This window comes from Glutamicibacter endophyticus (genome assembly GCF_048457885.1).
Classification (GTDB): domain Bacteria; phylum Actinomycetota; class Actinomycetes; order Actinomycetales; family Micrococcaceae; genus Glutamicibacter; species Glutamicibacter endophyticus.
Map to the genome: position 1 here is coordinate 2,404,729 of NZ_CP174200.1, position 57,671 is coordinate 2,462,399.

At 60.5% G+C, this 57,671-nt stretch carries 55 protein-coding genes and 2 pseudogenes (2 of these 57 only partly in view); 10 read left to right on the top strand and 47 right to left on the bottom strand.

The features are described from left to right. The 11 genes from ACJD00_RS11175 to ACJD00_RS11225 form a co-directional block, all read right to left on the bottom strand. Nucleotides 1-262, bottom strand: the 5' portion of a protein-coding gene (locus ACJD00_RS11175) for a DUF3817 domain-containing protein (protein WP_418907064.1). Its footprint begins 200 nt before the window's first position; the window shows 262 of its 462 coding nt (coding positions 1-262); its start codon is at nucleotides 260-262; its stop codon lies off the left edge, out of view. Then, the gene (locus tag ACJD00_RS11180) at nucleotides 255-1,082 is read right to left on the bottom strand and encodes an SURF1 family protein (protein ID WP_418907065.1); all 828 of its coding nucleotides are present in this window, start codon (nucleotides 1,080-1,082) and stop codon (nucleotides 255-257) included. Before ACJD00_RS11180 ends, ACJD00_RS11175 begins: the two co-directional genes overlap by 8 nt. A 192-nt stretch (nucleotides 1,083-1,274) precedes the next feature. Further along, a complete protein-coding gene (locus ACJD00_RS11185; protein ID WP_418907066.1) occupies nucleotides 1,275-1,817 on the bottom strand; it encodes an AAA family ATPase in 543 nt (180 codons plus the stop codon). A gap of 182 nt (nucleotides 1,818-1,999) precedes the next feature. Further along, nucleotides 2,000-3,151 (bottom strand): GuaB3 family IMP dehydrogenase-related protein, encoded by a 1,152-nt coding sequence (locus ACJD00_RS11190; RefSeq protein ID WP_309406304.1) that lies wholly within the window; start codon nucleotides 3,149-3,151, stop codon nucleotides 2,000-2,002. Nucleotides 3,152-3,155: 4 nt separating this feature from the next. Then, nucleotides 3,156-4,478, bottom strand: a complete 1,323-nt coding sequence (locus ACJD00_RS11195) for a DUF4872 domain-containing protein (RefSeq protein WP_418907067.1) — start codon at nucleotides 4,476-4,478, stop codon at nucleotides 3,156-3,158. Between the two features lie 137 nt (nucleotides 4,479-4,615). Then, nucleotides 4,616-6,301 carry a DUF222 domain-containing protein gene (locus tag ACJD00_RS11200; protein ID WP_418907068.1) on the bottom strand — a complete coding sequence of 562 codons (1,686 nt, stop codon included), beginning with the start codon at nucleotides 6,299-6,301 and terminating at the stop codon, nucleotides 4,616-4,618. A 187-nt stretch (nucleotides 6,302-6,488) separates the two neighbouring features. Continuing rightward, a complete protein-coding gene (gene guaB, locus ACJD00_RS11205; RefSeq protein ID WP_418907069.1) occupies nucleotides 6,489-7,991 on the bottom strand; it encodes an IMP dehydrogenase in 1,503 nt (500 codons plus the stop codon). A gap of 96 nt (nucleotides 7,992-8,087) precedes the next feature. Beyond that, on the bottom strand, nucleotides 8,088-10,190 hold the full coding sequence (locus ACJD00_RS11210; RefSeq protein ID WP_418907070.1) for an acyltransferase family protein: 2,103 nt from the start codon (nucleotides 10,188-10,190) through the stop codon (nucleotides 8,088-8,090). Nucleotides 10,191-10,368: 178 nt separating this feature from the next. Further along, the gene (gene groL / locus ACJD00_RS11215; RefSeq protein ID WP_418907071.1) at nucleotides 10,369-11,979 is read right to left on the bottom strand and encodes a chaperonin GroEL; all 1,611 of its coding nucleotides are present in this window, start codon (nucleotides 11,977-11,979) and stop codon (nucleotides 10,369-10,371) included. A gap of 102 nt (nucleotides 11,980-12,081) precedes the next feature. Then, complete coding sequence (gene groES / locus ACJD00_RS11220; RefSeq protein ID WP_418907072.1) at nucleotides 12,082-12,378, bottom strand: co-chaperone GroES; 297 nt, start codon at nucleotides 12,376-12,378, stop codon at nucleotides 12,082-12,084. 244 nt (nucleotides 12,379-12,622) lie between these two features. Further along, nucleotides 12,623-14,176, bottom strand: coding sequence for an amino acid permease (locus ACJD00_RS11225; RefSeq protein ID WP_418907073.1), 1,554 nt, complete (start codon nucleotides 14,174-14,176; stop codon nucleotides 12,623-12,625). Between the two features lie 389 nt (nucleotides 14,177-14,565). Between ACJD00_RS11225 and ACJD00_RS11230 the strand changes: the two genes are divergently transcribed. Together ACJD00_RS11230 and ACJD00_RS11235 are read left to right on the top strand one after the other, a co-directional pair. Continuing rightward, nucleotides 14,566-15,807, top strand: coding sequence for a THUMP-like domain-containing protein (locus ACJD00_RS11230; RefSeq protein ID WP_418907074.1), 1,242 nt, complete (start codon nucleotides 14,566-14,568; stop codon nucleotides 15,805-15,807). Nucleotides 15,808-15,933: 126 nt separating this feature from the next. Further along, nucleotides 15,934-17,076: a glutamate--cysteine ligase gene (locus ACJD00_RS11235; protein ID WP_418907075.1), complete on the top strand. Its 1,143-nt coding sequence runs from the start codon at nucleotides 15,934-15,936 to the stop codon at nucleotides 17,074-17,076. 344 nt (nucleotides 17,077-17,420) lie between these two features. On the opposite strand, the gene ACJD00_RS11240 is transcribed toward ACJD00_RS11235, so the two are convergent. From ACJD00_RS11240 to ACJD00_RS11250, 3 genes are all read right to left on the bottom strand, one after another. Beyond that, nucleotides 17,421-18,335, bottom strand: coding sequence for a hypothetical protein (locus ACJD00_RS11240; RefSeq protein WP_418907076.1), 915 nt, complete (start codon nucleotides 18,333-18,335; stop codon nucleotides 17,421-17,423). 87 nt (nucleotides 18,336-18,422) lie between these two features. Continuing rightward, on the bottom strand, nucleotides 18,423-19,253 hold the full coding sequence (locus tag ACJD00_RS11245; protein WP_418907077.1) for a DUF262 domain-containing protein: 831 nt from the start codon (nucleotides 19,251-19,253) through the stop codon (nucleotides 18,423-18,425). A 689-nt stretch (nucleotides 19,254-19,942) separates the two neighbouring features. Next, entirely contained in the window at nucleotides 19,943-23,635 is a 3,693-nt protein-coding gene (locus ACJD00_RS11250; RefSeq protein ID WP_418907078.1) for a hypothetical protein, read from the bottom strand. Between the two features lie 329 nt (nucleotides 23,636-23,964). Here ACJD00_RS11250 and ACJD00_RS11255 point away from each other — a divergent pair. Continuing rightward, nucleotides 23,965-25,199 (top strand): annotated as a pseudogene (locus ACJD00_RS11255) (IS3 family transposase). A gap of 347 nt (nucleotides 25,200-25,546) precedes the next feature. Here ACJD00_RS11255 and tsaD read toward each other — a convergent pair. From tsaD to coaA, 7 genes are all read right to left on the bottom strand, one after another. Then, nucleotides 25,547-26,620, bottom strand: coding sequence for a tRNA (adenosine(37)-N6)-threonylcarbamoyltransferase complex transferase subunit TsaD (gene tsaD / locus ACJD00_RS11260; RefSeq protein ID WP_418907079.1), 1,074 nt, complete (start codon nucleotides 26,618-26,620; stop codon nucleotides 25,547-25,549). A gap of 6 nt (nucleotides 26,621-26,626) precedes the next feature. After that, nucleotides 26,627-27,112: a ribosomal protein S18-alanine N-acetyltransferase gene (rimI, locus tag ACJD00_RS11265; protein ID WP_418907080.1), complete on the bottom strand. Its 486-nt coding sequence runs from the start codon at nucleotides 27,110-27,112 to the stop codon at nucleotides 26,627-26,629. Further along, entirely contained in the window at nucleotides 27,109-27,792 is a 684-nt protein-coding gene (tsaB, locus tag ACJD00_RS11270) for a tRNA (adenosine(37)-N6)-threonylcarbamoyltransferase complex dimerization subunit type 1 TsaB (protein WP_418907081.1), read from the bottom strand. Before tsaB ends, rimI begins: the two co-directional genes overlap by 4 nt. After that, nucleotides 27,789-28,352, bottom strand: a complete 564-nt coding sequence (tsaE, locus tag ACJD00_RS11275; RefSeq protein ID WP_418907082.1) for a tRNA (adenosine(37)-N6)-threonylcarbamoyltransferase complex ATPase subunit type 1 TsaE — start codon at nucleotides 28,350-28,352, stop codon at nucleotides 27,789-27,791. The genes tsaB and tsaE overlap by 4 nt, the downstream gene beginning before the upstream one ends. After that, nucleotides 28,342-29,544, bottom strand: a complete 1,203-nt coding sequence (gene alr / locus ACJD00_RS11280) for an alanine racemase (protein WP_418907083.1) — start codon at nucleotides 29,542-29,544, stop codon at nucleotides 28,342-28,344. The genes tsaE and alr overlap by 11 nt, the downstream gene beginning before the upstream one ends. A 132-nt stretch (nucleotides 29,545-29,676) precedes the next feature. Next, nucleotides 29,677-30,075, bottom strand: a complete 399-nt coding sequence (gene mscL / locus ACJD00_RS11285; protein ID WP_418907084.1) for a large conductance mechanosensitive channel protein MscL — start codon at nucleotides 30,073-30,075, stop codon at nucleotides 29,677-29,679. Nucleotides 30,076-30,170: 95 nt separating this feature from the next. Beyond that, a complete protein-coding gene (gene coaA / locus ACJD00_RS11290) occupies nucleotides 30,171-31,088 on the bottom strand; it encodes a type I pantothenate kinase (protein ID WP_418909331.1) in 918 nt (305 codons plus the stop codon). A 211-nt stretch (nucleotides 31,089-31,299) separates the two neighbouring features. On the opposite strand from coaA, the gene glmS reads away from it, so the two are divergent. The 5 genes from glmS to ACJD00_RS11315 all read left to right on the top strand — a co-directional run bounded on the left by glmS (nucleotide 31,300) and on the right by ACJD00_RS11315 (nucleotide 36,543). Next, on the top strand, nucleotides 31,300-33,171 hold the full coding sequence (glmS, locus tag ACJD00_RS11295; RefSeq protein ID WP_418907085.1) for a glutamine--fructose-6-phosphate transaminase (isomerizing): 1,872 nt from the start codon (nucleotides 31,300-31,302) through the stop codon (nucleotides 33,169-33,171). A 302-nt stretch (nucleotides 33,172-33,473) separates the two neighbouring features. Continuing rightward, the gene (locus ACJD00_RS11300) at nucleotides 33,474-33,908 is read left to right on the top strand and encodes a helix-turn-helix domain-containing protein (protein ID WP_418907086.1); all 435 of its coding nucleotides are present in this window, start codon (nucleotides 33,474-33,476) and stop codon (nucleotides 33,906-33,908) included. Nucleotides 33,909-33,951: 43 nt separating this feature from the next. Then, nucleotides 33,952-34,530, top strand: a complete 579-nt coding sequence (locus tag ACJD00_RS11305) for a PIN domain-containing protein (RefSeq protein WP_418907087.1) — start codon at nucleotides 33,952-33,954, stop codon at nucleotides 34,528-34,530. 78 nt (nucleotides 34,531-34,608) lie between these two features. Then, nucleotides 34,609-34,959, top strand: coding sequence for a holo-ACP synthase (locus ACJD00_RS11310; protein WP_418907088.1), 351 nt, complete (start codon nucleotides 34,609-34,611; stop codon nucleotides 34,957-34,959). Nucleotides 34,960-35,013: 54 nt separating this feature from the next. Further along, on the top strand, nucleotides 35,014-36,543 hold the full coding sequence (locus tag ACJD00_RS11315) for an NAD(P)H-hydrate dehydratase (RefSeq protein WP_418907089.1): 1,530 nt from the start codon (nucleotides 35,014-35,016) through the stop codon (nucleotides 36,541-36,543). A gap of 1,020 nt (nucleotides 36,544-37,563) precedes the next feature. On the opposite strand, the gene ACJD00_RS11320 is transcribed toward ACJD00_RS11315, so the two are convergent. Then, nucleotides 37,564-37,929 (bottom strand): VOC family protein, encoded by a 366-nt coding sequence (locus ACJD00_RS11320; RefSeq protein WP_418907090.1) that lies wholly within the window; start codon nucleotides 37,927-37,929, stop codon nucleotides 37,564-37,566. A 97-nt stretch (nucleotides 37,930-38,026) separates the two neighbouring features. On the opposite strand from ACJD00_RS11320, the gene ACJD00_RS11325 reads away from it, so the two are divergent. Then, nucleotides 38,027-38,992, top strand: coding sequence for a helix-turn-helix transcriptional regulator (locus tag ACJD00_RS11325; RefSeq protein ID WP_418907091.1), 966 nt, complete (start codon nucleotides 38,027-38,029; stop codon nucleotides 38,990-38,992). A 245-nt stretch (nucleotides 38,993-39,237) separates the two neighbouring features. Here the strand turns inward: ACJD00_RS11325 and ACJD00_RS11330 are convergent, their stop codons facing one another. From ACJD00_RS11330 to truA, 6 genes are all read right to left on the bottom strand, one after another. Continuing rightward, nucleotides 39,238-39,432 carry a hypothetical protein gene (locus tag ACJD00_RS11330; protein WP_418907092.1) on the bottom strand — a complete coding sequence of 65 codons (195 nt, stop codon included), beginning with the start codon at nucleotides 39,430-39,432 and terminating at the stop codon, nucleotides 39,238-39,240. Between the two features lie 406 nt (nucleotides 39,433-39,838). Then, nucleotides 39,839-41,176, bottom strand: a complete 1,338-nt coding sequence (locus ACJD00_RS11335) for a UDP-glucose dehydrogenase family protein (RefSeq protein ID WP_418907093.1) — start codon at nucleotides 41,174-41,176, stop codon at nucleotides 39,839-39,841. A gap of 120 nt (nucleotides 41,177-41,296) precedes the next feature. After that, on the bottom strand, nucleotides 41,297-42,646 hold the full coding sequence (glmM, locus tag ACJD00_RS11340) for a phosphoglucosamine mutase (RefSeq protein WP_418907094.1): 1,350 nt from the start codon (nucleotides 42,644-42,646) through the stop codon (nucleotides 41,297-41,299). Nucleotides 42,647-42,777: 131 nt separating this feature from the next. Further along, nucleotides 42,778-43,278, bottom strand: coding sequence for a 30S ribosomal protein S9 (gene rpsI / locus ACJD00_RS11345; RefSeq protein ID WP_309406263.1), 501 nt, complete (start codon nucleotides 43,276-43,278; stop codon nucleotides 42,778-42,780). A gap of 38 nt (nucleotides 43,279-43,316) precedes the next feature. Beyond that, nucleotides 43,317-43,760: a 50S ribosomal protein L13 gene (gene rplM, locus ACJD00_RS11350; RefSeq protein ID WP_309406261.1), complete on the bottom strand. Its 444-nt coding sequence runs from the start codon at nucleotides 43,758-43,760 to the stop codon at nucleotides 43,317-43,319. 301 nt (nucleotides 43,761-44,061) lie between these two features. Continuing rightward, on the bottom strand, nucleotides 44,062-44,961 hold the full coding sequence (truA, locus tag ACJD00_RS11355; protein WP_418909332.1) for a tRNA pseudouridine(38-40) synthase TruA: 900 nt from the start codon (nucleotides 44,959-44,961) through the stop codon (nucleotides 44,062-44,064). A 158-nt stretch (nucleotides 44,962-45,119) separates the two neighbouring features. Between truA and ACJD00_RS11360 the strand changes: the two genes are divergently transcribed. Further along, nucleotides 45,120-45,530 carry a hypothetical protein gene (locus ACJD00_RS11360; protein WP_418907095.1) on the top strand — a complete coding sequence of 137 codons (411 nt, stop codon included), beginning with the start codon at nucleotides 45,120-45,122 and terminating at the stop codon, nucleotides 45,528-45,530. A gap of 100 nt (nucleotides 45,531-45,630) precedes the next feature. Here ACJD00_RS11360 and rplQ read toward each other — a convergent pair. From rplQ to ACJD00_RS11455, 19 genes and pseudogenes are all read right to left on the bottom strand, one after another. Next, nucleotides 45,631-46,077, bottom strand: a pseudogene (gene rplQ / locus ACJD00_RS11365) (50S ribosomal protein L17); the annotation flags it as partial. Nucleotides 46,078-46,156: 79 nt separating this feature from the next. After that, a complete protein-coding gene (locus ACJD00_RS11370; RefSeq protein ID WP_309406257.1) occupies nucleotides 46,157-47,158 on the bottom strand; it encodes a DNA-directed RNA polymerase subunit alpha in 1,002 nt (333 codons plus the stop codon). A gap of 161 nt (nucleotides 47,159-47,319) precedes the next feature. Then, entirely contained in the window at nucleotides 47,320-47,721 is a 402-nt protein-coding gene (gene rpsK / locus ACJD00_RS11375; protein ID WP_309406255.1) for a 30S ribosomal protein S11, read from the bottom strand. A gap of 43 nt (nucleotides 47,722-47,764) precedes the next feature. Beyond that, complete coding sequence (rpsM, locus tag ACJD00_RS11380; RefSeq protein WP_309406253.1) at nucleotides 47,765-48,139, bottom strand: 30S ribosomal protein S13; 375 nt, start codon at nucleotides 48,137-48,139, stop codon at nucleotides 47,765-47,767. A 147-nt stretch (nucleotides 48,140-48,286) separates the two neighbouring features. Further along, entirely contained in the window at nucleotides 48,287-48,400 is a 114-nt protein-coding gene (gene rpmJ, locus ACJD00_RS11385; protein ID WP_071894985.1) for a 50S ribosomal protein L36, read from the bottom strand. 117 nt (nucleotides 48,401-48,517) lie between these two features. Continuing rightward, nucleotides 48,518-48,739: a translation initiation factor IF-1 gene (infA, locus tag ACJD00_RS11390; RefSeq protein WP_309410423.1), complete on the bottom strand. Its 222-nt coding sequence runs from the start codon at nucleotides 48,737-48,739 to the stop codon at nucleotides 48,518-48,520. A gap of 209 nt (nucleotides 48,740-48,948) precedes the next feature. Further along, nucleotides 48,949-49,779 (bottom strand): type I methionyl aminopeptidase, encoded by an 831-nt coding sequence (map, locus tag ACJD00_RS11395; protein WP_418907096.1) that lies wholly within the window; start codon nucleotides 49,777-49,779, stop codon nucleotides 48,949-48,951. 125 nt (nucleotides 49,780-49,904) lie between these two features. Then, nucleotides 49,905-50,477, bottom strand: coding sequence for an adenylate kinase (locus tag ACJD00_RS11400; protein ID WP_309406244.1), 573 nt, complete (start codon nucleotides 50,475-50,477; stop codon nucleotides 49,905-49,907). Continuing rightward, complete coding sequence (gene secY, locus ACJD00_RS11405) at nucleotides 50,474-51,778, bottom strand: preprotein translocase subunit SecY (protein ID WP_418907097.1); 1,305 nt, start codon at nucleotides 51,776-51,778, stop codon at nucleotides 50,474-50,476. Before secY ends, ACJD00_RS11400 begins: the two co-directional genes overlap by 4 nt. Nucleotides 51,779-52,033: 255 nt before the next feature. Then, nucleotides 52,034-52,486 carry a 50S ribosomal protein L15 gene (gene rplO, locus ACJD00_RS11410; protein ID WP_309406240.1) on the bottom strand — a complete coding sequence of 151 codons (453 nt, stop codon included), beginning with the start codon at nucleotides 52,484-52,486 and terminating at the stop codon, nucleotides 52,034-52,036. A 1-nt stretch (nucleotide 52,487) separates the two neighbouring features. Beyond that, nucleotides 52,488-52,694 carry a 50S ribosomal protein L30 gene (gene rpmD, locus ACJD00_RS11415; protein ID WP_309406238.1) on the bottom strand — a complete coding sequence of 69 codons (207 nt, stop codon included), beginning with the start codon at nucleotides 52,692-52,694 and terminating at the stop codon, nucleotides 52,488-52,490. 3 nt (nucleotides 52,695-52,697) lie between these two features. Beyond that, nucleotides 52,698-53,387, bottom strand: coding sequence for a 30S ribosomal protein S5 (gene rpsE / locus ACJD00_RS11420; RefSeq protein ID WP_309406236.1), 690 nt, complete (start codon nucleotides 53,385-53,387; stop codon nucleotides 52,698-52,700). Then, entirely contained in the window at nucleotides 53,384-53,755 is a 372-nt protein-coding gene (rplR, locus tag ACJD00_RS11425; protein WP_309406234.1) for a 50S ribosomal protein L18, read from the bottom strand. The genes rpsE and rplR overlap by 4 nt, the downstream gene beginning before the upstream one ends. A gap of 2 nt (nucleotides 53,756-53,757) precedes the next feature. Beyond that, a complete protein-coding gene (rplF, locus tag ACJD00_RS11430; protein WP_309406232.1) occupies nucleotides 53,758-54,294 on the bottom strand; it encodes a 50S ribosomal protein L6 in 537 nt (178 codons plus the stop codon). A gap of 21 nt (nucleotides 54,295-54,315) precedes the next feature. Continuing rightward, nucleotides 54,316-54,714 (bottom strand): 30S ribosomal protein S8, encoded by a 399-nt coding sequence (gene rpsH, locus ACJD00_RS11435; RefSeq protein ID WP_309406230.1) that lies wholly within the window; start codon nucleotides 54,712-54,714, stop codon nucleotides 54,316-54,318. Nucleotides 54,715-54,774: 60 nt separating this feature from the next. Continuing rightward, entirely contained in the window at nucleotides 54,775-55,344 is a 570-nt protein-coding gene (gene rplE, locus ACJD00_RS11440) for a 50S ribosomal protein L5 (protein ID WP_309406229.1), read from the bottom strand. After that, the gene (gene rplX / locus ACJD00_RS11445; protein ID WP_309406227.1) at nucleotides 55,344-55,688 is read right to left on the bottom strand and encodes a 50S ribosomal protein L24; all 345 of its coding nucleotides are present in this window, start codon (nucleotides 55,686-55,688) and stop codon (nucleotides 55,344-55,346) included. Before rplX ends, rplE begins: the two co-directional genes overlap by 1 nt. A gap of 2 nt (nucleotides 55,689-55,690) precedes the next feature. After that, entirely contained in the window at nucleotides 55,691-56,062 is a 372-nt protein-coding gene (gene rplN, locus ACJD00_RS11450) for a 50S ribosomal protein L14 (protein WP_418907098.1), read from the bottom strand. A gap of 1,542 nt (nucleotides 56,063-57,604) precedes the next feature. Continuing rightward, nucleotides 57,605-57,671, bottom strand: partial view of a helix-turn-helix domain-containing protein gene (locus ACJD00_RS11455; RefSeq protein ID WP_418907099.1) — the 3' end only. The gene runs 392 nt beyond the window's last position; only the last 67 of its 459 coding nucleotides appear in the window; its start codon lies off the right edge, out of view — the gene reads right to left on this strand; it ends in the stop codon at nucleotides 57,605-57,607.

Here is a 57,671-nt window from a genome sequence, read left to right on the forward strand (position 1 = left end):
TGAGAATCGCCAGCGATACGTTGAACCCGTCGGTGATCTCCGCCCGGTTCAGCAACGCAATTCTGTTAGAGGTGCCGTCGAGCAGCGTGCCACCGACGAACAACTCGAGCTTCCAGAAGTACTTGACGATCATCTCGAGCACGAGCAGGAGCAGCATTACGCCGGTGGCGTAGGCCAATACCTTGTAGAAGCCGGCCGCGGCGCGGATCTGCGCGGGCGTGCCACCGAATTTGCGGGGCGCGGTATCTGGGGTGCTACTCATCGTCCTTGTCCTTCTGTGAGGTTGAAAGTTCATCGGTGCCCTGTGAGGCGCCGTCCTTGAAGTGTTGGGCCGCCTTTTCGGCGACGGCGTCCATTTCGCGCTGATAATCATCGCGTACGAGGCGGTACCAGAGGAAGATCGCGAAACCTGCGAAGACTACCCATTCGATCCCGTAGAACACGTTCAGCCAGTTGATCTGGGCTTCCTGCGGTTGTGGCCCGACGTAGATCGGGTCGAGGCCAGCCTGTGTCACCGGCTTGCCGTCGGCCGAAAGTTCATGAGCGGAGATAAAACCAGAATAAAGGGGCAGATCCCAGCGGTTGGCTAATTGCGCCGAAGAAAGCGACTTTAGGCTTGGCTCGCGCAGGTCGTGCTTGAGCTGCGGCCCTTCGGGTGGAAGCAGACGGCCGGTGATATCGATGGTGCCGCTGGGCGCCGGCAACGGCTCGGCTCCGCTGGGCTGCCAACCACGCACGACGGAGATTGCTTCGTCGTCCGGGGCCCCGTCGACCGCAAAGGCGCTCACGGTCCATTGACCGAGTTTCTCGTCGTCGATCCGGTTCGTGATCGCGACCTCGGTTCCGGGCACGAAATGGCCGCTCAAGGTGACGATTTGGTCGGCCTTGTCACCAAACAGTGGGACGCCAGGCTGGTAGAACTCGGTCAGCGCCACGGGCTTTTCGGTGGTCTCTGCCTTGTGCACCGGCTCCGATGAGGAGGAACCGAACTGCCACCCGGAGAGCGCGACGAACACCGTGGAGAGCAACAGGGCTCCGAGCAGCGCGGCGATCCATTTGGGTTTGAAGGCAGTTTTCAGCACAGCTTAACCGTACTTCTATTCGGCGTAGAAGTTGAAATGCCTCGGGCGTGATCTAAGCGGCACCGCCGTCGCTAAGCAGCCTTGGACCTATCCTCGCGGTAGAAGTTCCGGTGGGGTTTGCCTGAGTCCATTTATTGAAGTGGATCCGGCAAGTCAGCATAGCGATGGCCTGCAGACAACACCCTGGTGTTTTCAAAGGCCGAGTGTCGACGACAGGTTAGTTGTACCCTCGCGAATCCTCCTAGCAATTTCATCGGGTTCAAGCCCTCGAGTATCAATCACAAGATCGGCATCAGAAAGCATCCAATTTCGTGACACCAAATAATCCCCTATATGGTCCAAGCGCCATTGCCGGGCACCGGCTTCAATGCAGTCACCGTCTATCCGACGTTTCAAAGTCTGAGCATCCGCATCGAGGACAACGTGCAGAATTGTCTCATCAAGCTTTTCGAAAGTATTCCGCAGTTCGAGCCAGTAGCTGTGTCTCAAAACGCTTTGTACTGCAATCAAGCTTTGACCGGTATGCCTACTCAGCTGCTGAGCTACTACGGGGACCAACGCTCTCCAAGCCGAAAGATCTTGAAAATCTTCAATGTGCTGGTCCGTTAGGCTCCGGGTCAGCATGAAACCAACCTCTTCCGGATCGAACAAACGGAAGTCATCGCAATCGGTCACCAACGCGTGAGCTGTGGTCGTTTTTCCGACCCCGAATGTTCCATTGATCCAGATAATCATGGCTAAATCCTATGGGTGTTTTCCGGGCTTTAGGCGTACGCAGCCGCTAGGTAGCCGGCGCTCCGAGCACGCACACCGGCGCAATAAACTTCTGTGCTCGCTAAAGCAAAACTCACCGGCCAATGGCTCCGAGTGGGGAGCCAATGACCGGTGGGTGTTGCTTGCAGGGCTACTGCTGAGGGCTAATAGCGATCTGCCTCGTAAGGCGAGAGCACCACGTCGACCTGCTGGAATTCCTTCAGCGTCGAGTAGCCGGTGGTGGCCATGGAACGGCGCAAGGCACCGACCAGGTTCGAGGTGCCGTCGGTGTGACGCGATGGGCCGTAGAGCACTTCCTCGAGTGGGGCCACGGTGCCCACCCGGGCGTGGTCGCCACGCGGGCTGGATTCGTGAACGGCTTCCATCCCCCAGTGCCAGCCGGCACCCGGTGCTTCTTCGGCACGTGCCAAGGCGCTGCCGAGCATCACGGCGTCGGCGCCCATGGCCAGAGCCTTGACGATGTCGCCGGAGGAGCCGAGGCCGCCGTCGGCGATGACGTGCACGTAGCGTCCGTCGGACTCGACCATGTAGTCGCGGCGGGCCGCGGCCACGTCGGCGATGGCGGTGGCCATCGGGGCGTGGATGCCCAGGGTGCGGCGGGTGGTGGAGCTGGCACCACCGCCGAAGCCCACGAGCACGCCGGCGGCACCGGTGCGCATCAGGTGCATGGCCGGGGTGTAGCCGGCCGCGCCACCGACGATGACCGGGACGTCGAGTTCGTAGATGAAACGCTTGAGGTTCAGCGGCTCAACGGTCTGCGAGACATGCTCGGCCGAAACGGTGGTGCCGCGAATGACGAAGATGTCCACGCCGGCGTCGATCACCGACTGGTAATGCTCCTGGGTGCGCTGCGGGGTGAGCGAACCGGCCACAACCACGCCGGCCTCGCGAATTTCGGCCAGACGGGCGCCGATGAGCTCGGGCTGGATCGGTGTGGCGTAGAGTTCCTGCAGCTTGGCGGTGATCGTCGGATTGCTGCGCTGGGCGGACTCCTCGCGCAGGGCGGCGATTTCGCGTAGCACCGACTCCGGGTCCTCGTAGCGGGTCCAGAGGCCCTCGAGGTTCAGCACGCCCAGGCCGCCGAGCTTGCCCAGGGCGATGGCGGTGGCCGGGGAGGTCACCGAGTCCATCGGGGCGCCGAGGATCGGGGTATCGAACTTGAAGGCGTCGATCTGCCAAGACACCGAGACGTCCTTCGGGTCGCGGGTGCGGCGGTTCGGGACGACCGCCACGTCGTCAAGGGAGTATGCCTGGGTGGCGCGCTTGCCGCGGCCGATCTCAATCTCGTTAGTCACCACACTAGGTTATCAAGTTCGCGGCCAGCCCCTGGGCGCATTGCTCGAGGTTGCGGGCGGCCTGCCCTTCCGCGTCGGCGATACGTTGCAGGCTATGCCCGGCGGCGGTGAATGCCTCGGCCCGCGACTCCGGGTCGATCTGAGCGGAGAATTGGCCGATCAGCTCTTCCCATTGCTCACCGAGGCGCTGGTAGGCGGCCGCGTGTTCGGCGAGGTCTTCGAGACCGGGCAGCGCGGCGGCTTCGTCGAGGAACTCCGCGTAGAGACCACGCAGACCTTCGGGGCCGGCCAGCCGGGTCTCGGCGAAGGAAGCACAGAACTCGTCGAAGACGGTATTGATGCGTTCTTCGGTGGTCAGCAGGGCGTTGAAGCCGCGCAGTGAGTCGGTGTCGGCGAACTTCTCCGCCAGCCAACGCATGCCGGCGATGCCATAGTGGCGCGCCAGGTGTGGCGGAACAGAACGCGACTCGCGGTGGCCCAGCAGGTAGCCGGTGGTCGCTTCGATGGACTGCAGAATATTGCCACGAAGCGTCTCCAGTTCCGGTCCGCGTGTGGTTGGCACCCAGGCCTGCCAATGCTTATCGCGTTTGCGTGAGGCACGAGCGGTGGCTAGGTCTTCGGGGGTGATCGGTGCCAGCGAGCCGGAGCCGTCGTCGATGAGCAGAAACTGCTCGTGCTCCCCCACCACGGCCACGTCGATGGTGTCCTGCGGGTCGATCCCGTCGTCGGCCACCCAGGGCAGGGCGTGGACGGCGACGCGCACCACGACCGCCCGGCCGGCGTCCAGTCCGGCGTCCAGGTAGTCCGCGGCGCGTTCCGGTGAGTTGGTGGTGCGCTCGTTGATGGTGGCGCCGCAGCGTGCCAACAGGGTGGCGGTGAAGGGTTCGCCGTGCGAGCGGGTCATGAGCGTGGCGCTGGGCTCGTCCTCGTCGAGGTGGGTGAAGGCAGTGAAACCGATGCCTCCGGCCAGCCCGGCGAGTAGTTCTTGGCTCAGCGGCTGCCCGGTGAGTGGGTGGGTGACCCCGGCCTGGGTCAAAACACGCTGCCAGAGAGCGGCGTCGTACTGCACCACATGTTCGGGCGCCGGATACTCGGGTAGTTCCTCTTCCTCGACGGCAGATGCCACAGACTGCGGAGTGGGCTTGGGTTTGGCCGCGGACTTGGCGCCGGTGCCGGGCTTGGTGCCGGTGCGGGCGGCCGCGGCGCGCACAGCCTTCGGGCTTTCGGGCTTGCCCTCGAGAATGTTCTTGCGTGCGGTGGTGTAGCTTTCACCGGTGCGCTCCATGCGGGCACGCACCTGCTTCTTGATATTTTTCGGTTGGGCCACGACCCGTCCTTCCCTCACGCCGGTGCCCGTGGGTGGTTGCGCCACGGGCGCGGTCCGCGTGGTGCTGTACGCCGTGGGGCGTGGGCGGACCGAGGCACCATTCTACGGGGCATGAGAGCAGGGACAGTATCGGGGCGTTAGGCGGCGAGGTCGTCCCAATAGGTGTTGCGGCGCGGCTTTTGTTCCGGGTCCAGGTGCGGTGGCAGGATCACCCACGGCAGCCCGTCGCGGAAGATCAGTTTGATGCGGCCGGAGTCGTAGTCGAGGTGATGGCCCAGACAGCCGGGCCCGAGGTTGCTCAGGCAGGTTCGCCCGCCCTTATGCCATGGGTCGATGTGGTGAAACTCCAGGCGTTCGGGTGGTTCGGTGCAGCCCGGCACGAGGCACCCGCGGTCGCGGGCGAGCACGGCCCGTTTGAGTTTGTCCGGGACGATGCGTTGGGATCGCCCATAGTCCAGTAGTTCGCCACGCCCGTTGAAGATCGCTGGGAGCAAGTTGGCGTCGCAGAGCAGTTGGCGAAGTTGGCCGGGTGGAAGTTTGGCTCCATGAGCGGTGCGGGCATCGCCGGCGGCGAGGTCGCGTAAATCCTCGATGCGTAGGTGCACGATGACTTCCGGACGTATCGCCGGATAGTTGGCTCCTGAGTCGCTTGGGAGCAGTAGGCGGGGCGCCTGGCTCGTGATTGTCGGTTGTCGACTGGTCAGTGTCTGCGCGTCGCCGGTTGCCCGTTGGCTTCGGAGGTCGAAGGTCAGCAACGCGAGCAGGGCGTTCAAGCCGCGTTCGGCCACGGTGGCCTCGGCTGCCGGTTCGTCCTCCCAACGTTGTGCCTCGGCTCCCTCGGGCAGGAAATCGGGCGTGGCCGCGTCGGCGGCCGTGGGATCGGTGCCCGCTTCGGCGCCGGGATTGGGGTTGCGGCGGGCCGCTTGGCCGGCCTTGGTCCGCGGGTTATTGGCGTGGGCGAGGAAGGATTCGAGCCGCTCGGCCTCGAGGGTGCTGACGCGTAGCAGGTACTCGCGAGTTAGGGTGCTGCGTTCGGGGAGCCGGAAGAGCCCGCGACGGAGTGCAACCGGATCGCTGGTCTCCGGGTCCTCGGCCGCGGTGGCGACCAACTCGTTGATGTGCCGGCGCGCCTCGGGGACGCTGGTGGCGGTGCTGAGCACTTGCGCGGCATGTTCCTCGATGGCCCGGCCGTCGTGATGCCGCAGGGTGGGTGCAGTGGTTTCGCCGTCGAAGCTGGTATCAGGCGGTTCGTGCTTGGCGATCTTGGCGCTGGTTTCCAGTACGGGTTCGGGGTTTTGCTGTGGGTCGGCAAAGAGCGCGGCCAAGTGTGTGAAGCGTGGGGGCAGTGAGGTGCCGGTAGCATCGCGGCGGGCAATGAGGTCTGCGGCGTCGGCGACCCGGCGGCGGGCGGAGGCCAGGGGTATGCCCACCCAGCTGGCCAGCAGTTGGGCCGGTGTGCCGAAGAGCGGACGGCCGGTGCAGAATGTGGCCGGGGTGTTGATGTCCGGTGGGTTCTGGCGCAGGGCGTCGAATTCCTCGGCCTGCATCAGGTGGGCGTTGCTGGCCGCGAGCCGGTCGGCGGCGAGGATGCGTAGCCGGGTGCTTTCATGCCCTAGGGACTCGGCCATGCTGGCCAATTCGAGAGCCAGCCGCGGATCCTCGCAGGCGGCCATGTCTTCGCGCAGTTGGTGCAGGAAGGCGATGCCCAGCTCCCCCAGCGCGCGTAGTTGGGTCCCGTCGCGCGCGGGCGTGCTCTGCCCCGGTACCGGGTCGAGAAGCTCGCGCAGGATGTCGACTCGCTGCGCTGGGGCCGTGTAATTCATGGGCCCAGCATCACCCCGTGCGGCACGGAGGCTGCCCGGCCGGCGTCGAACTGTGGAAAAGCCCTCGGTGGCGGGTGCGGTGAGGGTGGTTAACGCAGAACTCCCCGCCGGCCCTGCGCGGTGCCGGGCACCGGGCGGGGAAAGCGGGGAGTTCTGCTGAGGTGTTCGTCCGAGGAGAGGCTGTGGCCTAGCGGCGGTAGTTCGGGGCCTCGACGGTCATCATGATGTCGTGCGGGTGCGATTCCTTCAGGCCGGCGGCGGTGATACGCACGAACTTGCCGCGTTCCTTCAGCGCCGGGATGGTCGGGCCGCCCACGTAGAACATGGTCTGGCGCAGGCCGCCGACCAGCTGGTGCACCACGGCCGAGAGCGGGCCGCGGTAGGGCACCTGGCCCTCGATGCCTTCGGGGATGAGCTTCTCGTTGGTGGGCACGTCGGCCTGGAAGTAACGGTCCTTGGAGTAGGAGGTGTTCTTCCCGCGGGTCTGCATGGCGCCCAGCGAGCCCATGCCGCGGTAGGTTTTGAACTGCTTGCCGTTCATGAAGACCAGGTCGCCCGGGGCTTCGGCGGTGCCGGCGAGCAGCGAGCCGAGCATCACCGAGTCGGCGCCGGCGACCAGGGCCTTGCCGATGTCACCGGAGTGCTGCAGGCCGCCGTCGGCGATCAGCGGCACGCCGGCCGGGATGGCGGCCTTGGCGGATTCGTAGATGGCGGTGACCTGCGGGACGCCGACACCGGCGACCACGCGGGTGGTGCAGATGGAGCCCGGGCCCACGCCGACCTTGATGGCGTCGGCGCCGGCGTCGATCAACGCCTGGGCGCCCTCGCGGGTGGCGGCCTGGCCGCCGATGACGTCCACGTGGGCGGCGGCCGGATCGGCCTTGAGCTTGGCGATCATTTCCAGCACACCCTTGGAGTGGCCGTTGGCGGTGTCCACGACCAGTGCGTCCACGCCGGCGTCGATCAGCGTCATGGCGCGCTCGTAGCCTTCGCCGAAGAAGCCGACGGCGGCGGCCACGCGCAGGCGGCCGTCCTCATCCTTGGTGGCCAGCGGGTACTGCTCAGCCTTGTCGAAGTCCTTGACGGTGATCAGACCGGTCAGTCGGCCCTCGTCGTCGACCAACGGCAGCTTCTCGATGCGGTGGGTGGAGAGCAGCTCGATGACCTTCTCGCGGGCCACGCCCTCGGTGGCGGTGACCAGCGGCATGCCGGTCATGACCTCGTAGACCTTGGTGGTGAGGTAGTTTTCGCGCGGCACGAAACGGGTGTCGCGGTTGGTGATGATGCCGAGCAGCTTGCGGTTTTCGTCGACCACCGGCAGACCCGAGACGCGGTACTGGGCGCAGAGCTCATCCCATTCGGCCAGGGTGGCGCCCGGTGCGACGGTGACCGGGTCGGAGATCATGCCCGACTCGCTGCGCTTGACCTGGTCCACCTGCTTGGCCTGGTTCTCGATGGACAGGTTGCGGTGGATCACGCCGATGCCGCCCTGGCGGGCTAGTGCGATGGCCATGCCGGCCTCGGTGACGGTGTCCATGGCGGCCGAGGAAATCGGCACCTGGATGTTGATGCGCTTGGTGAAGCGGGTGGTGGTGTCCGCATCCGAGGGGATCACGTCCGTGGGACCGGGCAACAGAAGCACGTCGTCGTAGGTCAGTCCTTCGAGGGCAAAGGGGTTGAACTCAGTCACGGGTGGTGAACCTTTCAAAGCGGGTAGCGGAGGTTGCTTCAATGGTAGAGGTATTTGCGCTTTCCCACGATGCCGCACCGAGCGGGTGTGGCGAAGCTAACGTCTCGCGTCCGCGGCCTTGGCCAACGCCTGCCGGTAACCGCGGGCAATTGGCTCGGCGGCGCTCTTGATGAAGGTGCGTGAAAGGTGCTCATTGTCGATGTACACCAGCACGTTGCCGATCACCGCCTTGCAGGTGCCCTCCGGGCAGAGCAGCTCGGAGAAGTCCAGCGGTACGAGCTGTCCGGGATGCTTCCGATCCCAGCTGACCGTGCGCAGCGGGTTGGTGTCGGCGAGCTTCTCGCTGCGCGGGGCATCGCAGCTGGCGATGTCCTTCTTGTTCTTTTCCACGCAGTCCGGGATCCGGTAGTCGTAGCGCGGGGTATCGCGCAGCGCCACCACGGTGGCCCCGTACTCCAGCAGCGGTTCGATCACCTCGCGGTAGCCGCTGACGATGTGCTCGCGGTCGGCGGCGGTGCGCCCGAATTCGTCGGGTTCCGGCTCGGTGCGGGTGCCCACGGTGATGACTTCCTTGGGCTTGCGCTGGGCGAGGTAGTCGGAGGCGGCCTGTTGGAAGTTGGCGCAGGATTCGGATTCCGCGGCGTCGTCCGGGGAACCGAAGCGGCAGCCCGGGTGGTGCAGCATGGTCCAGGTTTTGCCTTCGGCCTCGATCGCGGCGGTGAGCGCCACGGAGAAGTGCTGCAGGTGGGAATCGCCCACGAGCACCACGTCGGTGGTGCCAGTGGCATCCGGGGACTGGCGGCATTCGGCCAGCCGGTCGTCCTCGGGTGCCGGGCCGGGCAGGCAGTCGATGCCCGGGCTTTGCCACTGGTCATCCAATTCGGTGCCCAGCGGCAGGGTCAGCGCGGTGCGTTCGGGCTGCCAGTTGGCCTCGGCGGCGGCCCCGGGGTTATCGGTGATCGGCGACTGCGAGGCGGCGATCGCGGCCCGGTGATCCAGCGACTGCTGCCAGGCGGCCAGCGGCACCGCGGCGAGCAGCACGGCCAGTCCGGCGGCGATGACCTGGCGGCCCACCGGGCGCCAGGAGAAGTGCCCGCCGGGCTGTTCGCTGAAGCTTCGCACCGGCTTCTCGACATAGCGGGTGCTCAACCAGGACAGCCCGATGGCGGCCAGAATGATCGCCAGGCCGGAGAAGGCACCGAGCTGCGGCACCCCGAGCAGTTCGAGGGTGATCACCAGCAGCGGCCAGTGCCAGAGGTACATCCCGTAGGACAGGTCGCCGAGGCGGACCAGCGGCCCGAAGGAAAGCAGGTAGGCCGGGTTGCGCTTCTCCGCGGCGGCCGGGGCGATGATCAACGCGGCGGCGGCCAGCGTCGGCACCAGGGCCAAGTAGCCCGGGAAGCGTCCCTGCACATCCAGCCAGGCACCGCAGCTGACCAGCACGGCCAGCCCGGCCCAGCCGGCATAGCGGCGCAGCACCTCGGGAAGCTTTTGGAGCAACGGGAGCGCGATGGCCAGCAGCGAGCCGAGGGCGAACTCCCAGAGCCGGGTGCCGGTGTGGAAGTAGGCCAGCTGCTGGTCGGCGTTGGTGAGCCGAATGGAGAAGCTCAGCGAGGCGAGGAGGACGGCCCCGAACACTCCCCCGGCGATGAGCGCCAGCGGGATCTTGCGGGCGGTGAGTCTCCAGAGCAGCACGGCCAGACCGATAAGTAGCGGCCAGAGGATGAAGATTTGCCCTTGGACGGAGAGTGACCAGAAGTGTTGCAGCGGGGAGGCCGAGAGATTGTTGAAGGCGTAGTAGTCCACGCTGGTGTCGGCCAAGAACCAGTTTTGCCGGTAGAGCAGGCTGGCGCGGCCCTGATCGATAATGTCGGGCCAGCGTTGGCTCGGTAGCAGCCACCAGCTGGCCACGGCGGTCACCGCGATCACCAGGGCGGCCTGCGGGATCAGGCGGCCGAAGCGTCGGGCCCAGTGGGCCGGCAGGTTCAGGCGTTGCCCGCGCTGTGCGGCGCGCAACAGTGAGCCGGTGAGAAAAAAGGCCGAGAGCATCAGGAAGACGTCGACCCCGCCGGAGACACGGGAGAACCAGATGTGGTAGCACATGACCAGCAGCACGGCGAGGGCACGCAGGCCCTGCACGTCGCTACGGTGTGTGGAAGCTACGGGACGGGTCGGCGTCGAGGTGCTCGGCTCTCTCACGTTGTGGCTTTCTGGCAGGCGGCGGGTGTGCGGTACGCCTCCCCACGAGGCGATCCAACCCACAAGTTTACCAATTCGTGATCTTTGGCGGAAAACAACGGCGGCAAGCCCGCGATGACGTGGTGCATCGCCGACTTGCCGCCGTTGATTGGATTTATGACCGGCCGGTCACGACCGCCTAGTGGGCGTGGCCGTGGCCTTCCTCAGCGTTCTCCTCCGGCTTTTCGGCCACGAGGGTTTCGGTGGTCAGCACGAGCGCCGCAATGGAGGCGGCGTTGCGCAGAGCCGAACGGGTGACCTTGACCGGGTCGATGACGCCTGCGTGCAGCAGGTTTTCGTACTGGCCGCTGCGGGCGTTGAAGCCCTCGTTGGCGGGCAGTTCGGCCACCTTGGAGGCCACCACGGCGCCGTCGAAACCGGCGTTGGAGGCGATCCAGAACAGCGGCTGCACCAGGGCGCGGCGCACAATGGCCACACCTGCGGCGACGTCGCCGTCCAGACCGGTCACCGAGGCGTCGGAATCCAGCGCCTTCAGCGCGTCGACCAGGGCGGTACCGCCACCGGCGACGATGCCCTCTTCGAGAGCGGCGCGGGTCGAAGCCACGGCGTCCTCGATGCGGTGCTTACGCTCCTTGAGCTCCACCTCGGTGGAAGCGCCAACCTTGATCACACCGATGCCGCCGGCGAGCTTGGCCAGGCGCTCGGAGAGCTTCTCGCGGTCCCACTCCGAATCGGTGCGGTTCAGCTCTGCCTTCAGCTGGGCGACGCGGTCGTTAACATCTTCCTCGGTACCGGCACCATCGACGATGGTGGTCGAGTCCTTGGTAATGGTCACGCGGCGGGCCGAGCCGAGCACCTCGGTGCCGACCTGGTCCAGCTGCAGGCCGAGCTCCGAGGAGACAACCTGGGCGCCGGTGAGGATCGCGATGTCCTGCATCATGGCCTTGCGGCGGTCGCCGAAGCCCGGAGCCTTCACGGCTGCCACGTTCAGCAGGCCGCGCAGCTTGTTGACCACCAGGGTAGACAGGGCTTCGCCCTCGACGTCCTCGGCGATGATCAGCAGCGGCTTCTTGGTTTCGAGCACCTTTTCCAGCAACGGCAGGAATTCTGCCACGGTACCGATCTTGCCCGGGTTGATCAGGATCAGTGCGTCTTCGAGGACGACTTCCTGACGCTCGACGTCGGTGACGAACTGCGGCGAGAGGTAGCCCTTGTCGAACTGCATGCCCTCTGTGACCACGAGCTCGGTGGCTGTGGTGGAGGATTCCTCGATGGTGATCACACCGTCGGTGCCCACGGTCTTGAAGGCCTCGGCGAGCAGGTCACCGATTTCCTCGGACTGTGCGGAGATGGCGGCCACGTTGGCCACCTTGTCCTCCACGGCCACGGCGTTGGCGGCCAGTGCCTGGGAGACGACCTCGGCGGCCAGCTCGATGCCCTTGCGTATCTCGCCCGGGGCCGCGCCGGCGGCCACGTTCTTCAGGCCCTCGCGGACCAGTGCCTGGGCGAGCACGGTGGCGGTGGTGGTACCGTCGCCGGCGACGTCGTTGGTCTTGGTGGCGACCTCCTTGGCCAGCTGCGCGCCAAGGTTCTCGTAGGGATCTTCGAGATCGATATCGCGGGCGATGGTCACGCCGTCGTTGGTGATGGTCGGGGCGCCCCAGGTCTTGGCGAGCACCACGTTACGGCCGCGTGGGCCGAGGGTGACCTTCACGGTGTTTGCGAGCTTGTCGATGCCCGCTTCGAGGGCGCGGCGCGCTTCCTCGTTGAATGCTAGCTGCTTAGCCATGCATTGACTCCTGAATGCTAGAGGTCCTAAACGACGCCAAGCCCCGCACCGCTTCGTAGGGTGCGGATCGCGGGGCTTGGTCGGTTTATGTGGGGTGCGTCGTTACTTAACGACGACGGCCAGCACGTCGCGAGCCGAGAGCACCAGGTACTCCTCGGCGCCGACCTTGACCTCGGTGCCACCGTACTTGGAGTAGAGCACAACGTCGCCCTCGGCAACGTCCAGCGGAATGCGGTTGCCGTTGTCGTCGACGCGACCCGGGCCCACGGCTACAACGGTGCCCTCCTGCGGCTTCTCCTTGGCGGAGTCCGGGATCACGAGGCCCGATGCAGTGGTGGTGACGGCTTCGACCTGCTTGATGACAATGCGGTCTTCGAGCGGCTTGATGGAGACGGACACGGTCTCTCCTTTTCGTGTATGAACCAATGGTTGTAGGGAAAGCGCCCTATGGCATTGGACCAACCGTCGTCGCGGTGCCAGTTGGCGGTATCCAGTCAGGCGGTGTGCGCGCATTTGCATGCGCGGCACCTATGGATGACTTTAGGCCGAGCATTAGCACTCGGTCAAGGTGAGTGCTAATGCTCGGCCCGTGTCGTGTCCGGCGAGCGCCGCGGCTACCGAAAGCCGCAGCCAAGTGGAGGCGTTAGCGACGTGCGGATTCCGCCGGTTCGTCGATATCCGCCGGGGAGCTCAGGTCCATCGCGGAGAGCGTAACCATCTTGGACTTGGTCACCAGGCGGTGACCGATCCACAGGGCCAGGAAGACCGGCAGGCCGATGTAGGCGGAGAGTACTTCCAGGCCACGGCCGGCCAGTACGGCCTCGTAGTTCTGACCGGCGATGACGATCAGCAGCATCGCGAAGGCCACCAGTGGGCCGAGCGGGAAGAACGAGGCTTTGTAGGGCAGGTCGCGCACATCTCCACCCTGGGCAATGTAGCCACGGCGGAAGCGGTAGTGCGAGATCGCGATACCGACCCAGACGATGAAGCCGCAAAGACCCGAAACATTCAGCAGCCAGGCGTAGGCGGCACCCTGACCGACCAGCGCGGTGAGGAAGCCGAAGAGTCCCACGGCGGCGGTCGCCATCAGCGCGGTCATCGGTACGCCGCGACGGTTGAGCCTGCCGAAGGCCTTCGGGGCCTTACCGTCCAGCGCCATCGAGTAGAGCATGCGGGTGGAGGCGTAGAGCCCGGAGTTACCGGCCGAAAGGATCGCGGTCAGGATCACGGCGTTCATCAAGGCGGCGGCGAAGGCGATGCCGGCGTTCTCGAAGACCAGGGTGAATGGCGAGGAAGCTACGTCGGTTTCCCCACTGGAGAGCAGGCTCGGGTCGGTGAGCGGAACCAAGCAGCCGATGACGAAGATGGCGCCGATGTAGAAGATCATGATGCGCCAGAACACCTTGCGGATGGCCTTGGGTACTTCACGGCGCGGGTTCTTCGCCTCGCCGGCGGCCACGCCGACCAGTTCGGTGCCCTGGAAGGAGAAGCCGGCGATCATGAACACGGAGATGATCGAGAGCCAGCCACCGTGGAAGACGTCCTTGGCGTCGCGCCAGTTACCCAGCGGGTCACTTTGTCCGCCGATGATGCCGAAGATCATCAGTGTGCCGGCCACCAGGAAGACCACCACGGTGACGACCTTGATCATGGCCAGCCAGAATTCGCCTTCGCCGAAGGCCTTGGCCGAGAGGGCGTTCAGTCCGGTCAGCAGGGCGAGGAAGACACCGGCCCAGACCCATCCGGGAACCTGCGGCAGCCAGAAGTCCATCACAATGCCTGCGGCCACCAGTTCGGCGGCCACGGTGATCGCCCAGTTGAACCAGTAGTTCCAGCCGATCGCGAACCCGAAGGAGGGTGAGACGAAGCGGGTGGCGAAGGTTTGGAAGGAGCCGGCCACCGGAATCTTGGCGGTCATCTCCCCCAGCGACTGCATCAGCAGGAAGACCATGAGGCCGACCGCGGCGAAGGCAACCAGTGCACCGCCGGGACCGGCGGCGGCAATGCTGCCACCCGAGGCCACGAAGAGGCCGGTGCCGATGGAACCGCCAATGGCGATCATTTGCAGGTGACGGCTGCTGAGGCCTCGCTTGAGTTCGGAGGCCCCTGCGGGCCGTTGGCGCGTCGTTGCGCTTGGGTTCGCGTCCGGCGATTGCTCGGCCGGCGCGTGGTCCTGATCCAGAATTACTTTGCTCACGGTGATATGGAACACCAAAGCGAGGGGCTCTTGCGACTTGAATCACAGGGGTGGCGGCGCGGCGCAGCGAGCTCAAGAGCCCGAAGGTGCCGCAACAGTCAGAGCGCGGCCCGAAGCGACGGTGCACGATACAGCCAGCGGCTGGATGCTCCGTTCAGTCCGATACATTGATCATGAAATGTGACGCATTTACTAATGCTCACCCAAGTGAAGCATTAGCAATGCTTGCTCTGACTTTTCACATATTTCACCTATTCAAGAAGCATTTCAGAAGTAGTCTCGTGAAGTCGCTTATGTTTTTGGGTCATGGAACACGATGAATCGCCAGCGACACAATTGCGTAATATTTCGCGGCGCTCTGGGCCCCGCGACTCCGATAGGCTGGAAACATGGCCCAGGCTTCCAACGACCCCACGCTCAAAGACCAGTTCGCCGCCCTGCTCAGCCCAGCCGGGTGGGAGTTGCTAGCGACCATTGACCCTTCTTCGGTGGGGTCCAAGGACGCGGCCTGGACCGTCAATGAGAAGCTCCGCAAGGCTGGACACGACCCCGACGTGGTGCGCGCGGTTCTCGCACAGGCTCAACTGCGCTTCCGCGCCCGGGTGAAATTCGGCCCCTTTGCCGACTCGCTGATCTTTACTCCCGCCGGACTGGAACAGGCCACGCGACTAACCATCGCCGGGCTGCATGCGCGGCGCTTCACCGAGGCCGGAGCCCAACACGTAGCCGATCTAGGATGCGGCATCGGTGCGGACTCCATTGCGCTGGCCAGCGCCGGGCTCGAAGTCACCGCCGTGGAACTCGATGAAACCACCGCAGCCGCGGCCACCCTCAACCTCATGCCCTTCGAGAACGCGCGCGTAGTGCATTCGCGCGCCGAAGAAGTGAACCTGGACGGAATCGACGGCGTCTGGCTTGACCCGGCCCGCCGCGAAGAGCGCCGCGGTTCCACCCGGCGCCTCTTCGACCCCGAGGCCTTCTCCCCTCCCCTGTCCTTTGTTGAACAGCTAGTCGATGACGGATACAAGGTGGCGGTCAAGCTCGGCCCCGGTCTCCCCCACGAAGCCATCCCAGAGGATGCCGAAGCACAGTGGATCTCCGATCACGGCTCGGTGATCGAAGCGTGCCTGTTCTTCGGAGCACTTCGCCGCTCAAAAGTCTCCCGCGCCGCGCTGGTGATCGACAGCGGGGGTGCACACGAACTGACCAGCGACCATCCGGCATCCGCCGATGCGCCGGCACCGGTTGGCGCATTGGGTGAGTACATCTACGAGCCAGATGGCGCCGTAATCCGTTCCCACCTGATCGGCGCGCTACTTGAACAGATCGGCGGACGGCTGTTAGACGAGCACATCGCCTACTTCACCCACGATCAGGCACTGTCCACACCTTTCGCGCGCGGCTACAAGGTCAAAGCCGTGCACGACTACAACGTGAAGAAGCTACGCGCCTGGGTGCGCACCCAAGGCATAGGGACGCTGGAAATCAAGAAGCGCGGCGTGGACGTCACGCCCGAAGAATTGCGCAGGCTCCTTTTAGCCGGTGCCCCGAAATCTGCCAAGGGCAAAGCGACCTTGATCCTTGCCCGTATTGGCGATCGTCGAGTGGCAATCGAGGCCGAAGCCCTCTAGTGTGCTATCTCTCCGACGCATATGTCGTCACTTTTAGGCCAAGGTGCCGAAGAGAAAACTAAACTAGTCACAGATCGTCCCCGCACGTCCCCGAGAACGGGTCGTGATCAGAGCCCCAGGAGCACCGTGCAAAAAATCGAGTTCGCCGACTCGGCGCAATCCACCATCGGTGTGGAATGGGAAATCGCGCTGGTTGACCGCGACGGCGCAGACCTGTGTTCCATCGCCGAAGAGGTGCTTAATCGGCTCAAAATCCAGGCCGGGCTGGACCTAGATCAAGACCACCCAACCATCAAGCCCGAGCTGTTGATGAACACGGTGGAGATCGTCACCGGCGTGCACAACACCGTGGGCCAAGCCAGTAACGAGCTGCGCGAAAACGTGCGGCTACTTATCGAAACCACCGCTCCGCTCGGCGTTGATCTGTACTCCGCTGGTTCGCATCCTTTTGCTGCTCCTACCTCGCAGCCGGTAACCGACAAAGATCGTTACGCCAAACTCATCGACCGTACTCAGTGGTGGGGACGCCAGATGGTGATTTACGGGGTCCACGTCCACGTGGGACTCGACTCGCGCGAAAAGGCGCTGCCGATCACCGACGGGCTGATCAACTACCAGCCACACTTTCAGGCACTCAGTGCCTCAAGCCCCTACTGGGGCGGGGAAGATACCGGCTATGCCTCCCAGCGTGCGCTGATGTTCCAGCAGCTTCCTGCAGCTGGCATCCCCGTACACTTCAACTCGTGGTCCGAGTACGAGGCCTACGTGGCCGACATGACGTACACCGGCGTCATTGATGACGTCTCGGAAATTCGCTGGGACGTCCGTCCAGTGCCTCGCCTAGGCACAGTCGAAATGCGCATCTGCGACGGAGTCAGCTCGTTGGCTGACATCGAAGCAATCACCGCGCTGACACAGTGCCTCGTGCACGACATGTCCTTGAGCCTCGAGGCTGGCTATAAGATTCCGGTCATGCCGCCGTGGTTCCGCGTCGAGAACAAGTGGCGGGCCGCCCGCTACGGGCTGGATGCCATCATCATCCTCAACGCTCAGGGGGATGAAATGCTAGTGACCGACCACCTGCGACAAGAGGTCGAACGACTCACTCCAGTGGCCGAGCAACTCGGTTGTGTAGACGAACTACAAGGAATTATTCGGCTGATCGAGCGCGGCGCGGAATACCAGCTTCAGCGGCAGGTTTTCGCAGCATCGGGTGGGGACTTTTCAGCTGTTGTTCGCGACAACGTAGCCAGATTGCACTCGCTTTAGCTCCAATTCGGTAATAGTCGGCTTTCGGGCCAAAACCCCGGCTAGTAGAGTGACGTTGAGCGCGAAGATTGCCAGCGAAGTCGTTGTCTAGCAACAGGTGAATTGGAGTTCGTGCCATTGCTCTCGCAGGAGCCGGCGTTCCGCTATGCGTTACTCATGCCGCGGCCACACTCTCGCGCCATAACTTAGTCGCTAGCTCCTCGACCAGAGGATGATGGAGCTGTCAGCCAACCAGTCCCGGTAAGGCGTCTAGCCCCTGTCTTCAATGATCGGGGTGCCCCAATATTGCTTGTTAAGTATCCGCGGGCCCCGCTTTATGATCGGCTCCTAGTGTTCAACGAGCTTTAGAGATGTGCGTAGTACTCTCGAATGTATTTCGCCATAGCTATACGCCGTTCGACAAGGAATGACTGATAGTTAGCCGCAGTCGTCTCGGATAGTGACGTGGGGATTGCGTTTTCAGAGAACGCATTAGCTAATTCGTCGGCTGTTGTAATCTCCCCCAGTGTAAGCCGGCCACTCGCGATTTGATTCTCGACCTGGGAAACGTATACCGATGGGTCGGTGTCACTAATCGCGATATTCACGTGAGTTTCCGTCAGCGCAAAATTGGCGATTTGGTTATATAGAGCCTTGTCTTTGATACCCGACTTGACCAGATAGTTCTTGGGAACGAGATGGTGTATGTCCCCTCCGTCTTCAAGCATCTGCGCGACCGTTACATGTTTCGACAAGAAGCCCTTCGCGTTCCGTTGAACCTGCGCGGCAAGGAAAATACTGAAGTAAGGGCTACGGGTACTTGTGGTGTCGAGATTCGAAGGTAATTCCACATCCCAGAACCCCTCGGTGAGACGCCCTCGCTCGATCTCTTCGAGGTATGGAACGACTCCTAGGTCGTTAATACGGCGCAGGTCTGATTCGAACACTGTCTCAAAGGATCCGGATTGCCGTCCAGTCAGTAATGACATGACGTACCAGCGGCGGACTACGCTGCGAATCTCACCCGGGCCGAGCTGCTTTTCTGCCCGCAGTCGCAGAAATAGCGCGTAAGCAAAATTCAGTGCGTTAGTAGAGCCAATCAGGCGGGGTTGTGTGAAACCCGCTGACTTAATCGTCTGAATGAACTGCTGGAAATTGTACTTATTGACAATCTCCCGTAGAACAGACTCAAGCTGAGCGAAAGATTCTCGGGCGAGCTCTTCACTGTAGGATCGAGTCTCGAAGTCTCGTCCGGAAAGCAAGCTGACTAGGCTAGCCATCTTGCCTCGTCCGAATCCTCGTAGGCCCGCAATTCGAATAATGTCTGTGTAGTCCGGGTCGAAGAGATCTGAATTATCGTCCTTTAGCTACGCGATCTCGTCCATGAAGCCCGAATCGAGGAATTCAGCATCGTTCTTAGTAATATCCTCGAACACATGCGGATGGCGAGCCATATGACAGAAGTAGTCGATGAGCTTGCGCAAGTTAGCTCCATGAGTTCCATGGCTGGAAATCTTACTCATCGCAAAGTCGGCGCCCGAAAGCGGGACACCCTTTGAGTTAATACGCACAAAGATCTCGGTGACTGTATTGATATCGAGATCATCCGCTAGCGTAATGATGCCAACGGCAGCATTCTGAATGTCTCCGAGCCGCTGAAGCGAATTGACCACAACTGATTCGTCGGCATTCGGATTTTGCTCTAGGTACTGGGTGATCGCTCGGTAGGTTGATGACCCGCTGATAAACTCTGCAACATCTGGAATCCACGCTTTATCTCGGTTAATAACCGGCGTCAAGGTTTCGAACGCTTGCGTTTGTGGATTGAAGGCAATTTTTATGCGCTTACGCGCATAGTTCTTATCGACAACCTCATGTCCCACAAGTGCGGCGGTCATGGCAGTGATGCGTTGTTGTCCATCAATTAGGATCTGCTTGTGACCGGATGTGGTCCCATCCTTGAGGCCGACATCAACACTCTGCCACGTGATGAGGTAACCAACTGGATAACCGTTGTATAGCGAATCGAGCAGATCGCGCACCTTAGTAGAGTTCCAAACGAATGGTCGCTGCATTTCCGGAATGGCAATCTGCCCCGTGCGCACCCATGTTAAAAGTGTTTGCACTTGCTCTTGACGCACTGAATACTTCGACAAATTTCCCCCTAAAGCGGCTAAGGCAAACACCGTATCTGACATTATCGCTTTCAACCTACAAATCGGTGCATCGTAACCGAATCGGTATTGTTCGCCATACTAGAAAGGTGAAAATCATACGTTCCAGGTCCTTCATTCGGACCCCAAGTACCGGCGTTGAAGGCGCTTTCGCTTTCCAACAGGTTTGAAACAGCGCTCAGCTGTCTAGGCGGGACGCACAGCAAGGGACTCCGACGCAATAATCAACAGGATTTAAGTCTTTCCAGCCAGCAAGTGCGAGTTGGCGCCGACACGGTTGAAGCACGCATCAAATGTCAGATGCCACGTTGGGAGCAACACTGTGCCGCAGAGAACTCGAACGTAAAATCAAACAACTCATCTGCTGAGCGAAAGTGGCAAGCGAATACTTATACCGGGAATCAAGGAACGGCGCAGTGACTGTCAAAGTCCGGGACAACGTAGCGAAAGACAAAAACCTCCTGCGCAGTGATCTAAGCGACTTAGAGAATAGCATCGAGAAGCACCTGCCGGCATAAAAGCTCAAGGGCTCCAGGGTCAACCTCCGCCGTAATCCCCCAACAGCGAAGCAGTTGGAGAGTTGGTCAGGCTCTATGAGTCGAAGCGGGCGTACTGAACGGACCAGCCAGCGGCTTAGATTCACGGTTCACACAGTGCTGAAATATCTGCAGACCCGTGGAGTGCAAACGAGGGGATGCTCGCAGATGGGTGAGCTAGAAGTCAAAGCCTTCTTCGACTCGACGCGACTCTTCATCGTGTCCCAGCGCCTCATCTCGGAAGCCTTTGGCAACTTCACGTAACAGTCGAGCTGTCTTTGGCCACTCGTCCGCTAACGCATTCGCATAGTCATTGTATTTGTCTGCCAATTCGCGTTCCTGAATCCCACCGTCAGTGAGTCCTCGAAATGTCACGTCTCGGCCATTGAAGATTCCGATCTTGAAGTTGCGATCGATGGTCTGGCTACTGTCAGTCTCAAGAAAATTCCGTACCGGCGTCGATGGCCAGATCTGCTCCTGTTCGTCGGCTTTGTCCTTGGCCAGCACCATGCCTATGTGAGCTTCTCCAACTTCAAGCCGGCCAACTGCACTCAGGCGTTCTCGGGTCTCGCCAATCCAGTTCGCAAGCGAGATCTCGTCTATCATGCCATCTTCTCTCGTACCTGGAATCAACTTCCAGCGATAAAGCAGGCGCCAAGCATTTGATGCGGTCTCGGCTGAGGTTTTGGGTCCATCATTTTCTTTATTGCCGCGGTAAGCGTAGCTGATGATCGCTACAAAGAACTCCGGTGATGTCGCGAGCAATGATTGAAGAGCCTTAGTATTCGTCGATTCGTCGAGGGCTGGCAAGAGCCTCCACTGCAGAAGTCCAAGTTGCTCGACATCAATAGCGCCGCTCTGCTCGGCTTTCTCGAGCAGCGTCTCGATGTCATATCGCGACAATATACACAACTCGGGGTCACCCGAGAAGGCTAGCGAGTTGAGTAGCTCAACGACGAGCTCAGGAGCGAGCTGGACCTTGCCTCCATGGGAATAGAGCGCGAGCATATGGAGCGCAACCGCATAGCGGCCATGTTTACCGAGTCTACGCGCGGCCTCGTTAACAAGCTCAAAGTCGCCACGTCCTTGGATTTCGAATTCGGACCAATAGAGCCGCTCTACGTCGGCACCGAAGTCAGGCAACAAGTCCCAGACCAACTGCAGATCTTCTGCGATTCGCAGAATTCGAGCGACAATTAGAGCTGACTCTCGATGACGACGAGCCAGTGACACGATTCTCGCGGAGTCAGGCAACGTAATGTGGGCAATCGCAGCTTCTGCAAACCGCTGGATTCCCTTATTCTCGCTCACTAGAACCGGTGCCAGGATGTCAATATCGAGCACAACGTGATCTGAATCGGCCGCAGCTGTGCCGACCGCCCAGGGTGTCTCTACTTTACTTGCAAGTTCAAGGAGTCCATCGAGACCATCCTGGTCGAATACCAACTCAGTTGCGACGACCTGGCGGCGGCGGAGCTCAATCCTGTATGCAGGATAATCGCCTCGGCGAATTACATCTACAAGGTCGGGGCTATGTTCAAACAGCCACTCCACTCGATCTTGTGTCTGGTCAGGCTCGAACTTCGCCGCCAGATTGTCAAAGATAACCAACTCGTCTTCGTCCATCGCCCAATCAGCTCCGCTGTACTCACGATGCCGCCGCGTTAGCGCAGTGAGCTCCTTCCATACTCCCTCGGCCACACCTTCCTCAAGATCACCTCGCCTACTGGCCACCTCGAAGGCCGCAAGAACACGTTCGCGAAGATCTTTTGTAAGGTCGCCCAGTTTGTCGACAAGATCAACGAGACGGGCCGGGTCATCTTGCACGAGTTCGAGACTCAGGTCAACGATGTGGCTTACGGCACCAAAGTAGTCGGCCATAGTGACTTTGGTCTGGAGCGCCTGAGACTTCCAGTCATGAAACTTAGGGCCGACCGATTCAGTTATGAAACCGTGGGAGCTCGGAAGCAACGTGAGCAAAAGAGACCAAGTCTCGCTGGGATGGTTCTTCGCTAGACGGGTGAGTACTCTGTTGCGCGATTTCAACGACGCTAACGTCTGCGGACGCCACGGGACAAACGATCTCGTGAGCGACTCTAGGGGGTGGTTTGAGACCTTCCCATTCGGCGCCATCTGTACCAGCTGCATGGCCAGGGCTGTCGTCTGCCCAAAATAAGCTGGCGACCAACCAAGGACATCCAGCGCCCATTGAATGTAGACATGTGGGCTGGTCGGTGAGAAGAAGTGATCGCTACCCTCAATAAAGACTTGGTCAGGGAGATTTCCTCCTGGACGTAACCTGGTACCGACTGCATCAAGGAAGGCGTCTGGAGCTGCTTCCGCGATCAACGACAGAACGTCGAAGAGTGATTCCCAGAGTTTTCCGTTATTGTCCTCCTCCGCGCGCTCCAGGAGCGCTCGAACAAGCATCTGTGACCAAGCACTGAGCGTCTGGCCACCGACGACTTGATCCTCGTCATGCTCTAACGACCCCAGCATGGCGAGGGTAGCGGACAAGCCTTTTCGCAGATCAGATGAGTGGTTTCGTACCTTACCGTCAATATTGGCACGCCACCTCTCATCCCTAGGGAGATCGAGCTTCGGATCAACTGCACCAAGGATGTCTTGCATCACAACCTCGAGCGCTCGAAGATCTTCCGCAGTGATTCGAGTTAACACTTCCGAACCAGAAGCTTCCCGATCGAATACCTTCGTGGCCGCACCAACCTTGGTAAATATCGGCACCGAACCTTCGACAAAGGGAATCAGGGCTTCTTGGTACTCTGCTAGCCCGACGCCCGTGAGCTGTGTAATCGCTTCCCTATCTCCGGACGCTCCGGTGTTCCACGAGCCCAGAAGCCATGCTCTGCGGGCCAGTGTTGAATCGGCGAACGTTGCTACAGTCAATGTGGAATGATTCGCCGACCCAGTGAGCTTCTGTTTGTAGAGTGCGACGCTCTTGTTTATAGCACGGGCGAGTTCGGACACTCGCGCTTCTTCTACCCCTAGGCTCCCAAGCACTCGTTCCGCTTCACCTATCGGAATCCTTGGCAGTACGAACGACGCGGGGCCCGACGAGGTTTGCAAAATAACATGGTGACCGCCGATGAGGTCAGCCTGCCGAACCAGCGACTCCTCGAACGGGACAAGGATGAGCAGTCCCTCCGTGTCTCCGAGCCACCTAAGTGCGCCCGGTTCAAAGACAACAAGTGCGCGGTCGAGCAATTCCTGGCAGAGCTTCGGGTCGGCCTTCTTGATCACGGAGGCGACAAAGGTCAGGACTTCATCGGAGTCAGGTGCTTGGATCCAAAGCTGTCGAGCAGCGCCGTCAGTTATTGATGCCAAAAGCAGGGCCGCCTCGTTCGCACGCCCGACAGTCAGAAGGCCTGGAGTAAGTAATCCATGCGCGCGAGCCGCATAACTTTCCCACCAATTCTCAAGAGTGCGCACTCCGTTAGAAGGTAACCCTAGTTCTTCGGAGAACCGAATATGAGTACGGGGCGACCTCTCAAGGGCGGCATACAGATCTGATGAATTTCTTACTTCAACATTTTTCCACTCGCCAAGCTCGGTCTTCTTTTTTGCCCAGTCTCGACCACTTGGCCAACTACTTGTAGTCACAAAAACAAATGTCGTTTTCGATTTATCAACACCGAGGGGGTCTTTAGTACGTTTGTTGTAGTCCTCATCGGCCTTGCTATTCGTGCCTTGTCCAACTCCGAATTCCCAGACGCTGTCACCCAGCGGAACGAACGGAGTACCAACGAGCGACGAGACAATTCCGTCATAGCCGGAATGACTCACGTGCTCATCACCGGGCATATTCAGTCGAGTGATGTTTGGAACTAGGTCGGCGATAAGATTTCGCACGAGCACGGGTGTCCGCGACTGCGCTGCGCGAGACTTTCCCCAGGCCTCAAGCTGAGCTTGACTCACTAAATGTGGCAGACGATAATTCACATGCAACCCCCGCGCTACCCACTATATTGACTGGTGAATGTGATGCATTGCGAATCTAAATTCAGCCCGTATCATATCTAATTTTACTATAAACTAGGCGACTCGGAAAGCGGACTGCTCGCCAACAATGCGCTTATCTGCAAGTATACGAAACTGGCGGACCTATGGAATTGTGGTTAGCCTAAATTGGTGGACACCCGAACGAGCAGGATCCCTGATCCGACATTCGGGAGGATGTCATTAGTGAAGAGTATGAACAGCAACGCAGTTCCTTCAACGACGAGTAGCGCCGAAAACAACCGGCCTAGTCATCGACGCCTGGCCCAGCATCAGCGCTGTCGCCAAGGATCTGAACCTCGGTGAGCAATCACTGGGCACGTGAGTGAAGAAGGAACGCGCCTGTCGAGGCAAGAATAGCTAAAGAACTGGCACGTTGGACGAAACCGAACGCCAAGAACTCAAACACTTGCGCAAAGAAGTCTGCGATCGGCGGGAAGACGACCGCATTCTGGAAAAAGCAGCGTCCTTCTTCGCGTTTAAGCAACATCGATCGAACGGTTCGAACTGATATACACCTGGAAGAGTCACTTCGCCCTGACCCGAATGACGGCATTGATTCAGGTGTCTGAATCCGGCTATTACGCCTAGCGGCAATGCCAGACCAAACGAGCCGTCCCCAAGTGCTGCCGTGCATCCGGAACACGACCATAACGTCGTCAAGGTCTTCAAAGACTCAGACCGGACTTGCGGTGCACCGCAGGTGGCTGTGGAAGTGTCTCGTGAAGGATCCCCTGCTGGTCAGAAGACGGTGTCTGTCTCGATGCTTCAGCAGGGCATCGAAGAGATCAGCCCTAGTAGATTCACGCCGGCGGCCAAAATCCTTGGCATCGAAACCTATCACCTGCCGGATGGCATGCACCGCCAACGGGATCAAGGAGCCCCGGGGTAAAGTCTGGATCAGCGATATTGCATATCCGCTCATAAATGGGGGTGGCTGTACTGGTGTGAGCTGCGTGATGTTCTCTCAGGGTGCCCGGGTTGGCGCTGAACAACGCGCAGGACACCAATCTAGTGAAAGGTAGCCGCGCATGGGCAATACGCTGTGTGACGAACAACCCTCTGGCCGCATGGCGTTCCAAGCAGATCGAGGTTCTCGATTCACCTCGGCTCAGTTGCAAGACGCGGCGCTTGAACTGAATCTGTTGCATTCAGTAAGGCGCGCAGGAGTGCGCTGGGATAACGCCATGAGCGAATCGTTCTGGTCGATACAAAGAAGTGAATACTATGTCCGCTACCGGTGAAGCACCATGTAGAAGCAAAACAGAAAGTGGCTTGGTGGATTAGGGGTTTCTATAACCGTCTCCTGTTGCATCTAAGCATGCGGATGTTATCTCAGGTCGAGTTTGAACAGGTGCTTCGTGACCAGCATATGCTGGCCTGTGCCCGGGAAACCGAACTCGTGCTAGCCGCATGAGCTAGAGCACGTGTCCACTAGTTGCGAGGAAGCCGAAAAGTTCAATCGTGATATCAAATTAGTCGCGCTGCACCAGATAACCAGTCACGGTAGAAATCATCGCGAGAAACGGCAGAACCGATGCGTGCAACGACTAACCAAAAGAGTTGGAGCCCCTATCTCAGCCTTAACCTAGAAACTTCAAGCGGATTCAAGATAGTGGGTGTGTATAAAGTCTTGAAATCGACTGCCCACAGAACACGAGATTACATGCCAGGTCGACAAACACTCTCACCTACCCGCCTAAATTCGGCGCTAGTCGCCCGTATCTGAAGCAAAGCTCCAAAGCAGGTTCATATCGTTCGGAATTAGCAAGGGAGAAGGATCTCTGTCACCGGCTGTGAAGAATCGGTCGCGAAGTCTAGGCCAGATGGCTCCGCTCCCCCAGCCACCAGCTGAGCGCCCAGTGCCGCGACCATTCCACCGTTATCGGTGCATAGCTCGAATGGCGGCACGGTAAGCCCGATGCCCGCCGAGGCGCAGCGTGCGGCCAGTAGCTCACGAAGGCGAGTGTTGGCCGCGACTCCCCCGCCCAACAACAGCGTGGTCAGCCCACTCTCCTGACAGGCGCGTACCGCCTTGGACGTGATCACGTCCACGACGGCTTCCTGGAAGCTAGCGGCGATATCAGCGACAGGAACTTCTTCCCCGGCCGCTTCGAAGTGCTCGACGCAACGGGCCACCGAGGTCTTCAGCCCGGAGAACGAGAAGTTGTGCCGGTGCTTACCCGGATTCTCGGCGGTTCCAACGAACTTGGGCAGGCTCAATCCGCGGGGGAAACGGAATGCCTTTCGGTCGCCTTCCGCGGCGGCCTTAGAGATTGCGGGTCCTCCCGGGTAGCCCAAGCCGAGCAGGCGGGCTACCTTGTCAAAGGCCTCTCCAGCTGCATCATCGATGGTGGCACCGAGCAGCTGCACATCCTCGGTCAGCGAGCCGACGCGCAGGATTTCGGTGTGCCCACCGGAAACCAGTAGCGCACCGAACTGCTCGGGTAGCACGGTGCCTTCAAGAACGCCGACACCCACGTGGGCCACGAGGTGGTTGATGGCGTAGAGCGGCTTACCGGTGGCCACGGCCAAAGCCTTGGCCGCAGAAACTCCAACCATCAGTGCACCAGCAAGCCCGGGCCCGCTGGTCACTGCAATGGCATCAATCTCGTCTAGGGTGACGTTGGCGGTACGCAGGGCCTGACCGAGAGTGGGCACGAAGGCGTCGAGATGTGCGCGGGCCGCGATTTCCGGGATGACCCCACCGAAGCGGACGTGCTCTTCCATGGAACTCGAGACGGTGTTGGCCAGCATTCGTGTGCCACGGACGATGCCTACGCCTGTTTCATCGCAGGATGATTCGATTCCCAGCACCAGTGGTTCATTGCGGTTCATCAGTACCTAGTCCTTCTCATCCAGCGTTGCGTCGGCTGTAACTCGTAACGGCAACGGCAAGCGCATAATCTGCGCGTCAATGCCGCCCTTGTAGTAACCCGGACGGATATGAATGTTCTCGAATCCCAAAGAAGCGTACAGTCCGATGGCCACCGGGTTATCCACGCGGACTTCAAGCATGACCTGCTCGGCTCCGCGTTCCTGGGCCCGCGCGATAAGCGTCTGCATCAGTTTGCGGCCCAGGCCTTGCCCCTGCGCGGCGGGTGCCACGCCGATGGTCTGCACGTCGGCAAATTCGGCCACGGTGCACAAACCGGCGTAACCGAGGATCTGACCGTCGGCTTCGTAGACCCAATAGTCTCGCGTCTCAACCTGCTCGAGCTCTGCGACGAAGCCCTCCAGCGGCCACGGGTCGCCGGGGAACAGCTCGGTCTCAAGTGCATGAACTGCGGGGATGTCATCCGTGGTCATCCAGCGTAGTTCAGGGCTCATGCTTGAGCCTTCCGCATGAAGGCCGGTACTTGCGCATCGGATTCACGTAGATAGCGTGGAGCGGTGTCGCTGAGGTCTACGCCGTCGGCGAGGAATTGCAGACCGCGTCGCCCGAGCAGCGCGGCTTCGGCGAGCCAGTCGGCACTGGATGCCACGGGCTGAGCACCGGCCTCCTCCAACTGCTCCGGGTAGAGCCCCGCTCCGGCCCCGTAAACCGGCAGTGCGGGCAGGGTGTCTGCCGCCCCTACGCGAGGCCCTTCGAGTAGCGTGCCGGAGGCGTCAAAGCGTGCCCAATACAGTTCGCGGCGCCGGGCATCGGCAGCCACAACGAATTCACTCGGAACCTGCACGTCGGCATCGAGTACGCGCTGGACGAGTGCCTCGAGGGACATCACGCCGTTCAGCGGGACGCTCCACACGTAGGCAAAGGTGCGGGCAGCGACGAGCCCCACGCGGAGCCCGGTGAAGGGACCCGGTCCCACGCCCACGATGATCCCGGCGAGCGCGGACCCCTGAATCTGTTGGTCGTCCAACAGCTCGGCGACATAGGCGTTGAGCGTTTCGGTTTGGTCGTTGGGTGCCGGGGAAGTACGTTCCGCGAGCACCGTGCCGTTAACGGCGTCCACAAGGGCCACCGAGGCATGCGCCGAACTATCGATGGTTAGGTAGATGCCGTTCATGCTGCTCCTTCTCCCACTGCCAGTTCGAGTGCGCTGGCGAGACGTTGGAAGTTACCCTCGGCCCAACGAGGACCGATGCCACGAACCACCATGGTGCGCGGTTCATCGAGTTCTTCCTCGGATTCTTCCCACGGGGCGGCCGTATTAGGTGCCAACTGTTCACGATCGAGGCTGATCTCGAGTCGTGACTCGCTGAGGTGCTCGACCTTGCCGGTCCCCCACTCCACGACGGTGACGTTCTCACCGAGCGTGGATTCCAAATCTAAGGTGTCGATCTCTCCCCCGGCCTCCAGCCGGTAGGCATCCACATGGACGAGCCCCGGTCCCTCAACGAGTGAGGGATGGTGCCGAGAGAGCACAAAGGTCGGTGAGATGATGCCCGAGCGTACTTCCAGTCCCTCGCCGAGGGACTGGGTCAGCGTGGTTTTGCCGGCTCCGAGCGCGCCGGTAAGGATCACTAGGTCGCCGGCTTGTAGCCAGGCCCCGAGCAGATGGCCTACTCGTTCGGTGGCTTCGAGTGTGGTGAGCTCGAGCTGTAGCTGTTGTTGGTTAGTTTCCATCGGTAGCTCCCCAGCTGCCTTCGACGTATTGTCGTGGAACGCGCGGTGAGATGCGCGTGATCATTTCATAGTTGATCGTGCCTGCGGCCTCGGCCCATGTGGTGACCGGTTGGCCGCCTTCTCCGAAGATCACCGCTTCGGCGCCAAGCAGTTTTTGTGGATCGGCATCCGGCCCGAGGTCCACTACGCACTGGTCCATGGCGATAGTCCCGCGTACCGGGTAGGAGCGTCCGTTGATGGTCACTGGTGCCCCGGTGGCGGCGCGCGGGAGACCGTCGCCGTAGCCCACGGGAATCAGACCAAGCACGGTCGGACGCTCGGTGATGTAGCGCAGGCCGTAGGAGACCCCCTGCCCGGCTGGTACGCGTTTGACGTTGGCCACCTTGGTCACCAGACGCATGGCCGGGCGCAGACCGTAGTGTTCCGGGCTTTCGTCCGAGAAGGGGCTCAGACCGTACATGCCCAGTCCGAGCCGTACGAGATCGTGGTGCGAGTCGGGTCGAGACAGGATGCCCGGGGTGTTAGCGATATGCCGTACCTCGAGGTCGAAGCCAGCGGCCTCTACTTGTGCGATGACATCGTCAAAGCATTCAAGTTGCCGGTCGGTCTCTTCACGTTCGGGCTCATCGGCCACTGCTAGGTGAGAGAACACGCCCACCACGCGCAGGAGCCCGGCGTCCTGGTATTCCTCGGCTCTGCGCAGGATCTCGGGTAGTAGCTCAAGTGGTACGCCGTTGCGCCCCAAGCCGGTGTCGACCTTGAGGTGCACGCGAGCCGGCGTTTGGGTGCGTTGCGCGGCCTGAGCGATGGCGTCCAGTTCCCAACCCGAAACACCCAGATCAATATCGTGGGCCAGGGCCTCCTCAAAGGGTGTGTCGGCCGTGTGCAGCCAAGCCAGCATCGGTGCAGTGAGTCCACGCTGGCGTAGCGCCAGTGCTTCGGTGACGTGTGCGGTACCCAGCCATCGCGCTCCGGCACTGAGTGCGGTGCGGGCGACCTGTTCGGCTCCGTGACCGTAGCCATCGGCTTTCACCACGGCTAGCACGGCCGCCGGGGCTACGAGCTCGGCGATCCGGCGCACGTTATGACGGATCGCGGACAGGTCGATTTCCGCCCGGCGTTCCCACCCATCCTGATGCCCCGGAACCGGCGGCTGACCGGCGGACGACTCATCGGCTACTTCAAAGTTCACCTGTCCATCTTGCCACTTTTAGCCGCCGCAATGCTCCAAAACAGCAAGGTTAAAGCTCACAGGCCGGTGTCACCGATTCGATTCGGTGACACCGGCCTGTTCGCAAGTAGGTCGAATAGTAGTTAGTTGGCGCTAGCGTAGCGACTTGATTTCGTCGCGGATCTGCTCGAGTAGGGCCAACTGCGGATCTGGCTCGGCTTCCTCTTCTTCACCGTCTAGGCCGCGGCGCGCCTTGAGCGACTCGGTAACCTTATTGATCGGCAGAACCACTACGAAGTAGACAGCCGCAGCAATCAGCAGGAAGTTCACCAAGGCGGTGAGGAAGACACCAAACTTGATGTCATTACCATCGATGGTCACCACCAAGAACTGATCAAAACTTGGCGACTTAGTCAATGCCGAGATCAGCGGCATGAGAACGCTGTCCACCAGCGCGGTAATAACGGCACCGAAGGCGGCACCGATCACAACGGCAACGGCCAGATCTACAACATTGCCTTTTAAGATGAAATCGCGAAAACCCTTAAGCATGGCTTGATCATACACAGCGATTTATTCGGACCACGACTGATTCGGCTAACGAGTGCAGAATCTTTCGGTGAACGGTTAGCAACTAGTCAAAGCCGCTAAAGCTTCCTAAGCAGCATTCTTCTCACCGAGTGATCGGCGCTCTTGCGCAACACCAACTGTGCCCGACCCCTCGTGGGTAGCACATTCTCCTTCAAATTCGGCTCGTTAATGCGCTTCCAGATGCCATGTGCGGTGCGACGAGCCTCCTCATCGGAGAGTTGAGCGTAGCGGTGGAAGTAGCTGGCCGGATCGGCGAAGGCTCCGGAGCGCAACTTCATAAATCGCGAGATATACCACTCTTCAATATCGCTCGTCCGCGCGTCGACATAGAGGGAGAAATCAAAGAAGTCACTCAGGGCCAGACCCACCGTTCCATCGTTGCGGATCCGTGCAGGCTGCAGGACATTCAGTCCTTCCACGATCAGTACCTGTGGCGAGCGCACCACATTGCGCTCGCCGGCAAGAATGTCATAGGTCAAATGCGAGTACATAGGTGCCGACACCTCTGGCACGCCGGACTTCACCGCAGAGACGAAACGCAACAGCGCACGGCGGTCGTAGGACTCGGGGAAACCTTTGCGATGCAAGATCCCGCGACGCTCAAGCTCGGCGTTGGGATACAAGAACCCGTCGGTGGTGATCAACTGGACGTCGGGAGTTTCTGGCCAGCGACGAAGCAGTTCGCGCAACACACGAGCCGTGGTCGACTTACCGACCGCCACGGAACCGGCGACACCGATAACAAACGGGGTGCGCCGGGTTTGTTCCCCAAGGAAGGTGGTGGTGGCGCGGTGCGTGGCACCCGCACCCTGCACGTAGAGATAAAGCAGGCGGCTCAGCGGCAGATAGACATCGCGCACCTCGTCGAGGTCCAAGCCGTCGCCGAGGCCACGGAGCCGTTCGATATCGGCTTCGTTCAGCGGCTGCTCCATCTCATTAGATAGTCGCGCCCAAGTTTTTCGGTCTAGCTCCACAAAAGGAGTAATGGGGGCATCGACCTCATGCTGTGGTTCCACGGGGTCAAATTCTGCCAAGAACCATAGGGTTTGCCCAAACTTGGGGCACAACCCCTTGGCCTACTGTGCACGGCATCACGCGGCACGGGCGATGCGATATTCCCGATTTTTCTATGTCACGTGCCACCATTTTTACCTCCATCGCCTTTCAAAAGGTAGGCTTTTGGGCATGTGTGGAATCGTTGGATATGCAGGAACCTCGAGCCGGAGCGCCGAACACGGCGCCCTCGACGTTCTAATTGAAGGCTTGCGTCGACTGGAATACCGCGGCTACGACTCGGCTGGCGTGGCCGTCGTGGCTGACGGGGCAATCCACTCCCGTAAGAAGGCCGGCAAGCTGGTAAACCTTGAGAACCAGATTGCCGAGGCGCCATTGCCGGACTCGTTGACCGGTATCGGCCATACCCGTTGGGCAACTCACGGTGGTCCGAGCGACCAGAACGCCCACCCCCACCTTGCCGACGGTGGCAAGCTCGCCATGATCCACAACGGCATCATCGAGAACTTCGCCGAGATCAAGGCCTCCCTGGTCGCAGAGGGCGTCAAGTTCCTCTCGGACACCGACACCGAAGTTGCTGCAGCACTGCTGGGCAAGATGTACAGCAGCGAGGCCGAGGGCGACTTGACCCGCGCCATGCAGTTGGCCGTCAACAAGCTTGAGGGTGCCTTCACCCTGCTGGCCGTACACCAGGATCACCCGGGCGTCGTTGTGGCCGCACGCCGCAACTCCCCGCTCGTCCTTGGCTTGGGCGAGGGCGAAAACTTCCTCGGCTCGGACGTCTCCGGCTTCATCGACTTCACCCGTCGCGCCGTCGAGCTGGGCCAGGACCAGATCGTCACCATCACCCCGGAGAGCCACAGCATCATCGGCTTCGACGGCGAACCGGCCGAGGGCCGCGAATTCAACGTCGACTGGGATGCAGCCAGCGCCGAAAAGGGCGGCTTCCCCTCCTTCATGGAGAAGGAAATCCACGATCAGCCTGCCGCCGTGGCCGACACCCTGCTGGGCCGTTCGGACGCAGAGGGCAAGCTGACCCTCGATGAGCTGCGCATTGACCCGGAGAAGCTGGCCAAGATCAGCAAGATCGTCGTGCTCGCCTGCGGTACCAGCGCATACGCAGGCTCCGTAGCCAAGTACGCTATCGAATCCTGGTGCCGTATCCCGGTTGAGGTCGAGCTCTCCCACGAGTTCCGTTACCGCGAACCTATCGTGGACAAGAACACCCTGATCGTTTCGATCTCGCAGTCCGGCGAAACCATGGACACCCTGATGGCCGTGCGTTACGCCAAGGAGCAGGGCGCAAAGACCCTGTCCATTTGCAACACCAACGGGTCCACCATCCCGCGCGAGTCCGACGCCGTGCTCTACACGCACGCCGGTCCGGAGATCGCAGTGGCTTCCACCAAGGCATTCTTGGCTCAGATCACCGCCACCTACCTGCTGGGCCTGTACCTGGCACAGTTGCGTGGCAACCTGTTCTCGGGTCAGATCAAGGACATTCTGGCCGACCTGGGCAAGATCCCGTCGAAGATCCAGGACATCTTGGATCGCGACAACGAGATCAAGGACCTGGCCCGCTCGATGGCCGATGCCTCCTCCGTGCTGTTCCTGGGCCGCCACGTTGGCTACCCGGTTGCCATGGAAGGCGCCTTGAAGCTCAAGGAAATCGCCTATATCCACGCCGAAGGCTTCGCCGCCGGCGAGCTGAAGCACGGTCCGATCGCACTGATCGACGACGGCCAGCCGGTCTTCGTGGTCGTGCCTTCGCCACGCGGACGCGATTCCCTGCACTCGAAGGTCGTTTCCAACATTCAGGAAGTTCGCGCCCGTGGCGCCAACACCCTGGTAATCGCGGAAGAAGGCGACGTGGACGTGCGTGAGTACGCCGAGTTCGTCTTCTACGTGCCGGAGACTCCGACCTTGCTGATGCCGCTGCTGGCCACCGTGCCGCTGCAGATCTTCGCTTGCGAACTGGCGACCGCCAAGGGCTACGACGTTGACCAGCCTCGTAACTTGGCAAAGTCTGTCACCGTCGAGTAATCGATAGGTTGAACAGGCTAGTAACCTGCTAGGTCCGAATTTTGCGGGCAATGCGGCCGCTACGACTTCTGAATGATTCAGGGATCGTGGCGGCCGCTTCTTTTTTTCTAGACTGTTGACACGCCTTCGACCCAGTTAGCGCCAGCTCCGTGGCCCACCGGCGGTCACGCGCACGACACACGACACCTTTCACTTATAAATGAAAGGCGATACTATGAACGTGTAGATAACGGTACAAGCAGGTACCTCGCGGTAGCTTACGTCGAGGTGTTGAACCGTTCGCAAGAATAGGAGAACGGGACATGAGCGCAGCTCTACTGAGAAACGAAGTTATCGTTTCGGCAGAAGACCTCAGATCCGTCCGTGACGAGTTCGAGAATCATGCAGCGGAAATCACGGGCTTTGCGGCAGTTCTTGCTAATGGAGAAACACGCGAACTGCCCAAGGAACTTTCGGCCATTTTCAACCTCACATTGCGTACACTAGCCGCAAACGGCAGCGTAAGCGTTGCAACGCTGCCCGATGAACTGACAAGTAATACGGCTGCAGAAGTCCTTGGAGTTTCCCGCCCAACGATACTAAAACTTGCTAACGAGGGGCAGATAGAGTCGTTCAAAGTAGGAAGCCACCGACGCTTTAAACGCGAGGCTGTTCTAGCATTCAAGGCACGACGGGAACAAGCACGGCGTGTCGCCATGGAAGAGTTCTTGAAGGTTGAGGACGAACTTGGGGATTAGCCGAATCTTCAAAACACGCTGAATCTAGGGCAATATTGCGTCTATGATCCAGCGTGTTTTCGTCGATGCGAACGTATTATTCAGCCGAACACTACGTGATTGGCTATTCCTGTTGCGTGCCGAGTCTAAAGGTGGTCTATTCCAGATCCACACTACTTGGGACATCATCACGGAAGCGGGCTCGCGTCTTCGGGACAAATATCCTGAAGCATCAGGCACCTTAGTCGCAGAACTGGTGGACAAATGTCAATTACTGTTTGACGAGATTCTCGTCAATTACCCTGGCGGCAAAGTCCCCGAAATGACAGACCGCGAAGACTGGCACGTGCATCATGCGGCAACCGCCAGTCGTGCGAACGTTCTCTTGACCGAAGACACCGGATTTCTCTCCGAGGACACGTTCTACGAGGTGTTTAACTGCGACGAATTCTTTGTGGAAATCAATTCCTCAGCGCCATCATATGTACGAAACGTAACAGAAAAACAAGCCGTGTATTGGGCTGCAAGAAACGGAAAGTCGCTGCCCGATGCGCTCCGCGATTCAAACTGCCCCATGTTTGCAGACGCCGTCCAACAACACATTCTGAACATTGGACGTTGCGGCTCGTCTCGCCGCACATAGTTCTGACACATCGTGGCGATTTGCTCACAAACCGGGCCCAAATCGGTTCACGCTCAACCTTTAGATACTGTTATACCCATGATTGTTGGAATTGGCGTGGACATCGTCGACGTTCCCCGATTTGGCACCCAGCTCGAAAAAGGGGCAGGGCTCCTCGAGCGACTCTTCACCGACTCAGAGCGTCCGCTCCCCTTGCGTTCGCTTGCGGCTCGGTTCGCGGCCAAGGAAGCTATTGCCAAAGCTTTAGGTGCCCCCGCAGGTCTAAATTGGCAGCATTGCACGATCGTCAAGGACGAGGCCGGAGCACCGCAAGTCTCGCTGTGCGAGAGCGTCCTTAAACGGGCCGATGCCTTGGGCATCAAGAATTGGCACCTGAGCTTGTCGCACGATGGGGATATGGCTATCGCCATGGTGGTCGCAGAGCGTTAATTATCGGCGCGGATAATTGTCGTCCACCGGGTATCGATGAGTATTCTTACTTGTATGATCCCTGTTTACAGTGTGGCTCAAGTACGTGCGGTCGAGCAGGAAGAAATTTCCTCGCGTGGAAGTTCTGTTCTGATGCAGCAGGCGGCCAGCGCGTTGACCCAGTGCGCAATCCAGATGCTCGAGCAGCATCCAGCCAACACCGACACGCTCGTGGTGGGCTTGATCGGCCCGGGCAATAACGGAGGCGACGGCTTGTATGCGCTCGCGCAGCTCGCCGGCTACGGATATGCCACCTGCGCCGTGCTATGCGCAGATACCGCGCACGAGGAAGCACTGAAGGCCTTCAAGGCGCATTCTGCTGCCGAGGTGCTCCAGCTGGAACAGGCTGACCAGCGTCTGAAGGACGCCGCCCTGATCATCGATGCCATTTACGGCATCGGTTACCGTCCGGGTGCCGAATTGCCTACCCTGCCGGCTGGCTCCCGAGTCTTGGCCTGCGATGTGCCCTCGGGGTTGGACCTCACCACGGCGCGTGCCGACGATCGCGTTCTTCTCGCCGAACGCACCGTAACCTTTGGGGCGATGAAGGATGCGCTGATTAGCGGCGACGGCCCGCTGGTCTCCGGTGAGGTTGAATTGGCTGGGCTCGAATTCACGACAGATTCGCAAACCCCCTCCGCGCACCTGGTGGACGAAGACTCCGCCAAGGAGCTGTTGTCGGTCCACCGCAGCTGGCGGGATGCTGGGCGTCACAAGTACGAACGCGGGGTCTTGGGACTCATCGCGGGCTCAGCACTGTACCCGGGAGCCGCACAGCTGACCGCACGGGCCGCAGTCGACGGCGGGGTGGGGCTGTTGCGCACCCACGTCCCCTCCGAAGTCCAGGCGCTCGTGGCGCAGACCGTGCCAGAATCGGTGCCGCTGGACGATGACCAGATTCGCGAGGCACTCTCACTGGCTCGCCGTTACCTTCACGGACGCGGTGCAAAAATTTCCGCTTGGGCCATCGGCCCGGGTCTCGACAGCCGCACTCCCCCGACCGGTGTGATCGCCGATGTCTTCACCAGCCGCCAGCCCGCCGTGATCGACGCCAGCGGACTGGAATTGGTGCCCATTGGTCCAAGTGTCCAGCCACGCGTGTTGACTCCGCATGCCAAGGAGTTGCGCATGCTGCTCAAGCGCGCTGGAGTCGTGGTGACCGCCGATGAAATCTCGGAAGACCCGGCCCGCTGGACCCGTTGGGCCGCACTGGCCTACAACGCCGTGGTACTACTCAAGGGACCGACCAGCTACGCGGTGGCCCCCGATGGTCGCACTCTGATGGTCTGCCACGCCTCGGCACAGTTGGCCACCGCAGGTAGCGGAGACGTGCTTACGGGAATCTTAGGTCGTCTGCTCTCCGACGCCTCACTGACCGGCGCTCAGGGGCTGACTCCGGTCTCCAACAACCGGTTGTTGGAGCTAACGGCTTGCGCGGCAGTGATCCACGGTCATCTAGGCCGTGTCACCGCCGCACAGGGTAGCGTGAGCGCCTCTCGGCTGATTGCGAACCTGCCAGCCGTCATGGGCGAGTTCGGGCTGTAGATGCACTGACTTTCGAGGTTGACTACTCGAGTGAAGAACGGTCACTCAACGCAGGAAGTGTACGGTCGTTTTGGTTATGGTCGTGCAACTACCTCGAGAGCGAGCCCCTGCTCTTCTTCTGACTCGTAGTCGTGAGCGTGAGGCCAGCCATCGGCCATGATCCGTTGGAGCCCCCAGATCATTCCGATCGTCGGCGGTGAGAAAAGGCCTGTGCACGTCACGGGTGAAAACTAGGACATCGCGTGTGACGTCCCGAAGGAAGGACCGATACGCAATAGCGGTGCTCGCCAGAATTTGGCAGATCGTGGGCCGCGTTCGGTAGACGACGCCAGAGCTCGGTGTAATCGACCCGTGAATGGTCGTCGATGTTCGCGTGCGTGAAGTCGTATCCGAGCATCAGGTTGCCCAGCATGCTCTTCGGATTGTCAGAAGAACTGAGCCAAGCATTCTCGTCACTCACCCTGCGGCCAGCGTGGTTCCAATAACCATCGTCGTGTGTGTTCCCGCTCGTCTTTCACGACCACGTGTATCAGTTAGCCGGTTTAAGGGTGCTCATAAGCGCTAGCGGGGTCCCTCTACCACGATCGGAAAGCGGGCAGTTGGGTCCGCCTCGCAACAGTGTGGATGCGGATATCTGTTGACACATCGAAGCTAACTCATCATGCGTCGAACTGAGCCGGGCCCGTCCTCAATCGCATCAGCAAGACGACGTAGCGCGTCAATACGGTTTCGGATGTCGTATTCCGCGAGGTCTTCGCTCAGGTAAACATTCATATACTCGTTCGCTGGTAAGGCCGTTCGCGCCAGCGTTTCGTGGTGGGTTGAGAGACCTAGCGACGGACAGCGACCTCGCTGATTGGTCAGCCATCGTAGACAAAGAGGCGAGAGACTTTCAGACGGTGGCGCGACGCGAGGCCAACACCGGGTGTTAACCGTCTTAGCTTCTAGCCAGGTCGAAGGGCCGACCGTCGCCTTAGGCCGGCCCTTCGAGACTGATCGTAGAGAACGGATCTGTTTAGATCAGTCCACTGGGGAGACCCGGATGAGATTACCGTCGGGATCGGTGATTACGAATGTACGGCCAAAGACATCATCATGAGGCTCCTCGACAACGTGGACTCCTTTAGAGACCCATCTCGCGTAGATCGCATCTACGGCCGACGCCGATCCTGGAACCATCAGCCCGACCTCGCAGGTGCGAGGAGTACTCGGAACCGCGTGTTCGTTGCGTCCAGTCCACAGCGCGAATAAGACGCCGGGAGCAACTTCGAAAGCAACGTAGCGAGGGCTGGAAAAGGTGGGTTCGATCTCGAATAAGTCGCTGTAGAAGACCGTGGCGCGTTCAGCGTCGCGTACGTAAATCAGGAACAAATTGGGCGCGGGCACAGTGCACTCTCCTAAAGTCGTTGGGTTCAGGTTGTCACACAAGTTCACGGCATAATCGCGACAAGACCTGTCACCTTTTCTGCGAAGATTGGTCAGTATGAAGGCTTCGAGACTGCTGCAACTTTTGCTACTCCTGCAAGTACGTCAGCGCATCACCACTACCGAACTCGCCGAACGCATGGAGGTATCCCGGCGAACAGTACTAAGAGATGTCGAGGCGCTTGCGACGGCAGGTGTACCTGTTTATGCCGAACGCGGACGGAACGGCGGAATCGTCCTCCTCCCCAATGCACGGCTCAATGCATCGCACCTGGAACCTCGGGAGCTGGAAGCCCTCTCCGTGGCGGGTTTGGACAGCACGCAACTTGAGAGTTTGGGACTGTCTGCTGTGCGTGAGTCGGCTGCAAACAAGATAGCCGCCCGCCAAAATACAGCGCTCAACCACCCGACTATGCCCCGCCTGTCGGAATTGGTCTTGGTTGACAGCAGCCCGTGGCTTGCCCACTCGAACTCGGAGGTGGACGTAGCGGAACTAGCGTCCGCGTTACGTCAGCGACGTCGGTTGCGCATCCAATACAGGCGCAGCGCCGAAGAACAACCCTCGACACTGGAGGTTGACCCGTACGGAATCGTAGCGAAATCGGGCCGCTGGTACCTCATCGCCGACGACGAGGGAACCGGCAGGCTGTTTGCACTGGAACGTCTGTCAGCCTACGAGACGCTTGACGCGCCAGCGGCCCTTCGTCCCGACTGGACACTCCGTACCCTATGGCGTGTGCTGAAAGAACATACCGAAATATTAGGTTCGATAAGGGTGACCGCCCGCCTCAGAGATAACCGCCTAGACCTCGCACGGCGAGTCTTGGGCGCCCGCATCGACGATGTCAGCAACGCGGAGAATGGTTGGTGTACCGTAGCCATCCGCTATCCCAGCCTCGAATCAGTTCGGCAACTCCTCCAATTTGGCGACCACATCGAAATACTGACGCCACAGGAAGCCCGCGAACGCATCGTTCAGCTGGCTAGGGATCTCGCAGAAAGACACTCGACCCCTTCCCTATGACTCGATGGTATTAAGCGCACTGTCTACAAAAGGACCCGGAGATTACACCTATAGCAAGATGGTCGCTTGAGCTAGAATCCGTAGCTACGCACAAATTACGCCAGTGATATGTCGTCGATACGTGACTTCACGTCAGGCGGAATCCACGCTTCGTGAGCGGAACGTTGACTGCGAACCCGAATCTTCTCAGACCTTACAACCACACTTACCGGTATTGGCCTGTAGTTCCTCGAGAATACCTGACATCACTGGCGAACGACCCAAACGAAGACTCGAGCAGGAACCCCGTCAAAGTGAAACGTGCCCGCGTGAGTGTTTTCTTCGTAGCAACCAGCGTAATTCCCCGCGTTGAATTGATTTATTGTCGCAATTGTCGCCAGGTTGTTTGGCATTGTTTTTTCCGCCCACGGACCACCTTTGAACAGAATAGTAGTAGCCATCGCAATGACCTCCTTGGTAGCCTGCCGTACCTGCAGTATCTGAACGCCCCTAACGGAAGTTTACTCACACACAGCATCACTCGTGCGAAGTCGCACACTCAGTACTTCGTATATCCATCCACGCTGGTCTAGTGTGCACATGATTCTTATTGGGCCTCCTCGCCAGCAAAGGTTAATCTAGGAGTTCTTGCGTTCCGGCGCAAGACATATGCCTAGTCCTTGCTCGAGCAAATAGGTATCAGATACCGAAGTTAGCTTGCCAAAACTTTGCGTCACGCTTCTTTTTTAGTAGCTGTCATGGGCGAATTCGGGCTCTAGAACCGCCTCTGACACACGAAGGCCGCCGACGCAGAGTGGAAGGTAACTCCACTTCAGCGTCGGCGGCCCCGTCCGTTTTCAGGGCCGTTTAGAGCTCCTGCTGCGGGTACTTCTCCCCCGGCCCGGTGATGTCCCAGCCGGCCTCTCGCCAAGCCGGCCGGTCCAGCACATTGCGTCCATCGATCAACCGTTGTTCGGCCACAACCTCGGCGAGCTGTTCGGGCTGTAGCTGACGGAATTCCTGCCATTCGGTGAGTAGGAGCACCACATCGGCATCCTGCGCGGCCTCCTGCCACGAATCAACGTAGTTCAGGCGCGGGAAGCGGCCGGCGGCGTTGGCGTTGCCCTGCGGGTCGTAGACCGAGACCTCGGCGCCGGCGTTGAACAGGCGTACGGCCACATCGAGGGCTGGCGAGTCACGAACGTCATCGCTGTCGGGCTTGAAGCTCACACCGAGCACGCCCACACGCTTACCGGGTAGCTGATCGCCCAGCATGCTCTTGGCCAGCGCCACCACGCGGTCACGACGCCGCAAGTTGATCTGGTCCACCTCGGCGAGGAAGCCCATGGTATGGCTCAGGCCCAGTTCGCTCACGCGGGCCTGGAGGGCACGAATGTCCTTGGGCAAGCATCCGCCACCGAAGCCAACCCCGGCATTGAGGAACTTCCGTCCAATACGCGCATCGTGTCCGATGGCGTCGGCGAGGGTCTTGATATCTCCGCCCACGGTCTCGGTCACCTCGGCGAAGGCGTTGATGAAGGAAATCTTCGTGGCGAGGAAGGCGTTAGCGGCCACCTTGACCAGTTCGGCGGTTTCCCAGTCCGTGACAACCTCGGGGGTGCCTGCGGTCAGGATCGGTGCATACACCCGACGCAGCAGCTCTAGCGGCCGCTGTCCGTCTAAGCCATAGACCAGACGATCCGGGGACAGCGTGTCTTTGACCGCGAAGCCTTCGCGGAGGAACTCGGGGTTCCATGCCAGCGAGACCTCGCTCCCCGGGCGGGCACGGTCGGCAATCCGGGCAGCCAGTCGGCGGGCCGTCCCCACCGGCACGGTGGACTTGCCCACGATCAGTGCTTCACCGGTGATGTGCTCGAGCAAGCTGTCGACCGAATCATCCACGTACTGCATGTCGGCCCCGTGCCCGTCGGCGCGCTGCGGAGTGCCCACGGTGATGAAGTGGATATCTGCCTCGTTCGCGGCCAGTTCATACGAGTCGGTGAAACGCAGTCGGCCGCTACCCACGTGCTTACGCAGCAACTCGGGCAGGCCCGGTTCATGGAAAGGCAAAATGCCTGCGGCTAGGGCCGCGAGCTTCTCCTTATCGACATCGACGCCGATGACGTCATAGCCAAGCTCGGCCATGCAGGCCGCATGGGTGGCTCCGAGATATCCGGTTCCGATAACGCTGATGCGCAGGCTCACGCTGGATGACTCCCCTTCAACTGGAACTGCTTTAAGTGCAACAATGCCACATCCCCACCGGTCAGGCCCTGTCGGACACTACGGTGGGGATGTGGCATTCACCAAAGATTCACCGGTGCGTCAGCTCAAGGCTAGATGCTCCGCCACGGAGGCGGCCAGCGCCTCGGCTTCGGTCTGTGCCTGTTCTTGTGTGGCGGCCTCGACCATCACGCGCACCACCGGTTCGGTGCCCGAGGGACGTAGCAGCACACGTCCGGTGCTACCTAGGCGCAGCTCGGTTTTCGCAATGTCATTCAGCAACGGTTCGCATTCGCTGACGCCGGCTTTATCCACGCCACGGACGTTGATCAGTACCTGCGGCAGCACGTTAAGTACGCTAGCCAGTTCCTTCAGGCTCTTGCCGGTGGCCTTGATACGGGCTGCGATCTGCAGGCCGGTAAGAACACCGTCACCGGTGGTGGCGTACTGGCTGAAGATTACGTGACCGGACTGTTCGCCACCGAGCGAATAGTCGCCTTCGCGCATGGCTTCGAGCACGTAGCGGTCTCCCACACCGGTCTGCTTCACGGTGATGCCGGCAGCTTCCATGGCCAGCGTCAGCCCGAGGTTGCTCATCACGGTGGCAACCAGGGTGTTGTCCTTCAACTCGCCGCGGTCCTTCAGTGCCAACGCCATGATCGCCATGATCTGATCGCCATCCACGATGGTGCCCTCGTGGTCCACGGCGAGGCAGCGGTCTGCATCGCCGTCGTGGGCAATGCCTAGGTCGGCGCCGTGCTCGAGCACCGCGGCCTGTAGCGGTCCGAGGTGGGTGGAGCCGTAGCCGTCGTTGATGTTGATGCCATCGGGTTCTGCACCGATGACGATCACCTCGGCACCGGCGGCCGAGAAGACCTCAGGTGAGCAACCGGAGGCGGCACCGTGGGCGCAGTCCAGTACGATCTTCAGTCCATCGAGGCGGTTAGGCAGGGACTGGAGCAGGTGAACGATGTAGCGGTCCTCGGCATCCGAGAAACGGCGTACGCGGCCAACCGAGCCGCCGATCGGACGCGGAGGTTCCATCTGCAGGCAGGCCTCGATTGCGTCTTCGAGCGCGTCATCGAGCTTCTTGCCGCCGCGGGCCAGGAACTTGATCCCGTTATCGGGCGCGGCGTTGTGGGAGGCGGAGATCATCACGCCGAAGTCCGCGCCGAGATCCCCCACCAGGTAGGCGGCGGCCGGCGTCGGCAACGTGCCGGCGTCCTCCACGTTAACTCCCGAAGCTGCCAGGCCCGCTTCAATGGCCGCCGAGAGGAAGTCACCGCTGATGCGCGGATCCTTGGCCACCACGGCGACCGGCTTACGCCCCTCGTCGGTCTGGCTACGTCCCAGCACGACGGATGCGGCCTGTGCGAGCTTCAAGGCGAGCTCAGGCGTCAATAATTCGTTTGCTTTTCCACGGACCCCGTCGGTCCCAAATAATCTTGCCATCCTTACCATGATATGCCGTGCTATTCGATTTAACGCATATGTCGTAGACGGGTCGGTAATTTAGGGTGCCGTTAAAAACCCGAAGGCCCCATCCACGAGGGATGGAGCCTTCGGTTGAAACCGGTGAAGGTTTAGCGCTTCGAGAACTGCGAAGCCTTGCGGGCCTTCTTCAGACCAGCCTTCTTGCGCTCGATGACGCGAGCGTCGCGAGTCAGGTAACCGGCCTTCTTCAGGGTCGGGCGGTTAGCGTCGCGGTCGATCTCGTTCAGTGCACGAGCGATGCCCAGGCGCAGCGCACCGGCCTGACCCGAAGGGCCACCGCCGTGGATGCGAGCGATAACGTCGTAGGCGCCTTCCAGGCCCAGAACCTTGAACGGCTCGTTGACGTCCTGCTGGTGCAGCTTGTTCGGGAAGAAGTCGTCCAGTGCGCGGCCGTTCAGGGTCCAGTTGCCCGAACCCGGAACCAGACGCACGCGGGCGATAGCCTGCTTGCGGCGACCCACAGCTGCACCCGGAACGGTCAGCGGTGCGCGCTCGGTCTCGGCCACAGTGGTCGAGGCGTTGGTCTCGGTGGTGTACGACGAAGGAGCTTCGCCTTCGAATTCAGTGATCTCTTCAGCGTTCTGAGCCACGATAATCTCCTAGTAAGTTGTTTTTCTCGGGGCCAGGACTACTGAGCGACCTGGGTGATTTCCAGTGCCTTCGGGGCCTGAGCAGCGTGCGGGTGCTCGGCGCCACGGTAGACCTTCAGCTTCGAGAGCTGGGCAGCGGACAACTTGGTCTTCGGGAGCATGCCCTTGATGGCCTTCTCCACGGCGAGAACCGGGTTCTTTTCCAGCAGCTCGGCGTAGTTGACGCTCTTCAGGCCGCCCGGGAAACCGGAGTGGCGGTAGGCGCGCTTCTGCTGCAGCTTGTTGCCGCTCAGCGCTACCTTCTCAGCGTTGATGATGATGACGTGATCGCCCATATCCATGTGCGAGGCGAAAGTCGCCTTGTGCTTGCCGCGCAGCAGGGTTGCGGCCTGGACGGCGAGGCGGCCGAGCACAACATCGGTGGCGTCGATGACATACCACTGACGAGTCTGGTCAGCCGGCTTTGGGGTGTACGTACGCACAGTAATTGCCTTACGTTGATTCGTTTCTGGTCAAACAGTCGCTTGTATCGAGGCGTGAGATCCCCCAGTGACGAGCACTGTCGTGTTGTTCTTGTGTTTGGACCAGTACGTCAGGTGAGGACTAAACTAACCGGCCGTCCATGTAAAGTTCGCGCGCCCAGCAGACCAGTGGCTATGCAACTAAACCGTCACGCCATGGCGCGTAGTGTCGAACAAGGACATACACAACTTCATTAACATTACCGGATTAAAGCCGTTGCCACCAAAAGTTCACCACTGGCCGTGAGCAAGGACACCTCAATTAGCGCCCGTCGACCTCATCGGCGCCACGCTTGGCTCGGGTCTGCGCGGCGCGGGCTGCCAGCTCTTCATCGGCGGGGTAGCTGACCTCTTCGAGCACCAGCGCCCGCGGGTGAGCCAGCTTGGTTTTCGAGTCGCGCACCATCGCCTCAAGCCTGCGGGCGAGGAAGCCGGGCTCTTCACGCCCATCCCCGACCATCATGGCCGCCCCGATCAGCGCGCGCACCATATTGTGGCAAAAGGCATCGGCCACCAGGTGGGCCACGATCAGCCCATCCTCTCCCCTGGTGAAGGTGAATTCCTCCAGGGTGCGGATGGTGGTGGCGTGCTCGCGTGGCTTGCAGTAACTCAAATAGTCGTGGCGCCCCAGCACCGTTTGCGCCTCGGCGTGCATGAGCTTCACGTCGAGTTCTTCGCGGTGCCAGGTGGCTAGATGGCGAGTCAAGGGATCCCAGCGGGCCACGCCGTCGGCGATGCGGTAGGAATAGCGTCGGCGCATGGCCGAGAAGCGTGCGTCAAAACCTTCGGGCGCCAGTTCGGCATCGTGCACCCAGAGCGCACCTTCGTGGCGCGAGAGGATTCCGTTGATGCGGCGTACCAGCGCCTGCGGCGGCTCCAGCGGTGAACGCCGCGGCAGAGCCTGGTACTCGGTGTCGGTGAGATCGAAATGCACCACCTGGTGGCGGGCGTGAACCCCGGCGTCGGTGCGGCCGGCCACCACTACGCGCACGGTGCGGCGGATCAACGTTTCGAGGGCTTCCTCGAGCACCTGCTGGACGCCGAGCACGTTGGGCTGGCGGGCCCAGCCGTGAAATTGGGAGCCGTCGTAACCCATTGTCAGCTTAATGCGCCGCAGGGCGGGTTCGCTGATGTCTGAATCGCTGAAGAGGCTGGCTAGCATCGGGTTTTCGGGCTCCTGCATATGATCCATTATCGCCCAGGCCGATAGCAGCTCGTGTCATCTCGGGGACGATCAATTCTCAATTTGGTGGCGCTATGGAAGTATGGCCAGCGACAGAACACTCGCTGGATTACTTCACGACCCTAAGGACCCACCCTATGAAGGCTCACCGCTTAGCCGCACTCGCCGTTACCCCGCTGATCGCCGCCGGTGTTCTCACCTCTTGCTCGAGTGATTCGCTCAGCGACGCACAGGCCTGTACCGAGGTCAAGGAGGCGGTGCAGCAGGCCGGTATTACCCCCGGGGCGGCCACCGATCCCAGCAACTTCGGCAAGCTTGCCGAGGCGGCCCCAAAGATTCAGGAAATCGCCGAGCGCACCGAGTCGGATTTCAAGAACGACCTATCCAACGTTTCCACGGCGTTCAGCAAGATGGGGGAACTGGTGGGTGCGGATGGGAAGCCCGATACCGCAAAGGTTTTGGAGTTCGCCAAGGACCCGCAGTTCCTCACCGATATGCAGGGCTCGCTGACGAAGCTCAGCGAGGTCTGCGGCGGGCTCGGCGGCTAGGAAGCACTCGGCACACCAAAGAGTTAAAACCGAAGAACCCTCCGGCGACGATGTCGCTGGAGGGTTCTTCTATGCGTTACTCACGCGAAGGGGCTTAGGCCTCTTCGGTGGTGGCTTCTGCGGCCTGCTCGGTAGCCTGGGTGGCTTCCTTCACAACGGCCTGCTTCGGCGATACCGGTTCCATCACCAGTTCGATGACAGCCATCGGGGCGTTGTCGCCCTTGCGGTTGCCGATCTTGGTGATGCGGGTGTAGCCGCCCTGGCGGTCAGCCATAACAGGTGCGATGTTCTCGAACAGCTCGTGAACGACCGACTTGTTGGTGCGGCTGCGCGAAGCGATAACGGCCTGGACACGACGACGCGAGGCCAGGTCTCCGCGCTTTGCGAAGGTGATCAGGCGCTCGGCGTGCGGACGCAGACGCTTGGCACGGGTCAGGGTGGTGGTGATCTTCTTGTTCTCGAACAGCTGTGCAGACAGGTTAGCGAGGATCAGTCGCTCATGTGCTGCGCTGCCGCCGAGACGCGGACCCTTGGTGGGGGTAGGCATGGTGGTTCTCCTAGATGAATAACCCGTTCCCGCCGGTAACCGGCGGGACGGATGAAGTAGTGTGTCGCGAGACTAAGGCTTAGAGGCCCTCGTCGTAAGCGTCCTCGTCCTCGATGGCGCTGCGAGCGGCCAGATCGAAGCCTGGAGGGGAATCCTTCAGGGCCAGACCCAGTTCGACAAGCTTTGCCTTGACCTCGTCAATGGACTTCGCACCGAAGTTACGGATGTCCATCAGATCGGCCTCGGAGCGAGTAACGAGTTCACCCACGGTGTGGATGCCCTCACGCTTCAAGCAGTTGTACGAGCGAACGGTCAGTTCCAGATCCTCGATCGGCAGCGCCATGTCGGCGGCCAGCGCAGCATCGGTCGGCGAGGGGCCGATTTCGATGCCCTCGGCGGCGGTGTTCAGCTCGCGGAACAAGCCAAACAGCTCCACCAGGGTGGTGCCGGCGGATGCCACTGCATCGCGCGGGGTGATCGATTCCTTGCTCTCAACGTCCACGATCAGGCGATCGAAGTCGGTGCGCTGCTCAACACGGGTAGCCTCCACGCGGAAGGTCACCTTCAGCACCGGCGAGTAGATCGAGTCGACCGGGATGCGGCCAATCTCGCCGTCGGCGCTCTTGTTCTGAGCGGCGGACACGTAGCCACGGCCACGCTCAATGGTCAGTTCCATATCGAACTTGCCATTGGCGTTCAGGGTGGCGATGTGCAGATCAGGGTTGTGGAACTCAACACCGGCCGGCGGAGTGATATCCGCGGCGGTGACGACGCCCGGGCCCTGCTTACGCAGGTAGGCGACGACCGGCTCGTCGTGCTCGGAAGATACCGACAGGTTCTTGATGTTCAGAACCAGTTCGGTCACGTCTTCCTTGACACCGGCTACAGTGGAGAACTCGTGCAGCACGCCGTCGATACGAACACTGGTGACAGCTGCACCAGGGATCGAGGACAGCAGGGTGCGGCGAAGCGAGTTACCAAGGGTGTAACCGAAGCCTGGCTCCAGTGGTTCAATAACGAACCGGGAGCGGTTTTCGGCAACTACTTCTTCGGTCAGGGTTGGGCGCTGCGTAATGAGCACTTACATTTCCTTTCGGCGAGCGTCCGCTATATGACGCAACACGGGGGTGGAAACGACGGTAGCCACGGTGGCCGTTCGTCTGTGGTGCAGGCGTGGGTCTAAGAGGTCACCGACCCGTTTCACGGTTCGGTGACGTTCTTAGGCCTAGCCTAGCGAATCAATTAGACGCGGCGACGCTTTGGTGGGCGGCAACCGTTGTGTGCGCTTGGGGAAACATCCTGGATGGATCCAACCTCAAGGCCAGCAGCCTGCAGCGAGCGGATCGCGGTTTCGCGTCCCGAGCCCGGGCCCTTGACGAAAACGTCGACCTTGCGCATGCCGTGCTCCTGTGCACGCTTGGCAGCGGCCTCGGCGGCCATCTGCGCTGCGTACGGGGTCGACTTACGCGAGCCCTTCATGCCTACCTCGCCGGCCGAAGCCCACGAGATCACAGCACCGGTCGGATCGGTGATCGAAACGATGGTGTTGTTGAAGGTGCTCTTGATATGCGCCTGTCCCTGCGCAATATTCTTCTTGTCCTTGCGACGCGGCTTACGTACCGCTCCACGAGTCTTTGGGGGCATTTCTTCTCCTACGAAAAAGGTTTATGAGTTAGGCCGCTAAAATTTAGCGAGCCTTCTTCTTACCGGCTACGGTACGCTTCGGGCCCTTGCGGGTGCGAGCGTTGGTCTTGGTGCGCTGACCGCGGACCGGCAGGCCCTTACGGTGACGAAGACCTTCGTAGGATCCGATTTCAACCTTGCGGCGGATGTCGGCCTGAACCTCACGGCGCAGGTCACCTTCCACCTTGTAGGTGCCTTCGATGAAGTCACGCAGCTGAACCAGTTCAGCGTCGGTGAGATCCTTCACGCGGGTGTCCGGGTTGATACCGGTGGCCGCGATGGTCTCTTCTGCACGGGTCTTGCCCACGCCGTAGATGTAAGTCAGCGCGATGATTACGCGCTTTTCGCGTGGAATATCCACGCCTGCTAAACGAGCCATATGTGGCTACCTTTCAACGAACGGAGGTCTGGAGCAGTACCTTCCACCAAAGTTTCTGGTGGCCCCGGCCTCCGAATCCGGGGGTGTGCACCGGTTGCCCGATGCGGTACTGCCTATATTGACTACGCGTGGGAATCCCGTAAGGGATTAGCCCTGACGCTGCTTGTGGCGTGGGTTCTCGCAGATCACCATGACGCGACCGTTGCGGCGAATCACCTTGCACTTGTCGCAGATCGGCTTCACGCTAGGATTAACCTTCAAGGGTTTACTCCTCTTGCGGTTGCAGTTAAATGTGGAGCTGTAAACGTTGCGTCCCAGGACATTCCAGCACCGGCGGCGTGTGTCGCGCTACCGGTGATGATTCATCCAGCTGGCTGTTTACTTGTAGCGGTAAACGATACGACCACGGTTGAGGTCGTATGGGCTCATTTCTACCTGCACCCGATCCTCAGGGAGGATACGGATGTAGTGCTGGCGCATTTTACCCGAGATAGTGGCAAGCACCACGTGTCCGTTCGGCAACTCAACGCGGAACATCGCGTTGGGTAGCGCCTCGGTCACTGTGCCCTCTACCTGGATGACACCTTCCTTCTTGGCCATTTTCCCCGCTAACTTTTTGTAGTTAATGTTTCCATCAACAAGTATTTGTTCCGGCTGACTGAGCATGTACCCGCACTGAGTTTTGGGCACACTTAAACAGACAACCAACAGTCAAGCATACGCTATTGGCGGGGGCCGGACAAATCATTGGACCCGGCCACCGATGTTAGATTGAGCACGTGGGCACCGATTCGGTGCAACACTTCCGGTTAGGAGCGGATCGGCGAAGGCTCCACGCCGAAGGGAGCCAGGCCGGCGGCGCCGCCGTCGTGGGCGGTCAGCACCCACAGCCCGCCGAGGTGGAAGGCCACGGTGTGCTCCCACTGCGAGGCGTTGGCCTTATCGTCGGTGACCACGGTCCAGTCATCGGCCAGCGTGCTGGTTTCGATGCCGCCGCGCACGAGCATCGGCTCGATCGCCAGGGCCATGCCCGGCTTGATGCGTGGGCCGCGATGTCCGGAGTTGTAGTTGAGCACATCCGGGGCCATGTGCATCTGTGATCCGATGCCGTGGCCGCAGTAGTCTTCGAGGATGCCCAGCTCGTCGCCGGGCTGCGAGGTCACGTACTCGTCGATGGCCTCGCCGATCTGCCCGATGAAGCGGGCCTTGGCGGCCGCGGCGATGCCAGCCCACATGGCCTGCTCGGTGATGTCGCTCAGGCGCTGGTCGGCAGGGTCCACGGTGCCCAGCAGCACGGTGCGCGCGGAGTCCGCGTGCCAGCCATCGACGATCGCTCCCCCGTCGATCTTCAGCACGTCCCCGTCCTTGAGCTCATAGGAGCCCGGGATGCCGTGCACCACTTCGTGGTTCACCGAGGCGCAGATCCGTCCGGGGAAGCCGTGGTAGCCAAGGAAGTTGCTGGTGGCCCCGTGGCGTTCGAGGACCTGACCGAAGACACGGTCGACCTCGGCGGTGGTGACCCCCGGCTTGGCGAAGGCGCAGGCCTCGTCCAAGGCCTCGGCCAGCACCAGGCCGGCTTCGCGCATTTTCAGCAGCTGCTGGTTGTTCTTGTACTCGATCCGTGGCTGTCCGATTCCCAACACTCTTCCTTGTCTATTTGCGGCCGTTGCCCTGGCAACGTGCTCAATTCTAGTTCACAACGCCAAACGCCGTGCCGGATCCCAGTGTGGGAACCGGCACGGCGTTGGACACGCTGCGGTGATATTTAGGCGTTGACGTTCAGTGCCGCGAGGACACGGTCGGTGACCTCGTCGATCTGGCCGATGCCGTCAACCTTGCGCACGATGCCGCGCTCCTCGTAGCGGTCGACGACGACCTGGGTTTCTGCGTGGTACAGGCTCAGGCGGTGACGGATGACCTCTTCGGTGTCATCGGCGCGGCCCTCGATCTCGGCACGCTTCAGCAGGCGTTCGACGAGCTCCTCGTCGTCGGCGGTCAGCTGCAGCACGGCGTCCAGCTGCTGGCCCTGCTCGCCCAGGATCTCATCGAGCGCGTCGACCTGGGCGCTGGTGCGCGGGTAACCATCGAGCAGGAAGCCGTTGGCCACGTCGTCCTGGGCCAGGCGGTCCTTGACCATGTTGTTGGTTACCGAGTCCGGAACGAAGTTACCGGCGTCGATGTACTTCTTGGCCTCGACGCCCAGCGGGGTGCCGCCCTTGACGTTGGCACGGAAGATGTCACCGGTGGAGATCGCGACGATGTCCAGACGCTCGGAAATCTTTACGGCCTGGGTGCCCTTACCGGCCCCGGGAGGGCCAATGATCAACAGTCGCGTCATCGCAATAGTCCTTCATAGTTTCGTTGCTGCATTTGAGCATTGATTTGCTTGACGGTTTCCAGACCCACACCAACCATGATGAGGATCGAGGTACCGCCGAATGGGAAGTTTTGGTCGGCATTGATGAGCACGAACGCGATCAGCGGGATCAGCGCAACGAATGCCAGGTACAGCGAGCCCGGGAAGGTGATACGGGAAATCACGTACTGCAGGTAGTTTGCCGTGGGGCGTCCGGCGCGGATGCCCGGAATAAAGCCACCGTACTTCTTCATGTTGTCCGCGACCTCTTCAGGGTTGAAGGTGATGGCCACGTAGAAGTAGGCGAAACCGATAATCAGCAAGGTGTACACCGTCATGTAGATCGGCGAGCTGCTCGAGGCGTGGGCCTGCAACCAGATAGCCCAGTCCGGCAGCGTGCCATCGGGACGCTGGTTGAACTGCACGATCATGGTCGGCAGCGCCAGAATCGAGCTGGCGAAGATCACCGGGATTACGTTGGCCATGTTGACCTTCAACGGGATGTAGGTGGAGGTACCACCCACGGTGCGGCGACCCACGGTGCGCTTGGCGTACTGCACCGGAATGCGGCGCTGGGACTGCTCCACGAAGACGACCAGACCGATCACCAGCAGGCCGATGAGGATCACGCCGACGAAGATGCCCCAACCCTGCTGACGCAGGATGGCGCCCATGGCGGCCGGGAAGCCCGAGGCGATGGAGATGAAGATCAGCATCGACATACCGTTACCGATACCACGCTCGGTGATCAGCTCACCCATCCACATGATCAGGCCGGTGCCCGCGGTGAGGGTGACGATCATCAGCAGGATCGTGATGAGGTTATCTTCGGGTACGAGCGGCAGCGTACAGCTGGGGAACAATGCACCGGTCCGCGCCAGGGTTACCAGCGTGGTGGCCTGCAACAGGCCGAGCGCGATCGTCAGGTAGCGAGTGTACTGCGTCAGCTTCGACTGGCCGGCTTGGCCCTCCTTGTGCAGGGTTTCGAAGTGCGGAATCACCACACGGAGCAACTGCACGATAATGGCGGCGGTAATGTACGGCATGATACCCATGGCGAAGACGGACACCTGCAAGAGTGCCCCGCCACTGAATAGGTTCACAAAATTGTAGAGACCACCGGAAGTCTGACCCATTGCCAGACACTGCTGCACGTTGCCGTAGTTCACTCCGGGCGCCGGGATGAAAACACCGACACGATAGATCGCGATGATCCCGATGGTGAACAACAGCTTGTTGCGCAGGTCAGGCGTGCGGAATACACGGGCTATGGCGCTGAACAAGCGTCCTCCTGATTTTAATTGCCTGAGCCGGGTTTTCGGCTCATGCTGTGACCTAATGATTCTAGCCGTCTGATATACGTCCACGCCAAATAGCGCACGAGGCTATTCGCTATATGAACGAAGTCGGCAGGATTCTTTCCCTTGTCAGTCAGCTTATCAGCGAAACGTGACCTAAACTACGAGATTAAATGACGAACCCCGCCGATCTCGCCCAGTTGGACGTGATCGACGGGGTTCGTCTTTAGCTAATCCCGCTTAGAGGGTGTTAGCCGAACCGCCGGCAGCAGCGATCTTCTCGGCTGCGGAGGACGAGAAGGCGTCAACCTTCACATCGACCTTGACCGTGATCTCGCCGGTGCCCAGCACCTTGACGGGCTGGTTCTTGCGGACGGCGCCCTTAGCAACCAGTGCCTCGACGGTGACGTCGCCACCCTCGGGGAACAGTTCGCTGATCTTGTCCAGGTTGACAACCTGGAACTCGACGCGGAACGGGTTCTTGAAGCCACGCAGCTTCGGCAGGCGCATGTGCAGCGGCAGCTGGCCGCCGGCAAAGCCAGCCTTCACCTGGTAGCGAGCCTTGGTACCCTTGGTACCGCGACCAGCGGTCTTACCCTTGGAGCCTTCACCACGGCCGACGCGAGTCTTGGCGGTCTTGGCGCCTTCGGCCGGACGCAGGTGGTGAATCTTCAGTGCTTTTTCATCAGCCATGTTACTTAGCCTCCTCAACCTTCAACAGGTGCGGGACCTTGTTGAGCATGCCAACGGTCACCGGATCGGCGGTGCGAACCACGGTGTGGCCCACGCGCTTCAGGCCCAGCGAGCGAACGGTGTCGCGCTGAGTCTGGTTGCCACCGATGATCGACTTGACCAGGGTAATTTCCAGCTGGGCGTCGCTTGCAACAATGTTCTTCGCCATTGCTTAAGCACCTGCCTTCTGGGTCTGGATGTGACGCAGCATTGCTGCTGGGGCGACCTCGTCCAGCGGAAGACCGCGGCGAGCTGCCACTGCCTGAGGCTCTTCCAGAGCCTTCAGTGCAGCAATGGTGCCCTGAACGATGTTGATCTGGTTGCTCGAACCCATCGACTTCGACAGGATGTCGTGGATGCCTGCGCACTCCAGCACGGCGCGGACCGGACCACCGGCGATAACACCGGTACCCGGAGCGGCCGGGCGAAGCATGACGACGCCAGCGGCGGCCTCACCCTTCACCAGGTGCGGGATGGTGCTGCCAACGCGCGGTACGCGGAAGAAGGACTTCTTGGCCTCTTCAACGCCCTTGGCGATAGCTGCAGGAACTTCCTTAGCCTTACCGTAGCCAACGCCAACCAGGCCGTTGCCGTCACCGACAACGACAAGTGCGGTGAAGCTAAAGCGACGACCACCCTTGACGACCTTGGACACACGGTTGATAGCTACAACGCGCTCAAGGAACTTGTCCTTGTCTTCGTTTCGGTTATCCTTCTGATCGCGACCACGACCACGGCCACCCTCGCTACGACGGCCACGGCCCTCGTTGCGGCGGGAGTTGGTGTTCTCAGTCGCGGCGGTCTCGACTGCCTCAGTTGCTTCAGCCACCTGAGTTTCCTTCTCGTTAGTTGCTTCGCTCACAGTGCCAGCCCTCCTTCACGAGCGCCGTCAGCCACTGCTGCAACGCGACCGTGGTACTTGTTACCGCCACGGTCGAAGACGACGGCCTCAATGCCAGCAGCCTTGGCGCGCTCTGCAACGAGCTCACCAACGCGCTTGGACTTTGCGGTCTTGTCGGCCTCGCTTGCGCGCAGGTCGGCTTCCATGGTCGAGGCGCTTGCCAGGGTGATGCCCTTGGCGTCGTCCACGATCTGTACAAAGATGTGGCGAGCCGAACGGTTGACCACCAAGCGCGGACGAGCGGCGGTACCAACGATGCGCTTGCGCACACGCAGGTGACGGCGGCCACGCTGAGCGGACTTGCTCTTGCCCTTGATTCCGATAGCCATAATTACTTACCAGCCTTTCCGACCTTGCGGCGGATCTGTTCGCCGGCGTAGCGAATGCCCTTGCCCTTGTAAGGCTCGGTCTTACGCAGCTTGCGGATGTTGGCGGCAACCTCGCCCACCTGCTGCTTGCTAATGCCAGCAACGGTCAGCTTGTTGTTGCCCTCAACGGCAAAGGTGATGCCGGCAGGAGCCGAAACGGTGATCGGGTGCGAGTAACCCAGAGCGAACTCCAGGTCCGAGCCCTTGGCCTGCACGCGGTAACCGGTGCCATGGATTTCGAGCTTCTTTTCGTATCCCTCGGTAACACCGATGATCAGGTTGTTGATCAGGGTGCGGGTCAGCCCGTGCAGCGAACGCGATTCGCGCTCGTCGTTCGGACGGGTGACGGTAACAGTGTTCTCGTCCTTGGCAACGGTGATCGGAGCCGAAACGGTCAGCGAAAGCTCACCCTTCGGGCCCTTGACCGAGACCTGCTGGCCATCGATCGTGAGCTCAACGTTGGCCGGGACGGTGATCGGAAGACGTCCAATACGTGACATTGTGTATTCCCTTCCTTCCCGTTACCAGACGTAGGCGAGGACTTCCCCACCCACGCCCTTCTTTGCAGCCTGACGGTCGGTAAGAAGACCGGAGGAGGTGGACAGGATTGCGATGCCAAGACCACCGAGCACGTGCGGCAGGTTGGTGGACTTCGCGTAAACGCGCAGACCTGGCTTGGAGATACGGCGCACGCCAGCGATCGAACGCTCGCGGGTCGGACCGTACTTCAAAGTGATGGTCAGCTTCTTGCCGACTTCGGCAGCCTCTTCCTCGAAGGAGGCAATGTAGCCCTGTTCCTTCAGGATGTTGGCAATGCGCACCTTCAGCTTGCTCGACGGCATCGACACGGTGTCGTGGTAAGCCGAGTTGGCGTTGCGCAGACGAGTCAGCATATCTGCGACTGGATCTGTCATAGACATGTGGGCTTCAGCCCTTCCTCGTTACGGTTTCCTTGAATCGGACCTGTAACGTAGTTGCGATTAATTTTCGGTCTTGAACGGGAAGCCCAGTGCCTTAAGCAAGGCGCGGCCTTCGTCGTCGGTCTTGGCGGTGGTCACCACGGTGATGTCCATACCACGCACGCGATCGATCTTGTCCTGATCGATTTCGTGGAACATGGACTGCTCGGTCAGACCGAAGGTGTAGTTGCCGTTGCCATCGAACTGGCGGTCGCTCAGTCCGCGGAAGTCGCGGATACGCGGCAGTGCCAGGGTGATCAGGCGGTCCACGAATTCCCACATGCGATCGTTGCGCAGAGTGGTGTGGGTACCGATCGGCATGCCTTCGCGCAGCTTGAACTGTGCGATCGACTTGCGAGCACGGGTCACCACTGGCTTCTGACCGGTGATAGCGGTCAGGTCGCGCACGGCGCCTTCAATCAGCTTGGAATCCTTGGCGGCCTCGCCGACACCCATGTTCACAACAACCTTGGTAAGGGTCGGAACCTGCATCGGGTTGGAGTAGTTGAACTGCTCCTGCAGCGCCGGACGGATGTCCGCGGTGTACTTGGTCTTCAGACGTGGCTGGATCTTGGTGGCTGCTTCAGTCATTACAGATCCTTTCCGGAAGCCTTGGCGTAACGGACGCGCACGGTCTTGCTGACGCCGTTCTTTTCAACGGTCTCCTCGCGGAAACCAACGCGGGTAGGCTTCTTGGTCTCGGGATCCACAACGGCCACGTTCGAAACGTGCACGGGAGCCTCGACAACGACGATGCCGCCGCCCTGCGAACCGTTCTCGGTCGGGGTTGCCTTGGTGTGCTTGGTGACGCGGTTAACGCCTTCCACCAGAACACGCTCGGCTGCCGGGAACACCTTCAGGACCTTGCCCTGCAGGCCACGATCCTTGCCGGCCAGAACCTGGACCAGATCGCCCTTCTTGATCTTTGCACCCATGGTTACAGCACCTCCGGAGCCAGGGAAACGATCTTCATGAACCGCTTGTCGCGCAGTTCACGACCCACTGGGCCGAAGATACGAGTACCACGAGGATCGCCAGCGTCACCCTTGAGGATCACTGCGGCGTTCTCGTCGAACTTGATGTAGGAACCGTCTGCGCGACGAACTTCCTTCTTGGTGCGAACGACGACAGCCTTGACGACGTCGCCCTTCTTTACGTTGCCGCCCGGAATTGCATCCTTGACGGTAGCGACAATAGTGTCGCCAATGCCTGCGTAGCGACGCTTCGAGCCACCGAGAACACGAATGGTAAGGATTTCCTTAGCACCGGTGTTATCGGCAACCTTGAGTCGCGACTCCTGCTGAATCACTTATTACTCCTGTCGTCTCGCTGGTTCTCCTAGGGAGCCTTGCGGAACGGATATGGTCCCTCCGATACGATCGCTTACCCCCACCGACGCGGGCGCACCGAATGCTGATCCCAATTGGCGGCAGGGCCGAGGCGTAAAATATCGAAGCCGTGCTGCGTTGCCGAAACGGTGTCTCGGTGACGCTGCATCGAATCGGAGGTGGATAGTCCCCGGAGACAATGCGCACAGAACCTTAAGTCTAGCCTAGATTCGGTGGTTTCCGAAATGGTGTGGTAGTGCCGCCGAACGCGTGATTCGTCACAGTTTCGTGTCTGCGACCGAATCTCACTCGTGCCGTTCGCCATCAGGGCAACCAGTCACCCAAGCCAATCATTGGCGCACGGCGCAATAATCTTTTCCCTCTAGTTTCCACAGTCATGCACATGGTCCCGAGTCCCCACCAGATGATTCTTAACCGCCCCTACCAACCAAAGATTCAGGACCCGGTTTGACGCAATAGCACTGACCTCTCAGCTTGCATAGCACTTCCCTTGTAAACGACCACGGCCACGGGTAGCGCGAGGATAAATGGGACAGCTGTCCCCATGATCTCCATCGCTTTGGCACTCGCGACAGCATGCTGTCCTGCCGCCTGCAGAAATAGCCCCTTGGAAGGTTGCGCCAATCAATCGCAGCCCGAACAGTTGATCGGCATGCCAGATCATGGACAGATTCGGCAATCAACGGAATGCGGTTGCCTTCATAGTGCCAGAAAGACCGGGTAAGGGACGGAGCAGCAATGTCGACGTTTAGGCAAACTCGTCCGGAAAATGGGGCGCGAAGCGACTGGTGATCAGTAGCAATTCGCTTGCCGCGATGTGCTCGCCAACACGAAGCAGAAGTATCTCGCGTGCACGGAAGACGTTTGCGGTGGACCCCACGTGGCAACGCGCATGGTCACCCACCGGCAGGTGAACCTGAGCGCAGGTATCCCCACCCGCTATCGACTTAACTCTTGGGACGATTGTGCAGACTCAATAATTTGCCATAGTGTGAGCCCAATAGGAGAGCAGTTCTCTGGTGCCATGTCACGTATAACTATTCGTACGGGTCTCGTACTCACACTACTCGCGGCGACAGCCATCGTCGGTCTGGCTGCTCCTGTAACTCCTCGCCGCACCCGCAGGGGCGAAGTGCCCACCAGAAGATGGCGACACACGTTGTGTTGCAAGATTCAAGCTTCGTGGTGCGGATCGTCATTCCTGCCACGATGCAGCACTGAAACGACCGAGTCCCTTTCGCGATTATCAGCATGCGTTAAGTCGTCCAGCATCCACTGATGCTTGAGAGTTACCGCAAGACACAAAGCCACCTGAAGCGACTGACACTTATACCACAGACAGGGACGTGGTCGACTTCACCCCTCCCCTGTTGCCACCCCACATCATCACAGTAGCCTGGGAGACTCTCCCTGCTCACCGCATGAATTATTGCGACACTGAATTAGCCCCAGATGCGAACCGGCTTAGCACCGGCTACATCCGATTCATGATCAGACCCCGGCTAAACGACCGTATTCTTCAGCACTTCATCGTAGATCGCATTGTCAATCAGGTCATGTCTCAGTGCA

Coding starts and splice junctions, on each gene's coding strand:
- ACJD00_RS11185 (WP_418907066.1), bottom strand. CDS start 1,817: ATGATTATCTGGATCAATGGAACATTCGGGGTCGGAAAAACGACCACA.
- tsaB (WP_418907081.1), bottom strand. CDS start 27,792: ATGAACGGCATCTACCTAACCATCGATAGTTCGGCGCATGCCTCGGTG.
- ACJD00_RS11200 (WP_418907068.1), bottom strand. CDS start 6,301: ATGAATTACACGGCCCCAGCGCAGCGAGTCGACATCCTGCGCGAGCTT.
- rplR (WP_309406234.1), bottom strand. CDS start 53,755: ATGGCTATCGGAATCAAGGGCAAGAGCAAGTCCGCTCAGCGTGGCCGC.
- tsaD (WP_418907079.1), bottom strand. CDS start 26,620: ATGAACCGCAATGAACCACTGGTGCTGGGAATCGAATCATCCTGCGAT.
- rplF (WP_309406232.1), bottom strand. CDS start 54,294: ATGTCACGTATTGGACGTCTTCCGATCACCGTCCCGGCCAACGTTGAG.
- rpsM (WP_309406253.1), bottom strand. CDS start 48,139: ATGGCTCGTTTAGCAGGCGTGGATATTCCACGCGAAAAGCGCGTAATC.
- ACJD00_RS11245 (WP_418907077.1), bottom strand. CDS start 19,253: ATGTCAGATACGGTGTTTGCCTTAGCCGCTTTAGGGGGAAATTTGTCG.
- rplE (WP_309406229.1), bottom strand. CDS start 55,344: ATGACTGAAGCAGCCACCAAGATCCAGCCACGTCTGAAGACCAAGTAC.
- ACJD00_RS11310 (WP_418907088.1), top strand. CDS start 34,609: ATGATTGTTGGAATTGGCGTGGACATCGTCGACGTTCCCCGATTTGGC.
- infA (WP_309410423.1), bottom strand. CDS start 48,739: ATGGCCAAGAAGGAAGGTGTCATCCAGGTAGAGGGCACAGTGACCGAG.
- truA (WP_418909332.1), bottom strand. CDS start 44,961: ATGCTAGCCAGCCTCTTCAGCGATTCAGACATCAGCGAACCCGCCCTG.
- ACJD00_RS11240 (WP_418907076.1), bottom strand. CDS start 18,335: ATGGCTAGCCTAGTCAGCTTGCTTTCCGGACGAGACTTCGAGACTCGA.
- ACJD00_RS11230 (WP_418907074.1), top strand. CDS start 14,566: ATGGCCCAGGCTTCCAACGACCCCACGCTCAAAGACCAGTTCGCCGCC.
- rpsK (WP_309406255.1), bottom strand. CDS start 47,721: ATGCCCCCAAAGACTCGTGGAGCGGTACGTAAGCCGCGTCGCAAGGAC.
- rpmD (WP_309406238.1), bottom strand. CDS start 52,694: ATGGCGAAGAACATTGTTGCAAGCGACGCCCAGCTGGAAATTACCCTG.
- rplO (WP_309406240.1), bottom strand. CDS start 52,486: ATGGCTGATGAAAAAGCACTGAAGATTCACCACCTGCGTCCGGCCGAA.
- groL (WP_418907071.1), bottom strand. CDS start 11,979: ATGGCTAAGCAGCTAGCATTCAACGAGGAAGCGCGCCGCGCCCTCGAA.
- tsaE (WP_418907082.1), bottom strand. CDS start 28,352: ATGGAAACTAACCAACAACAGCTACAGCTCGAGCTCACCACACTCGAA.
- ACJD00_RS11325 (WP_418907091.1), top strand. CDS start 38,027: ATGAAGGCTTCGAGACTGCTGCAACTTTTGCTACTCCTGCAAGTACGT.
- glmM (WP_418907094.1), bottom strand. CDS start 42,646: ATGGCAAGATTATTTGGGACCGACGGGGTCCGTGGAAAAGCAAACGAA.
- ACJD00_RS11360 (WP_418907095.1), top strand. CDS start 45,120: ATGAAGGCTCACCGCTTAGCCGCACTCGCCGTTACCCCGCTGATCGCC.
- glmS (WP_418907085.1), top strand. CDS start 31,300: ATGTGTGGAATCGTTGGATATGCAGGAACCTCGAGCCGGAGCGCCGAA.
- rplX (WP_309406227.1), bottom strand. CDS start 55,688: ATGGGTGCAAAGATCAAGAAGGGCGATCTGGTCCAGGTTCTGGCCGGC.
- ACJD00_RS11330 (WP_418907092.1), bottom strand. CDS start 39,432: ATGGCTACTACTATTCTGTTCAAAGGTGGTCCGTGGGCGGAAAAAACA.
- ACJD00_RS11400 (WP_309406244.1), bottom strand. CDS start 50,477: ATGACGCGACTGTTGATCATTGGCCCTCCCGGGGCCGGTAAGGGCACC.
- ACJD00_RS11315 (WP_418907089.1), top strand. CDS start 35,014: ATGATCCCTGTTTACAGTGTGGCTCAAGTACGTGCGGTCGAGCAGGAA.
- ACJD00_RS11300 (WP_418907086.1), top strand. CDS start 33,474: ATGAGCGCAGCTCTACTGAGAAACGAAGTTATCGTTTCGGCAGAAGAC.
- mscL (WP_418907084.1), bottom strand. CDS start 30,075: ATGCTTAAGGGTTTTCGCGATTTCATCTTAAAAGGCAATGTTGTAGAT.
- ACJD00_RS11305 (WP_418907087.1), top strand. CDS start 33,952: ATGATCCAGCGTGTTTTCGTCGATGCGAACGTATTATTCAGCCGAACA.
- rimI (WP_418907080.1), bottom strand. CDS start 27,112: ATGAGCCCTGAACTACGCTGGATGACCACGGATGACATCCCCGCAGTT.
- rpsH (WP_309406230.1), bottom strand. CDS start 54,714: ATGTCTATGACAGATCCAGTCGCAGATATGCTGACTCGTCTGCGCAAC.